The 57,671-nt window shown below is 62.2% G+C and carries 52 protein-coding genes (2 of these 52 running past the window's edge); 16 read left to right on the forward strand and 36 right to left on the reverse strand.

Annotated elements, in window-relative coordinates; all coding sequences use genetic code 11:
* Positions 1-527, reverse strand: the 5' portion of a protein-coding gene (locus PW789_RS19050; RefSeq protein WP_299379859.1) for a hypothetical protein. It extends 142 nt beyond the left edge of the window; 527 of the gene's 669 nt are visible here — the first part of the coding sequence; its start codon is at positions 525-527; its stop codon lies beyond the left edge, outside the window.
* Complete coding sequence (locus PW789_RS19055) at positions 517-1,224, reverse strand: hypothetical protein (RefSeq protein WP_299379862.1); 708 nt, start codon at positions 1,222-1,224, stop codon at positions 517-519. Before PW789_RS19055 ends, PW789_RS19050 begins: the two co-directional genes overlap by 11 nt.
* On the opposite strand from PW789_RS19055, the gene PW789_RS19060 reads away from it, so the two are divergent.
* Complete coding sequence (locus PW789_RS19060) at positions 1,193-1,831, forward strand: hypothetical protein (protein ID WP_299379865.1); 639 nt, start codon at positions 1,193-1,195, stop codon at positions 1,829-1,831. The two genes, PW789_RS19055 and PW789_RS19060, sit on opposite strands and share 32 nt — an antisense overlap.
* Before the next feature lie 54 nt (positions 1,832-1,885).
* Here the strand turns inward: PW789_RS19060 and PW789_RS19065 are convergent, their stop codons facing one another.
* The 6 genes from PW789_RS19065 to PW789_RS19085 all read right to left on the reverse strand — a co-directional run bounded on the left by PW789_RS19065 (position 1,886) and on the right by PW789_RS19085 (position 8,627).
* A complete protein-coding gene (locus PW789_RS19065) occupies positions 1,886-2,557 on the reverse strand; it encodes a cytochrome c (protein WP_299379868.1) in 672 nt (223 codons plus the stop codon).
* 82 nt (positions 2,558-2,639) lie between these two features.
* A complete protein-coding gene (locus PW789_RS19070) occupies positions 2,640-3,182 on the reverse strand; it encodes a DUF3341 domain-containing protein (protein WP_299379872.1) in 543 nt (180 codons plus the stop codon).
* A gap of 1 nt (position 3,183) precedes the next feature.
* Positions 3,184-4,614 (reverse strand): NrfD/PsrC family molybdoenzyme membrane anchor subunit, encoded by a 1,431-nt coding sequence (nrfD, locus tag PW789_RS19075; RefSeq protein WP_299379875.1) that lies wholly within the window; start codon positions 4,612-4,614, stop codon positions 3,184-3,186.
* Positions 4,615-7,743: a TAT-variant-translocated molybdopterin oxidoreductase gene (locus PW789_RS19080; protein ID WP_299379878.1), complete on the reverse strand. Its 3,129-nt coding sequence runs from the start codon at positions 7,741-7,743 to the stop codon at positions 4,615-4,617.
* A gap of 106 nt (positions 7,744-7,849) precedes the next feature.
* Positions 7,850-8,233, reverse strand: coding sequence for a cytochrome c3 family protein (locus PW789_RS20250; RefSeq protein WP_367182592.1), 384 nt, complete (start codon positions 8,231-8,233; stop codon positions 7,850-7,852).
* Positions 8,118-8,627 (reverse strand): cytochrome c3 family protein, encoded by a 510-nt coding sequence (locus PW789_RS19085; protein ID WP_367182593.1) that lies wholly within the window; start codon positions 8,625-8,627, stop codon positions 8,118-8,120. Before PW789_RS19085 ends, PW789_RS20250 begins: the two co-directional genes overlap by 116 nt.
* Positions 8,628-9,167: 540 nt before the next feature.
* On the opposite strand from PW789_RS19085, the gene PW789_RS19090 reads away from it, so the two are divergent.
* Together PW789_RS19090 and PW789_RS19095 are read left to right on the forward strand one after the other, a co-directional pair.
* Complete coding sequence (locus tag PW789_RS19090; protein WP_299380381.1) at positions 9,168-9,890, forward strand: DNA-3-methyladenine glycosylase; 723 nt, start codon at positions 9,168-9,170, stop codon at positions 9,888-9,890.
* Between the two features lie 83 nt (positions 9,891-9,973).
* On the forward strand, positions 9,974-10,576 hold the full coding sequence (locus tag PW789_RS19095; RefSeq protein ID WP_299379881.1) for a cupin: 603 nt from the start codon (positions 9,974-9,976) through the stop codon (positions 10,574-10,576).
* A gap of 27 nt (positions 10,577-10,603) precedes the next feature.
* Here the strand turns inward: PW789_RS19095 and PW789_RS19100 are convergent, their stop codons facing one another.
* Positions 10,604-10,957 (reverse strand): helix-turn-helix domain-containing protein, encoded by a 354-nt coding sequence (locus tag PW789_RS19100; RefSeq protein ID WP_299379884.1) that lies wholly within the window; start codon positions 10,955-10,957, stop codon positions 10,604-10,606.
* A gap of 112 nt (positions 10,958-11,069) precedes the next feature.
* Here PW789_RS19100 and PW789_RS19105 point away from each other — a divergent pair, with 112 nt between their 5' ends.
* The 3 genes from PW789_RS19105 to PW789_RS19115 all read left to right on the forward strand — a co-directional run bounded on the left by PW789_RS19105 (position 11,070) and on the right by PW789_RS19115 (position 15,450).
* A complete protein-coding gene (locus PW789_RS19105; protein WP_299379887.1) occupies positions 11,070-12,086 on the forward strand; it encodes a zinc-binding alcohol dehydrogenase family protein in 1,017 nt (338 codons plus the stop codon).
* A gap of 79 nt (positions 12,087-12,165) precedes the next feature.
* Positions 12,166-14,781 carry a DUF3536 domain-containing protein gene (locus PW789_RS19110; protein ID WP_299379890.1) on the forward strand — a complete coding sequence of 872 codons (2,616 nt, stop codon included), beginning with the start codon at positions 12,166-12,168 and terminating at the stop codon, positions 14,779-14,781.
* Between the two features lie 126 nt (positions 14,782-14,907).
* Positions 14,908-15,450, forward strand: a complete 543-nt coding sequence (locus PW789_RS19115; protein ID WP_299379894.1) for a hypothetical protein — start codon at positions 14,908-14,910, stop codon at positions 15,448-15,450.
* Here PW789_RS19115 and accD read toward each other — a convergent pair.
* The 5 genes from accD to glyA all read right to left on the reverse strand — a co-directional run bounded on the left by accD (position 15,447) and on the right by glyA (position 20,062).
* Positions 15,447-16,316, reverse strand: a complete 870-nt coding sequence (gene accD, locus PW789_RS19120; protein WP_299379897.1) for an acetyl-CoA carboxylase, carboxyltransferase subunit beta — start codon at positions 16,314-16,316, stop codon at positions 15,447-15,449. The genes PW789_RS19115 and accD overlap by 4 nt on opposite strands.
* A 64-nt stretch (positions 16,317-16,380) precedes the next feature.
* Positions 16,381-16,869, reverse strand: a complete 489-nt coding sequence (locus PW789_RS19125; protein WP_299380383.1) for a DUF4126 family protein — start codon at positions 16,867-16,869, stop codon at positions 16,381-16,383.
* A 170-nt stretch (positions 16,870-17,039) separates the two neighbouring features.
* On the reverse strand, positions 17,040-17,681 hold the full coding sequence (locus tag PW789_RS19130) for a hypothetical protein (RefSeq protein WP_299379900.1): 642 nt from the start codon (positions 17,679-17,681) through the stop codon (positions 17,040-17,042).
* Complete coding sequence (locus PW789_RS19135) at positions 17,678-18,628, reverse strand: hypothetical protein (RefSeq protein WP_299379903.1); 951 nt, start codon at positions 18,626-18,628, stop codon at positions 17,678-17,680. The genes PW789_RS19130 and PW789_RS19135 overlap by 4 nt, the downstream gene beginning before the upstream one ends.
* 156 nt (positions 18,629-18,784) lie before the next feature.
* Entirely contained in the window at positions 18,785-20,062 is a 1,278-nt protein-coding gene (gene glyA, locus PW789_RS19140; protein WP_299379906.1) for a serine hydroxymethyltransferase, read from the reverse strand.
* A 201-nt stretch (positions 20,063-20,263) separates the two neighbouring features.
* Here glyA and PW789_RS19145 point away from each other — a divergent pair, with 201 nt between their 5' ends.
* Together PW789_RS19145 and PW789_RS19150 are read left to right on the forward strand one after the other, a co-directional pair.
* Positions 20,264-21,517: a C1 family peptidase gene (locus tag PW789_RS19145; protein WP_299379910.1), complete on the forward strand. Its 1,254-nt coding sequence runs from the start codon at positions 20,264-20,266 to the stop codon at positions 21,515-21,517.
* Entirely contained in the window at positions 21,517-22,245 is a 729-nt protein-coding gene (locus PW789_RS19150) for a hypothetical protein (RefSeq protein WP_299379913.1), read from the forward strand. Before PW789_RS19145 ends, PW789_RS19150 begins: the two co-directional genes overlap by 1 nt.
* A gap of 27 nt (positions 22,246-22,272) precedes the next feature.
* Here PW789_RS19150 and PW789_RS19155 read toward each other — a convergent pair whose 3' ends face one another.
* Together PW789_RS19155 and cax are read right to left on the reverse strand one after the other, a co-directional pair.
* The gene (locus tag PW789_RS19155) at positions 22,273-23,064 is read right to left on the reverse strand and encodes a peptidoglycan-binding protein (RefSeq protein ID WP_299379916.1); all 792 of its coding nucleotides are present in this window, start codon (positions 23,062-23,064) and stop codon (positions 22,273-22,275) included.
* A 25-nt stretch (positions 23,065-23,089) separates the two neighbouring features.
* On the reverse strand, positions 23,090-24,172 hold the full coding sequence (gene cax / locus PW789_RS19160) for a calcium/proton exchanger (RefSeq protein ID WP_299379919.1): 1,083 nt from the start codon (positions 24,170-24,172) through the stop codon (positions 23,090-23,092).
* 77 nt (positions 24,173-24,249) lie between these two features.
* Here cax and PW789_RS19165 point away from each other — a divergent pair, with 77 nt between their 5' ends.
* Complete coding sequence (locus PW789_RS19165) at positions 24,250-25,731, forward strand: DNA polymerase domain-containing protein (RefSeq protein WP_299379922.1); 1,482 nt, start codon at positions 24,250-24,252, stop codon at positions 25,729-25,731.
* Here PW789_RS19165 and PW789_RS19170 read toward each other — a convergent pair.
* A complete protein-coding gene (locus PW789_RS19170; protein ID WP_299379927.1) occupies positions 25,702-26,775 on the reverse strand; it encodes an ATP-dependent DNA ligase in 1,074 nt (357 codons plus the stop codon). The two genes, PW789_RS19165 and PW789_RS19170, sit on opposite strands and share 30 nt — an antisense overlap.
* Positions 26,776-26,811: 36 nt before the next feature.
* Positions 26,812-27,657 (reverse strand): class I SAM-dependent methyltransferase, encoded by an 846-nt coding sequence (locus tag PW789_RS19175; protein WP_299379930.1) that lies wholly within the window; start codon positions 27,655-27,657, stop codon positions 26,812-26,814.
* A gap of 182 nt (positions 27,658-27,839) precedes the next feature.
* Here PW789_RS19175 and PW789_RS19180 point away from each other — a divergent pair, with 182 nt between their 5' ends.
* On the forward strand, positions 27,840-29,345 hold the full coding sequence (locus tag PW789_RS19180; RefSeq protein ID WP_299379933.1) for a hypothetical protein: 1,506 nt from the start codon (positions 27,840-27,842) through the stop codon (positions 29,343-29,345).
* 54 nt (positions 29,346-29,399) lie between these two features.
* On the opposite strand, the gene PW789_RS19185 is transcribed toward PW789_RS19180, so the two are convergent.
* A complete protein-coding gene (locus PW789_RS19185; RefSeq protein ID WP_299379936.1) occupies positions 29,400-30,977 on the reverse strand; it encodes a multicopper oxidase family protein in 1,578 nt (525 codons plus the stop codon).
* A 258-nt stretch (positions 30,978-31,235) separates the two neighbouring features.
* Positions 31,236-33,005 carry a M20/M25/M40 family metallo-hydrolase gene (locus PW789_RS19190; protein WP_299379940.1) on the reverse strand — a complete coding sequence of 590 codons (1,770 nt, stop codon included), beginning with the start codon at positions 33,003-33,005 and terminating at the stop codon, positions 31,236-31,238.
* A 201-nt stretch (positions 33,006-33,206) separates the two neighbouring features.
* Between PW789_RS19190 and PW789_RS19195 the strand changes: the two genes are divergently transcribed.
* Both PW789_RS19195 and PW789_RS19200 read left to right on the forward strand, forming a co-directional pair.
* The gene (locus tag PW789_RS19195; protein ID WP_299379943.1) at positions 33,207-33,404 is read left to right on the forward strand and encodes a hypothetical protein; all 198 of its coding nucleotides are present in this window, start codon (positions 33,207-33,209) and stop codon (positions 33,402-33,404) included.
* 429 nt (positions 33,405-33,833) lie between these two features.
* Complete coding sequence (locus PW789_RS19200; RefSeq protein WP_299379946.1) at positions 33,834-34,403, forward strand: lipocalin family protein; 570 nt, start codon at positions 33,834-33,836, stop codon at positions 34,401-34,403.
* A gap of 11 nt (positions 34,404-34,414) precedes the next feature.
* On the opposite strand, the gene PW789_RS19205 is transcribed toward PW789_RS19200, so the two are convergent.
* From PW789_RS19205 to PW789_RS19245, 9 genes are all read right to left on the reverse strand, one after another.
* Positions 34,415-35,248, reverse strand: coding sequence for a rhamnogalacturonan acetylesterase (locus tag PW789_RS19205; RefSeq protein ID WP_299379949.1), 834 nt, complete (start codon positions 35,246-35,248; stop codon positions 34,415-34,417).
* A 95-nt stretch (positions 35,249-35,343) separates the two neighbouring features.
* Positions 35,344-36,018 (reverse strand): TetR/AcrR family transcriptional regulator, encoded by a 675-nt coding sequence (locus tag PW789_RS19210; RefSeq protein WP_299379952.1) that lies wholly within the window; start codon positions 36,016-36,018, stop codon positions 35,344-35,346.
* 144 nt (positions 36,019-36,162) lie between these two features.
* Positions 36,163-37,719, reverse strand: coding sequence for an efflux transporter outer membrane subunit (locus tag PW789_RS19215; RefSeq protein ID WP_299379955.1), 1,557 nt, complete (start codon positions 37,717-37,719; stop codon positions 36,163-36,165).
* Between the two features lie 13 nt (positions 37,720-37,732).
* Entirely contained in the window at positions 37,733-40,870 is a 3,138-nt protein-coding gene (locus PW789_RS19220) for an efflux RND transporter permease subunit (protein ID WP_299379958.1), read from the reverse strand.
* Complete coding sequence (locus tag PW789_RS19225) at positions 40,867-44,184, reverse strand: efflux RND transporter permease subunit (RefSeq protein ID WP_299379961.1); 3,318 nt, start codon at positions 44,182-44,184, stop codon at positions 40,867-40,869. The genes PW789_RS19220 and PW789_RS19225 overlap by 4 nt, the downstream gene beginning before the upstream one ends.
* Positions 44,181-45,428 (reverse strand): efflux RND transporter periplasmic adaptor subunit, encoded by a 1,248-nt coding sequence (locus PW789_RS19230; RefSeq protein WP_299379964.1) that lies wholly within the window; start codon positions 45,426-45,428, stop codon positions 44,181-44,183. The genes PW789_RS19225 and PW789_RS19230 overlap by 4 nt, the downstream gene beginning before the upstream one ends.
* A gap of 295 nt (positions 45,429-45,723) precedes the next feature.
* Positions 45,724-47,094 (reverse strand): L-seryl-tRNA selenium transferase, encoded by a 1,371-nt coding sequence (locus PW789_RS19235; protein WP_299379967.1) that lies wholly within the window; start codon positions 47,092-47,094, stop codon positions 45,724-45,726.
* A 33-nt stretch (positions 47,095-47,127) separates the two neighbouring features.
* On the reverse strand, positions 47,128-47,709 hold the full coding sequence (locus tag PW789_RS19240) for a RidA family protein (protein ID WP_299379970.1): 582 nt from the start codon (positions 47,707-47,709) through the stop codon (positions 47,128-47,130).
* Between the two features lie 250 nt (positions 47,710-47,959).
* The gene (locus PW789_RS19245; protein ID WP_299379974.1) at positions 47,960-48,277 is read right to left on the reverse strand and encodes a hypothetical protein; all 318 of its coding nucleotides are present in this window, start codon (positions 48,275-48,277) and stop codon (positions 47,960-47,962) included.
* Between the two features lie 86 nt (positions 48,278-48,363).
* Between PW789_RS19245 and PW789_RS19250 the strand changes: the two genes are divergently transcribed.
* Entirely contained in the window at positions 48,364-49,137 is a 774-nt protein-coding gene (locus tag PW789_RS19250; protein WP_299379977.1) for a hypothetical protein, read from the forward strand.
* Here PW789_RS19250 and PW789_RS19255 read toward each other — a convergent pair.
* Genes PW789_RS19255 through PW789_RS19265 form a run of 3 tightly spaced genes read right to left on the reverse strand, consistent with a single transcriptional unit; the run spans position 49,115 to position 51,601 of the window.
* Positions 49,115-49,561 (reverse strand): VOC family protein, encoded by a 447-nt coding sequence (locus PW789_RS19255; protein WP_299379981.1) that lies wholly within the window; start codon positions 49,559-49,561, stop codon positions 49,115-49,117. The genes PW789_RS19250 and PW789_RS19255 overlap by 23 nt on opposite strands.
* A gap of 23 nt (positions 49,562-49,584) precedes the next feature.
* Positions 49,585-51,039 (reverse strand): nitrilase-related carbon-nitrogen hydrolase, encoded by a 1,455-nt coding sequence (locus PW789_RS19260; RefSeq protein WP_299379984.1) that lies wholly within the window; start codon positions 51,037-51,039, stop codon positions 49,585-49,587.
* Positions 51,026-51,601: a TetR/AcrR family transcriptional regulator gene (locus PW789_RS19265; RefSeq protein WP_299379987.1), complete on the reverse strand. Its 576-nt coding sequence runs from the start codon at positions 51,599-51,601 to the stop codon at positions 51,026-51,028. The genes PW789_RS19260 and PW789_RS19265 overlap by 14 nt, the downstream gene beginning before the upstream one ends.
* A 224-nt stretch (positions 51,602-51,825) precedes the next feature.
* Here PW789_RS19265 and PW789_RS19270 point away from each other — a divergent pair, with 224 nt between their 5' ends.
* The gene (locus PW789_RS19270) at positions 51,826-52,242 is read left to right on the forward strand and encodes a VOC family protein (protein WP_299379990.1); all 417 of its coding nucleotides are present in this window, start codon (positions 51,826-51,828) and stop codon (positions 52,240-52,242) included.
* A gap of 56 nt (positions 52,243-52,298) precedes the next feature.
* A complete protein-coding gene (gene trxC, locus PW789_RS19275) occupies positions 52,299-52,736 on the forward strand; it encodes a thioredoxin TrxC (RefSeq protein ID WP_299379993.1) in 438 nt (145 codons plus the stop codon).
* 33 nt (positions 52,737-52,769) lie between these two features.
* On the opposite strand, the gene PW789_RS19280 is transcribed toward trxC, so the two are convergent.
* The gene (locus PW789_RS19280; RefSeq protein WP_299379997.1) at positions 52,770-54,311 is read right to left on the reverse strand and encodes a diguanylate cyclase; all 1,542 of its coding nucleotides are present in this window, start codon (positions 54,309-54,311) and stop codon (positions 52,770-52,772) included.
* A gap of 262 nt (positions 54,312-54,573) precedes the next feature.
* Between PW789_RS19280 and PW789_RS19285 the strand changes: the two genes are divergently transcribed.
* Positions 54,574-55,173 (forward strand): hypothetical protein, encoded by a 600-nt coding sequence (locus PW789_RS19285; protein ID WP_299380000.1) that lies wholly within the window; start codon positions 54,574-54,576, stop codon positions 55,171-55,173.
* A gap of 9 nt (positions 55,174-55,182) precedes the next feature.
* On the opposite strand, the gene PW789_RS19290 is transcribed toward PW789_RS19285, so the two are convergent.
* From PW789_RS19290 to nth, 3 genes are all read right to left on the reverse strand, one after another.
* Entirely contained in the window at positions 55,183-56,229 is a 1,047-nt protein-coding gene (locus tag PW789_RS19290) for a hypothetical protein (RefSeq protein WP_299380002.1), read from the reverse strand.
* Positions 56,230-56,502: 273 nt separating this feature from the next.
* Positions 56,503-57,414 carry a HupE/UreJ family protein gene (locus tag PW789_RS19295; RefSeq protein ID WP_299380004.1) on the reverse strand — a complete coding sequence of 304 codons (912 nt, stop codon included), beginning with the start codon at positions 57,412-57,414 and terminating at the stop codon, positions 56,503-56,505.
* A 158-nt stretch (positions 57,415-57,572) separates the two neighbouring features.
* Positions 57,573-57,671, reverse strand: the 3' portion of a protein-coding gene (gene nth, locus PW789_RS19300; protein ID WP_299380006.1) for an iron-sulfur cluster loop. Its footprint extends 678 nt past the window's final position; the window shows 99 of its 777 coding nt (coding positions 679-777); the start codon falls outside the window, past its right edge; its stop codon occupies positions 57,573-57,575.

Consider the following 57,671-nt stretch of genomic DNA (forward strand, 5'->3'; position numbering starts at 1 on the left):
ACCGCCTCGCCGGCCATCAGCTTCTCGGTGCTCGGCGCCTCGGCATGAACCGGGAGGCCGCGCTGAGCGATCAGCTCCATCGCGCGCTCGATCGGGATACGGACGCCATCCTCGCCAGACACGCTGGAGTAGTGCTCGAGCATAAGGTCTTCGCGTGCGTGCAGGTCTGCGGTCTGCTGCAGACCGTCATCGGTCTCCATGCGGGGCGTGGGGAAAGAGTCGGTCAGCTTCTGGAGAACCTTCTGCTGCATCTCCGGGTTGCTGGCCAGGTTCTCGCGCTCACGAGTCGTCTTTACGCCCGCCATCTCGTTCCACTTGGTCACCGGGCCGTCGGCCTTGATGAGGGCTCCGTTGATCACCTTACCCATGACGAAGCAGAAGGCAAAGAAGACGACCAGGAAGACCACCAAGCCGGAAATGAAGACGAGCACGCCATTAGCGTTGACGTCAGAGATCTCGTAGCCCGGATCATCCGCCGAGTGACCGGGGGTGTAATGGGATTTGTGCTCGTGATCGTTAGTGGGCATGTTCGGGCTCCAGCATCTCTTCCAGGTGCGGGTCGTTCACGTTCATCAGCGGCCGCTTCATCAGCTCGGTCAGGTAGAAAGCTCCCCAGACCGAGAGAACTGCAACCGGAACCGTGATGTACGCGAGAATTCCAGTGTTTCCAGCCAGGTGCAGATTGCCGGCGGCATCCTTGAAGTTCGGCTCGATGAGCCAGAACATGTCGAGGCAGCGGGCAAAGATCATCCAGCAGGTCAGAGCGATCATCTTCGACTTGTTGCGCTTCAGATCGCGCGACAGCAGAAGAACAAACGGGATCAGCCAGTGGCAGATAAAGTCGAGTGAGCAGATCACCCACCATCCGCCGTGAATGCGCGCCAGGTACCAGGGCAGCTCGTCCGGTACGTTACCCGACCAGATGATCAGGAACTCGGCGAAGCAGAAGTAGATGTTCAGCATCGTGAACGCGAAGGCCAGCTTGCCGAGATCGTGCTGTTCCGTACCGCGGAGCAGGGTCTTCATCGGCTCGAAGCGCGACAGCAGGACGACCGAAAGGATGCCGAGCGCCAGAACCTGGTAGCCCTGGCCGACGAGGAACTGAATGCCGTAGATCGAGGAGTACCAGGTCACGTCCAGCGACTTGATCCAGACGATCGAGGCATCGGTGAGCAGGATGACGTAGATCAGGATGCTGATACCGGAGAGGTTCTCGAACTTCACGCGCCAGGAGTCGAAGCTCGACTGCGTATCCTGCATCCGGGTCGGCGTCACGCTGCAGCGACCAGCGGTTGAGCAGGAAGGCGGTGAAGCCGATGATGCCGAAGACGATGATGGCCTGAACGACCATGGCGGTCGGATTCAGCATCGTGTGCTTGGCATTGGCCGTCATCATCTGTTCCTGGGTCATCAGGCCGTTCTTGTACGCCTGCATCGTCGCCTGGGCGTTGGGGAAGGCGAACCACTGGTACAGGTGCTTGGCGAAGAAGACGATGGGGATGAAGAGGATAGCCACCAGCTTGAAGGTGCGGCTCATCGCCTCCAGAGGACGGCGGAGGAGCAGTCCCCACTTGCCGCCGGAGACATACTGCAGCATCAGCATGCAGTAGCCACCGCCGGCGAAGCCGAAGGCGACCATAAAGCCCATCAGGTAGGCGCGCATGAGGTGGTTGCGTCCCTCGTCGCTCCACGCGAAGGCGAGGATCGAGACGATGGCAGCGAGTGCACCGACGATCAGCAGACGCATCCTGCCAGGGCCTTGATCGGCTCTTCGGGTGCGGCGAGCGATGCAGGAAGGACCTTCGGCCCGTGTCCGTGTCCTTCTCCGTGATGTTCGTGTCCGTGTGACATGCTTTTTCAGGCCTTCGTTCGGAAGCTTCCGAGTCTACTGCTGTGTTGCTGCTCCAGTTGTTTGCGGCTTGACTGCAGCCGGGGCCGAAGATCCTCCCGGATTAGGAAGGACAAAGAGTTTTCCGTCGGGCGTTCCGGTTACCGAGGTGCCAGGCAGCGTCGGCGCTGCGGCATACGACTCCGGCAGACCCTCGCTCTCGGCGATCGCCTTGAGCGGCTGCACATGCTGGCCGGCAGGGACGTCCGCAGTCTGGGCATTCTGGCTCAGCTGCAGGGCGCGGATGTAGGCCACGATGGCCCAGCGATCAGCGGGGGTCACCTGTGCCGCGTAGTCGGGCATGGCACCGTAGCCGTTGCTGATCACGTGAAAGAAGTGTCCCAGCGGGGCCTGGCGCAGGCGGGCGGTATGGAAGTCGCCGGCCTTGGCGTAGCCGCGGAGAACCACCATGCCTTCGCCGTTACCGACGCGCGAGTGGCAGGGGGTGCAATAGACGTTATAGCGTTCCTGGCCGCGCTCGAGGACGGCCGGAGTTGCGGCAAACGGCAGGCCGTCGCCTTCCTTGCCGTCGACCAGGCCGGTCGCGAAGTACGAATCCGGGTGAGCCTGGTTACGGGCTACCGTGTTCTCCACCTGCGGGCGGACGGAGCGGCCGTCGGCGAACAGGGTCGTTCCGCGCTGCGGGAAGAACTTGGGCTGGTCATGCATATCCTGACGGCAGCCAAGCGTCGCGGCCAGCGTGATCGTCGCCAGTGCGGCAACGGTCAGCCTCGCGTTGGGACGTCGCGTATTAATAATCCACCTCCACCACGGAGACCGCGTGAAACCGCTCGAGGAACGCCCGGGTCTCGGTGAGCGAAAACTTCGGATCGGTGGACTCGAGACAAAGGAAGAACTTGTCCGTGGTCGCTCCGTTCCGGAAGTTTGGAGCATTGAAGAGCGGATGATAGAGCTGCGGAAGTCCGTTCAGCGCGATCATGCCGAAGCCGGCCGAAAGACCGGCAAAGAGAATGGTCCACTCATAGGCCGGGATGATGAACGCCGGCCAGCTGAAGAGCGGGCGGCCCGCAATATTCAGCGGATAGGCATAGACCGCGATCCAGGTCTCCATGAGGTAAGCCGTGGTGAGTCCCATGAGACCGCCCAGCAGGCAGAGCAGAGGCACACGGTTCTTGTGGAAGTGCAGCGCTTCGGCTACCTCCTCCACCGGATAAGGCGTGTAGGCCTCCATGCGACGGTAGCCTGCAGTGCGGGCCTCTTCGGTCGCCTGCACCAGCTCGCTTGGAGTGTTGAACTCCGCAATCAGGCCGTAGATTCCTTCCTTGCGCGGCATATTAGCTCATCTCCTCGCTTACGGTTTCAGCGGTAGGACCGCCACGCGTGATCTTGGTCTGCGGCAGCATCATCCTGATCTCCGACATCGGAATGATCGGGAGGAAGCGGACGAACAACAGGAACAGGCAGGTGAACAGGCCCCAGGTTCCGATGAACAACATGTAGTCCCACTTGGTGGCACGGTACGTACCCCAGCTCGACGGCAGGTAGTCGCGGTAGAGCGAGGTGACGACGATGACGAAGCGCTCGAACCACATACCGATGTTCACGATGATGGACAGGATGAACAGCCAGGTCACGTTCACCCGGAGCTTGCGGCTCCACAGCGTGGTCAGCGGGATCGCGATGTTGGTCAGGATGAGCATCCAGTAGCCCCAGCCCAGCGGACCGAACATGCGGTTCCACATCATGAAGAACTCCCAATGGCTGGCCGAATACCAGCTCATGAAGACCTCCATGCCGTAACCGTAGGCCACGATCGAACCCGTCGCCAGCATGACCTTCGCCATGTTGTCGAGGTGACGCTCGGTGACCAGATCTTCCATGTGGTACCACTTGCGGATCGGGATGGCCAGGGTGAGCACCATCGCGAAGCCGGAGTACACGGCGCCTGCAACGAAGTACGGCGGGAAGATCGTCGTGTGCCATCCAGCCAGAGCCGCGACCGCGAAGTCGAAGCTGATGACGGTGTGCACCGAGAGCACCAGCGGCGTCGAAAGACCGGCAAGAAGCAACGAGGCTGTCTCGTAGCGAATCCAGTGGCGGGTGGAACCGCGCCAGCCGAGCGACAGCATGCCATAGAAGTAGCGGGCCAGCGGCAGGGTCGCGCGATCGCGCAGGGTGCCGAAGTCCGGGATCATGCCGATGTACCAGAAGACGATCGAGATGGTCGCGTAGGTGGACACGGCGAAGACGTCCCAGGCCAGCGGCGAACGCCACTGCGGCCAGACGTTCATGGTGTTGGGGTACGGGAAGAGCCAGTAACCCAGCCATGGACGGCCGACGTGGATCAGCGGGAACATACCGGCGCAGACCACGGCGAAGATCGTCATCGCCTCGGCGAAGCGGTTGATCGAGTTACGCCACGTCTGCTTGAAGAGCAGCAGAATGGCGGAGATCAGCGTGCCGGCGTGACCGATACCGATCCACCAGACGAAGTTGATGATGGCGAAGCCCCATGCACCCGGCATGGTGACACCCCAGATGCCGACGCCCTTGAGCACCAGCCAGGTAAGTGCGACCACAACCAGGGAGGCGATGCCTCCGGCGAAGACCAGGCCGCCAAACCAGGCCAGCGGCGTGTTTCCGGTCAGCACCAGGCCCGCGATCTTCTGCGTCACCGACTTGAAGTTGTGGCCCGGGGCGATGACCGCGTACTCGCCGGTCCGCGGATCGATCATCGGGTCATTGATGGGTTGTTTGGTCGCCATTTATGCCAGCTCCGGGTTCGGGTTGATGACGCCAGCCGTGTAGGTTGTGCGTGGGCGGTAATTGAGGTCGCCCAGCACCGAGTAGTCACGCTCCGCGGCCTTACGCTTGGCAACTTTGCTGTTCTTGTCGTTGATGTTGCCGAACGAGATGGAACCGGTCGGGCATGCCTCCTGGCAGGCCGTCACGATCTCGCCGTCGCGGATCTCGCGGTTCTCCTTGTCGGCGGTGATCTTCGCCGACATGATGCGCTGCACACAGTACGTGCACTTCTCCATGACGCCGCGCGAACGGACGCTGACGTCGGGGTTACGCATGAACTTGAGGCTCTCGGTGTCGTAGTCCGAGTACAGCAGGAAGTTGAACCGGCGCACCTTGTACGGGCAGTTGTTGGAGCAGTACCTTGTACCCACGCAGCGGTTGTAGACCATCAGGTTCAGGCCTTCCGGAGAGTGGACCGTGGCTCCAACCGGGCAGACCTGCTCGCAGCCTGCGTTCTCGCAGTGCTGGCAGGCCATCGGCTGGAAGTGCGCCTTGGGCGCGTTGAGGTCGCCCTCGAAGTAGGTGTCGATACGCAGCCACTGCATGTTGCGGCCGACCTTGACCTGCTCGCGGCCTACAACCGGGATATTGTTCTCGGCGTAGCAGCTGATGACGCAGGCGTTGCAGCCGAAGCAGGAGTTCATGTCGATCGACATACCCCATGCGTTCTGCAGCTTCAGGCTCGAAGGATCGACCTTGTCGTACTTCCATGCCTCGGGGAAGAAGCTGAGGTCCACTTCCTTCTTCGAGTCCCAGCCGGGATCGCCGTGGCGGGGGTCCTCACCCTGCGGGCCATATCCGACCTTGTTGACGAGCGTGCCGCTGGCACCCTCTTCGGCAAACTTCGGATTCTTCTCTGCCTCTTCAACCGTGGCGTAACGGATGATGGAGCGCTCCATCGCCTCGTGGCCAGCCATGGAGAACGTGCCCTGCGTGTCGTACTCAGGCTTCTCGAGATCGTGCTGCGCGAAGGCGCCGCGGTGCTCCGTATTGTGCACCTTGGTGACGCAGAGATCGTAGTAGCTGCCGTCGATGACCTTGGCCGAACCGCCGGAGGCGACCGAAAGCGCGTCCGACGTGCGGATGGAGTAGGCATTGAAGCCCACATCCGCAGCGACGCGACCCGCCTCCACGCCGCGGCCGAAGCCGAGGTGGATGGTGATGACGCCATCGGGGTGACCGGGAGCCATCAGGACCGGAGCCTTGACCTTGCGGCCGTTCAGCTCGATCTCGATGAAGTTGGTCTCCTCCGCCTTGAGCTGAGCCATCGTGTTGATGCTCATCAGAGCGGCGTTATCCCAGCTCAGATTGGTGATCGGCTTGGGAAGCTCCTGCAGCCAGCCGATGTTGGCGAAGCGACCGTCGTAAAGTGTCGGGTCAGGCCGGAAGGCGATCTCAATACCGGAGGTCGAGGGCTTGCCCGCCGGGAAGGCGGTCACGCGGGCCGGAACGCCGGCCTTCGGCGCGAAGGCCGTATCGGCCACCCAGCCATCGTGCAGCGCCTTGCGCCAGCTGGTGGCGAAGTCGCCCTTCATGTAGGTCTTGGCGCTGGCGACGACCACGTCGTAAGACGAGGCCTTGGGGTCCGCCAGCAGGGTCTGCAGTACCTCGTGCGAACTCTTGCCGCCGTAGAGCGGATCGATCATCGGCTGGACGATCGAGAGGGTGCCGTCATAAGCACGGGCATCCGACCAGCTCTCCAGATAGTGCGCGCGGTTGAGGTGCCAGGTCGAGATCGAGCCCGTCTCATCGACGTGCGATCCGAGGTGGACCGTGACCGGAATCTTATTGAAGGCCTCGGCGAAGCCGAGGTCGACAGGGGCGCTGTACACGGGGTTGGCGCCCAGTACAACCAGCCACTGCACCTTGCCAGCCTTCATGTCCCCGATCAGCGCCTTGAACTCGGGCGTCTGCTCGGTGGGCATGGGGTTGACCGTCTCGGTGTAGACGACCGTCTTGCCGACCGCGCCCAGCAGCGTGTTGAGCGCGTAGGCGGCGGCGTGAACCGAAGCGGGCGACTGCTCGCCGGGAATGACAACGCAGCGGCCGGAGTTCTTCTTGAGATCGGCCAGCATGACGTTGAAGAACTTCTTCTGATCCTCGTTGAGCCACGAAGGTGCGATGCCGTAGACCAGCGCATCGGCGAAGCCTTCGATCTGGCTGGGACGCAGGCCGAGGCGATGCTCGGCGCGCATGCCGGTCGTCGTGGGCATCGACTCCACCGCGTAGAGGCGGTTCATCTTCTTGCCCTCTTCGTACATGTGGCGCTCGCCCCAGGCAGCGGTCAGCGGCAGGAAGCCGGGCTGATTGATGCCGCCGAGGAAGTCCGCATCGAGAGCGAGGATGATGTCGGCATCCTCAAGCTTGTAGCGTGCGTCGGTGTAGGTGCCGAAGGCAGCCTTGGAGGCCGCGCGCGAGCTGTCCTGATTGACCGGCTCCCACTGCACGAACTTGGCCTGCGGATACTTGGCCTGTACCTGCTTCCACTGTGCCGCCAGCGTCGGAGAGGTCACCGTCTCGCTGAGGAAGTAGAGACCCTGGCCGCCGGGCAGCGCCGTGACCGCCTCAAGGAAGGCGTCCTGGAACTGCGAGAAGCTGGAGGTCTGGCCGCGGAAGAGAACATGCTGCGAGCGGTCCGGATCGTACAGGTCGAGCAGGGTGGACTGGGTAAAGGTGTCCGCCGCGCCGCCGGAAGCAGGGTGCTCGGGATTACCGTTCACCTTGATGGGGCGGAAGGACTCGGACTTGACCAGAACCGGGATCGCGCCGGTGGAGAACGGATAGGCCGAGGCGAAGTACATCGCCTTGCCCAGAACCAGATCTTCAGGCTGCTTGACGTAAGGGTAGATGGGCTCGTCGGGCTGCTTGGTGCAACCGGCGAGACCGGCCAGAGCGAACGAAGCGCCCATGACCTTGAGGAAGCCGCGGCGCGAGACCGGGTCAACCCACTCACCCGCACCATGCTGACGCGGGAACTCTTCCTGCATCAGGTCGTGGAACTCCGGCGTCGCTGCCAGCTCGTCGAGGTTCTTCCAGAAGCGTCGCCCGGTCTTGCCATCGAGCCTGGCCTGAACCTCGGCCAGGGTCAACTTCTTCTTGCACCCGCCTCAGCCTGCGCCATACCTGCCGCCAGTGAATTTGTCTCTGCCATCGTGTCTTCTGTTCCTATCCCACTCGTTGTTATGCCGTTCCGCTTCATCGGTGGCACGTCTCGCAGCTGGCGAGCTCATTCGGGGTGCGAATGTGATACTGCGCCGTGAGGTACTTACCCAGCTCGATCTGACTGGTGAACCTGGTGTATCCAGCCGGTACGGCAGCCTCTTCGGTCGTAACCTCGCAGCTGACGTTCTGTGCCGTGGGTCCACCCTTGGTGGAGCTGGTGCAGACGACCGGCTTGGTGCTGGTCGGCCCTGCCCAGGCCATGTTGTAGATCTCGGAGGTCGGACGGAGGTTCGCGGCAGGATTACGGTGGCAGTTCAGGCACCACTCCATCTGCAGCGTGTTTTCCTGGTACATCAGCGGCATCTCGTCGACACGGCCATGACAGCTTGCGCAGCCGATGCCTTTGTTTACGTGGATGTCGTGATTGAAGTAGACATAAGTCCGGAAGGTCGTGAACGCGGATCCACTGGATCGACGCGCCCGTCGCCCAGCTCTGGCGAACCGGCTCGAGATAATCGGCATTGGTCCAGATCTGCGCGTGGCAGTTGATGCAGGTCTTGGTCGGCGGAATGCCGGCATAGGCCGCCTTCTCCACCTGCACGTGACAGTACTGGCACTGCAGGCCAACACCCTCAACGTGGTGCTTGTGGCTGAATGGAATCGGCTGGTCCGGCCGCTGGCCCTGCTTGGTGACCCAGGGAGATCGCTGAAGCTGGTCGAGGGCTACGCCGAGCGCGATGACGATAAGGCCCGTCAAAACCAGGCTCATCCGAGCCAGCGCGTTCGAACTGCGGTCAAAAACTTGCGCCATGAGTGCTTTCCTGCTTCCTCTCTGGTTCGCCTGGCTTCCGTCTAACAGGTCGAGAAGGGATTCAAGGGTTTCGTTCTAAACTTTGTCGAGCCGATCAATGTCCCAATCGGCCTTTCAGGCATCCAATTTCACACTTCAGCCTGATTTTTAACTCTCTGAGGTCTTGAGTATAGCAGTGGAAAAAGTCATTCCTCGTGCACTGACCGATACTCGCAACTGATTTTTCACCTGCAACATCCGATTATCGAACCCACCGGAGCCGCCCGTTTTTCGAGCCTGCACAACATCTCGTGCGTCGCCGCACGACAGACTCTGCGCACCACAATATCTACCCTGCCCGAAAGGTATCCCCCTTGTAAATCCGCACCAAAAGAGTCCGATTTTGGAGTTGCCCCTGTTGCAGCATTTTTAGTGCAACCCGCAGGGGCTGTTCACCTTACGCGAGACTGGACGATCGCCGGACAGATCTTCTGTGACACCGATCACCGCGATGCCATCGTTCTTCATACTGAGGTTCCTTCTTCTGATACCGTCATCGACATGCCTCGCCCCAGCGCCACACCGCGCGCGCCGCGTTACGATGCCGCGGCGGCCATCGCCCATCTCACTGCCGCAGACCCCAAGCTGGGACGCCTGATCGAACGTGCCGGACCGTTTACGCTGCGCGTCTCCAGCGGCTTGTCGCCATTTGAGGCTCTGGTGGAGTCGATCATCTACCAGCAGCTGCACGGCAAGGCGGCGGCGACGATTCACCGGCGCCTGCTCGACAGCTTTGAGGAGCTGCTGGGGCCGGGTGTCCATCCCACGGCGCAACATCTGCTGGACTGCCCGAACGAGCAGCTGCGCGCCGCCGGGCTCTCGAAGAACAAGATGCTGGCGTTGCGCGACCTCGCCGCCAAGACGATCGACGGCACCGTTCCCACTCTGGAACGCATCCGGAGGATGGCGGATGAGGACGTCATCGACCACCTGACGCAGGTGCGCGGCATCGGCCGCTGGACGGTCGAGATGCTGCTCATGTTCCGCCTGGGGCGTCCGGACGTCTTCCCGGTCACCGACTACGGCGTGCGCAAGGGATTCGCGCTGACCTTTCAGGGGCTGAAGCCGGAGAAGAAGGTCGAGCCTTCCGACCTGCCCAATGCGGAGACGATGCACCGACGGGCGAAGAAGTGGGGGCCCTGGCGCTCCATCGCAAGCTGGTACCTGTGGCGCGCCTGCGACCTGGCCAGCGGCAAGATGGTGTTGCCGGGGGCAAAGGCGTAGTCGCGACGGCAATCGCCGGAACGGCTGGCTGCTCTTACTGCGTCAAAGGCGTCAAAGGCTGAAGGAGACGGGAGGGCCGACCGATGTCAGCGATGGACCGCCGCGAGTTCAACCGGATGATCTCCCTGCTGGGACTGGCGGGCGCAGGCTCGCTGGCTGGACCGACTGCGCTGGCGGCGCCCGCGCAGCCGGAGTCATTCACGCTGAGCCGCAATGACTGGATGCCAAACAACAGTTCCCTGCCGGTGCTGCACTATCACGGGGCGGGCAAGGGGTCGTCGTCGGAGATGGCGGCGGCATTTGAGCGCATCTTTCAGAAGAACGGGTGGCCGGCGCAGTGGCGCAACGGCGTGTACGACTTTCATCACTATCACTCGACCGCACACGAGGTGCTGGGCTTTGCGGCGGGAGACGCGCGCATCATGCTGGGAGGACCGAATGGCCGCGAGGTGCGCGTGAAGGGCGGCGATGTTGTGGTTCTGCCCACCGGCACGGGACACTGCCGCATCGAGGCCAGCTCGGATTTTCTTGTGGTGGGCGCGTATCCGGTGGGGCAGGATTGGGACATCTGCCGGACGGCGCCGACCGCTGCGATGACGGAACGGATGCGCGGCCTTCCGTTTCCCGCAACTGATCCGGTGAGCGGGGTGGACGGCGCGCTGACGAAACTGTGGAAGCGGGCCTGATTCTGCTTTTATGCATCCGCAAGAAGGCTATGCGACCTGCTTCTGCGACCGCTCCACGAGATAATTTTCGCCCCAGAGCTGCAGCGAGCGGACGACCGGCTCAAGCGAGTGACCGCGGCTGGAGAGGCGGTACTCGACGCGCGGCGGCACCTCGGCGTAGACGGTGCGTGTGATCAGGCCGCACTCCTCCAGCTCCCGTAGCTGCTTGGTGAGCGTGCGCTGGGTGATGCCGGTGAGCCGGCGGCGCAGCTCGTTGAAGCGGAGCATGCCGTCGTTGAGCAGGTGGTAGAGGATGACGCCCTTCCACTTGCCGTCGATCAGGTCGAGTGTCGCTTCGACCGGGCAGCCCAGTGCGCAGGTGTAGTCTTTATTCCTTTTCATGCCACCGCCTCCGTGCCCACGGTATCCAAAGGGATACTACGCCGCGAAAATGTGCGTACTTACGCGATCTGCTCGATTTTGCCATGATCGTGCCTGAGGAGAGAACACGACGATGAAAGCTGTTGGATACAAGAAGCCGCTGCCGGTGACCGATGCCGATTCCCTGCTGGACATTACGCTGCCGGACCCGGTGGCGAAGGGCCGCGACCTGCTGGTCGAGGTGAAGGCGATCTCGGTGAACCCGGTCGACTACAAGGTGCGTGGCAGCTCGGGACCGCTGGAGGGCGACGAATACCGCGTGGTGGGCTGGGATGCGACGGGAGTTGTTAAAGCGGTGGGCGAAGAGGTGACGCTGTTCAAGCCGGGTGATGAGGTGTTTTATGCCGGTTCGCGGGTGCGGCAGGGTGCGAACGCCGAGCTTCACCTGGTCGATGAACGCATCGTGGGCCACAAGCCGAAGTCGCTGGACTTCGCGCAGGCGGCGGCCCTGCCTCTGACCAGCCTGACGGCGTGGGAGCTGCTGTTCGACCGCCTGGGTGTAAAGCCCGGCAAGCCCGCAGATGCAGGAAGCCTGCTGATTATCGGTGGATCGGGCGGCGTGGGTTCCATGATGATCCAGCTGGCGCGGCGGCTGACCGGGATGGCCGTGATTGCCACGGCATCGCGGCCGGAGACGCAGAAGTGGTGCCTGGAGCTGGGAGCGCATCATGTGATCGACCACAGCCAGCCGCTGGCGGCGCAGATGAAGGCGATCGGCATCCCCGAGGCGGAGTACATCGTCTCGCTGACGGCCACCGACCAGCACTACCCTGCGCTGATCGAAGTGCTGGCGCCGCAGGGGCATCTTGGGGTCATCGACGATCCAGCGACGCTCGACGCCAAACCTCTGAAGCAAAAGGCCGCCGCGCTGCACTGGGAGCTGATGTTCACCCGCTCGTTCTACCAGACACACGATATGGCGGCGCAGCACAGGATTTTGAACGAGGTGGCCGATCTGGTGGACGAGGGCATCCTGCGCACGACGGTCGCCCATAGTTTCGGGACGATTAACGCCGCCAACCTGCGAAAGGCGCACGAACTGCTGGAGAGCGGCAAGTCGCACGGCAAGATCGTGCTGGCGGGATTCTAATGGGCGCGTAACCCCGGTCCGGCGGGGCCGGGGTTTTTGCCACCAACCCGGCGGGGCACTGTAGCCTCTAAGGGAGAACATGGCAAAGTCAAAACAACCATCCAAGCCAGCTGTCGCTCCTGCCCCACCCGCCGCGCCGGAGCGCTATATCTGTATTCATGGCCACTTTTACCAGCCGCCGCGGGAGAATCCCTGGCTGGAGACGGTGGAGGTGCAGGACTCTGCCGCGCCGTACCACGACTGGAACGACCGCATCACCGCCGAGTGCTATGCGCCGAACGGGGCCTCGCGCATCACCGACCGCGAGAACAAGATCATCCGCATTCTGAACAACTATGCGCGAATCAGCTTCAACTTCGGCCCCACGCTGCTGAGCTGGCTGTGCGACTTTGCGCCGCGCACCTACCGGATGATTCTGGACGCCGACAGGACCTCGGCGGAGCGGCACTCCGGGCACGGCTCGGCGATCGCGCAGGTCTACAACCACATCATCATGCCGCTGGCCAACGAGCGCGACGCGCTGACGCAGATTCGCTGGGGCATCACGGACTTCGAGTTCCGCTTCGGCCGCAAGCCGGAGGGCATGTGGCTGGCCGAGACGGCGGTCAACCGGAACGTGCTCGACATGATGGCCAGGGAAGGCATCAAGTTCACCATCCTTGCGCCGCACCAGTGCGCCCGCGTGCGGCGTATGAATGCCTTCCGTACGCTGACGCCGGCGGAGAGGCTGGAGGAAGACACTTCGCTCAACTGGATGGAGACGGCGGACAGCTCGGTGGACACGAGGCGGCCTTACCTCGTCCAGCTCGATGAGGGCCGCTCGATTGCCATCTTCTTTTACGACGGTCCGGCCTCGCGCGCCATTGCGTTTGAAGGTCTGCTGAACAGCGGCGAGGTCTTCGGCGAACGCCTGCTGAAGGGCTTCGGAGCCGAGGCCGAGGCCGGCGACGAGGCGCTGCTGTCGCACGTCGCCACCGACGGCGAGAGCTACGGCCATCACCACCGCCACGGCGAGATGGCGCTCTCCTACGCGATGTTCTGGCTGCAGAACAACAATCTGGCCAAGCTGACCAACTACGCCGAGTTTCTGGCGAAGTTTCCCCCGCGATGGGAGGCCGAGGTGGTGGACGACACGGCGTGGAGCTGCGCGCACGGCGTGGAGCGCTGGCGCTCCAACTGCGGCTGCAACAGCGGCCGACCGGGGTGGAACCAGCTGTGGCGCGCGCCTCTGCGGGACGCGCTGGATATGCTGCGCGATGCCACGGCGCCTCTCTCGGAGCAGTTGTCGGCGGGACTCTTCAAGGATCTGTGGTGTGCGCGCAACGAGTACATCAAGGTGATCCTCGACCGGCAGTCGAACAGCGAAAAGTTCCTCGCCGAGCATCAGTCGCACCCCCTCTCCGAGACGGAACGCATCCAGGCGCTGGAGCTGATGGAGCTGCAGCGACATACCCAGCTGATGTACACCTCGTGCGGCTGGTTCTTCGACGAGATCTCGGGCATCGAGACGGTGCAGGTGATCGCCTATGCGGGCCGCGTCCTGCAGCTGGCGGCCAAGCTCTTCGGAGAGCCGGGAGCCGCGCTCGAAGCAAAGTTTCTGGAGATGCTCGAAGGCGCGGAGAGCAACATCCCCGACCTGGGCAACGGCGCCGAGGTCTATCGCCGTTATGTCACCGGCATGAAGATCGGTCTCGAACAAGTGGGCGCGCACTACGCTATCAGCTCGATCTTCCGGCCTTATCCGGAGGATGGCGAGATCTTCTGCTACAACGTCCATCGGGTGAGCCACGAGGTCTACAGCTCGGGCCGGGGCCGCATCGCAGTCGGAGGGGCGCGCATCTTCTCGCGCATCACCGAGGACACCGAGGAGATCTGTTACGCCGTGCTGCACCTGGGCGATCAGAACATCTCCGCCGCCATCCGTCGCTACGATCCCAACGACGCAGAGCAGGTCGAGTCGTTCCATCATCTTTCGAAGGAGATCGCGCAGGCGATGCGACGGGCCAATCTGCCCGAGGTCATCCGGCTCATCGACCACTACTTCAACACCCCGGAGGGCGCGCACGACGCGGAGAGCGCACCGGCGCCGACCAGCTACTCGCTGACCTCGCTCTTCGCCGACGAGCAGCACCGCATCGTGCAGGTCATCCTGAACCAGACGGTCGCGGAGATGGAAGATTCGCTGCGCAAGATCTACAACGATCACGCCTCGCTGCTGGACTTTTTGACCGACACGGGCATTACACCGCCCCCGGCACTGGAGGTGGCGGCGAACTTCGCCATCAACGCGTCGCTGCGGCGGGCGATCGACGCGGAGAACTTCGACCCGGAGTATGTGCTCTCCCTGGTCGATCGCGCAGGTTCGGAGCGCATCACGCTCAACAACCAGCAGCTGGGCTTCATCGCCGGGCAGCGGATGAAGAATGCGATGGTGCGGCTGGAGGCGGAGGCGGCGGGCGATCCTTCGGTCAACAGCGGCGCCCTGGCGCAGGCGCTGGCCATGGCAGAGACCTTCCGCAAGGTGCCCTTCGAGGTGAACCTGTGGCAGGCACAGAACATCTGGAACGACCTGCTGCGGCGCACGGAGCGCAGCTACTGGACGCCGGAGTGGAGCGAAGACTACCGTGCGCTGGGCGAGGCCATCAACATCCGCGTCGACCAGCTGGTGACGGAAGAGGGTGTGAGCGTCTTCTAACGGCGCTCGCCCTTCCCTGCTCGAAATTTTCTCTGCAACTCCTCCTCAACTCGGCAGCCGCTCTGCCGATGAGAGCACTGTGCCAATCTGAAGCACCGATTTTGGAGCACGCGCGAGGAGACGAGGATGATTCGGCAGGCGATCAATTGCGATATCTGTGGAGCGGAGAGGCTGGAATCGACCAGCTTCTGGTTTGTAGCCGATGAAATCGGCGGAGAGATCCGTCTGCGCGGCTGGGATGCGTCGAAGAAGTCGCGGCGCGGCGCACGCCACCTGTGCGGCCAGAAGTGCGTGCAGCACCTGATGGACAACTTCACCGCGGCGATCGTCGCCGGACAGCATGCAGGCAGGGCGGCGGCGAAGGAAGCCACCGAGGCGATGGCAAATGCTGCTCCGGCAGGCATGCCGGCAGCCTCGGCCAAGGCTCCGGCGCTGGTGGAGTCGGCGCTGGACCGCGACGATATGCCGATCCTGGAGCGCATGGGCTACGACCGGGATACGGTAGAGATGATCGAAGCCGAATCGTGGGCCGGGCCGGTGCGGCCGAAGGAGCCGGAGGTCGTCCCCACGGGCTGGGGAGCGCAGGCAGCGACCCGCGGCGAGAAGGGATTTATCCACGCCACGCGCGTCAAACCGCAGCCGCTACGCGCCTTTCAGCGCATGGCCTAAGGAACCGACAGGGTTGGAGGGCCAGACTTGGCGGTAGCCCAGGCCAGGGCCTGGCTGAGGTACTGCTTCATCTCTTTGCGGCCGACGATGGCGTCAAGGAAGCCGTGCTCCAGCAGGAACTCCGAGCGCTGGAAGCCCTCAGGGAGCTTCTGGCGGATGGTCTGCTCGATCACGCGGGGTCCGGCGAAGCCGATCAGCGCGCCGGGCTCGGCGATATTCAGATCGCCCAGCATGGCGAAGCTGGCGGTGACGCCACCGGTGGTCGGGTCGGTCATGATCGAGATGTAGGGGATGCCTTCATCGTCGAGCCTGCCCAGCCCGGTGGAGATCTTGGCCAGCTGCATCAGCGAGGCGATGCCCTCCATCATGCGGGCGCCTCCGGAGGCGGAGATGATGATGAGCGGGTGCCGTGTCGCCAGCGAACGGTCCACGGCGCGGGCGATGGTCTCGCCGACCACCGAGCCCATCGAGCCGCCGATGAAGGCGTACTCCATCGCCGAGATGACGACGGGCTGCTCGCCGATGCTGCCGATGGCGTTGACGATAGCGTCGTTGAGGCCGGTCTTGGCCTGGGCGTCGGCGAGGCGCTTTTTGTAGCGCTTCAGGTCGGTGAACTCCAGCGGATCGGTCGAGCGCAGGTCGAGGTCGACCAGCTCGTAGCCGGGCTCCAGCAGGCTCTCGATGCGCTCGCGGGCGCCGATGCGGAAGTGATAGTCGCACTTGGGGCAGACGTTCAGGTTCGCCGCGAGGTCGGCCTTGAAGATGACCTGGTTGCAGCTCGGGCAGCGGACCCAGAGACCCTCGGTCCGGACAGTCCGCTCCGGGTCGTTGACGATCTCATTTTCTTCGCGTTTGAACCAGCTCATGTGCCGTTGTGCCTTTTGAAATGTGACTCAGCTATTGTAGCTGGCCGAGGGCGGTGTGGGGCGCTCACCCGGTGACGATGCCCATGCAGAGAATGGCAAAGGAGACGGCGAAGACGTCTTCGGTGAGGGTGACCTGCCAGGCTTTACAGCCGATGCGGCGGGTCAGCTGGTGCCGCAGCTGGTAGGCGGCGAAGGCCCCGACCAGTGCTCCCAGGATTGCCAGCGTCGCCCCTTCGACGCCCGAGGCGTCCAGCCCCGAGGCGAGAATGGCTCCCACAAGGCCACCAAAGAAAAAGCGAATCAGCAGGACGACCGGCCGGGTCGGGCGGGGGCTCATCCCCAGCTTATCCGCCGCATATTCAGCGATGGCGAGCACGGTAAAGGCGATGACGACGGGCAGGCTGGCGCACCACCAGGCCCAGGAGCCGCCAACGGGAAGCAGCTTGAGCCATGCAAACCAGCAGAGGACCGCCATCGGCGTCATGGTCCGCATCCCGGTGATGAAACCGAGCAGCGGGATCGCAATCAGCCAGGTCATCACCTCCATGGTCATCGAAACCAACTCCTCCATCCGGAAATCTACGAGGCCCGGTGCTACGGATGCTAATCCCTTTTACGAGGCCGCTGATGATGTGGACGAAGAATAGGACCATTAGGACTCAGCGGACGCACTCCCGCAGCCTTGCAGAGGATCTGCGGTCTGCGGCTACTTACTGGCATTCTTTACTGTTTTTGCGAAAGCAGACCGTAGACGTCGACTTCTCCCTTAGCGCCAACATACACATGCCCGTTCACGACGGTCGGAATGTTGAAGCGAAGGGCATAGCCGGCGTTGTCGCGCGCCGCGTTCTGACTGCTCGTATACAGCAGGTGCGAGATGTCTGCGGCGTCCGCGGCGTACAGAACGGCCAGCCGGTCGGGCGATGACCAGCCCTTGGAACTCAGCACCCAGACGATGCCGTCCTTCTCGCCATTCGCAGAGACCATTGGGGTTGCGGCGTGATCCTCCAGCTTGAAGCTGCTGGCTGCTTTGAAGACAAGCTTGCCGTCCTTTACCTCGAAATCGCGAAGCGAATCGTAGTCGCTGAGGACGAAGACATTCCGGTTCCAATACGCCATCGACCCGTAGATTCCGCGCGATGTCGGAATCGTCTGGACGGCATGGCTGTTGCTTCCTTTTTGAAAATGCCCCAGGCGGTCGCGATCGACTACGTAGATCATGGGCCCCTTGCCTCCAACGACGGCGAGGTGCGCGTGCGGGCCGGGCTGGTCGGGCAGGAGCATCGGGCCGCCCGATCCAAGATCGTGATCCTTCGCATTGAGTTCGTCTGCGTTGAACGGCGTGAAATAGTCGACCGGCTTCAACTTTGACCATCGGCGCGCAGCTTGAGGAGGGTGTCTCCGTAGTCTCTGCCTCCCGAGGAGACGTCGAACTGACCGTTACCCGTCGCGACAAAGACATTTCCTTCCTTGTCCGCTGCGGGCGAGGTGTCGCTGGCCCAGATTCCGCTGTCATCGGCATCGGGCGAGGTGTTGAAGACCCCCTTCTGCTTCAGCGTCGCAGCGTCGTAGGCCATGATCCAACCGTGGTACGGTCCAACGTCGCAGGACGAGCCCCAGGTGAGATAGACCAGGCCGTTCGAGAGCAGGAGGCCTGCTCGAGGATTCTCCCGCAGCGGATCGAAGGCCACGCGAGTAACCTGACTGCCTGCCCCGGTTCCCTGCGCCGATGCCTTTATCTCGACCGGGCCGCCCAGCTTCTCCGCGCCGGACGTTACGGACAGGGCATGAATCTTCTGCTGGTACTGCACCTTTGCCGGGAGGCTCGGATCCTTTGTGCGGGCCAGCACGTAGAGGATGCCGGATTTCGCATCGATCACCGGCGTCGACGTGATTCCCACCTCCGGCTGCGTGAAGGGGCACATGACATCGCTGGCGGGAACCGTATCAACATCCCCATGCACAAAGCTCACGTGCCAGAGTGGCGTGGACGGCTTTCCGTATGCGTCGAAGGCATAGACGCTGTCATGCTCGGTGACGATGAAGACGACGTCGTGTTTTCCCTTGCCGGGGATCGTCACGCCGGAGAGAAACAGCGGCTGGGCGTAGATATCTCCGTCGACCTTCAGGGTGAAGAGCTTTCCGAACTGGCGGGAGTTGACGTTACGCGGCGTCAGCTTCGTCTCATGGACGTAAGCACCGGTACGCGCGTTGTCGTATTGGGCGGTCGTCATCTGCGGATGGGCTGGAGGAGCCAACATGACGACTGCGAGGATCACACCAAGCGGAAGCCTGCACCGGAACCGTCTCATACCTGCCTCACCTTCCCTGCGATGACGGGGATGGATTCGTGGTCGGAATCCGACTATATCTATACGCAGCGATGGCGTCAATTTCGGAGCTTAAAAGCAGAGCCGCCGCGAGAGGGCATCTCGCGGCGGCGTTGTGCATGAAGCCGGATGGGTTGGTTAGGCGACAGGCTGGGGCTGGCGCAGGAACTCGTACAGAGGGAAGCGGTCGGCCAGTTCGGTGACCTCGCCGTGGATCTTCTTGAGCGCACCCTCGTCGTTGCGGTTCTCGAGCGCACGGGCGATCCAGACGGCGACCTGCTTCATCTCGCCTTCCTTCATGCCGCGCGTGGTGAGCGCCGGGGTGCCGATGCGGATGCCCGAGGGCTTCATCGGCGGGTTGGTGTCATATGGAATGGCGTTCTTGTTGACCGTGATACCGGCCGCGCCCAGGGCGTTCTCCGCCTCGGAGCCGAACATGCCCTTCTGGAAGACATCGACCAGCATGAGGTGGTTATCGGTGCCGCCGGAGACGATGCGGAAGCCCTCGGCGGCGAGCGCCTCGGCCAGCACCTTCGCGTTCTTGACCACCTGATGCGCGTAGGTCGAGAAGGAGGGATCGAGCGCCTCCTTGAAGGCCACGGCCTTGGCGGCGACGATGTGCATCAGCGGTCCGCCCTGCTGTCCGGGGAAGACGGAGCGGTCGACCGAGGCGGCGAGATCCTGCTGGCAGAGGATCAGACCGGCGCGGGGTCCGCGGAGGGTCTTGTGCGTGGTCGTGGTGACGATCTGCGCGTGCGGCACGGGCGAGGGGTGCGCTCCACCGGCGACGAGACCGGCAAAGTGAGCCATGTCGATGAAGAGGTAGGCACCGACCTTGTCGGCGATGGCGCGCATGCGGGCGAAGTCCCAGAAGCGCGGGTAGGCAGAGCCTCCGCCGACGATGACCTTGGGCTTCTCGGCGACGGCCTTGGCCTCGAGCTCGTCGTAGTCGATGGTCTCGGTGTCCTTGCGGACCTGGTAGCCGACGATGCGGTAGAGCTTGCCGGAGAAGTTGAGCTTGTGGCCGTGGGTCAGGTGGCCGCCGTGCGCGAGGTCGAGACCGAGGACGGTGTCGCCCGGATTGATGATCGACATGTAGGCCGCGGCGTTGGCCTGCGAGCCGGACGAGGGCTGCACGTTGGCGTGCTCGGCGCCGAAGAGCTTCTTGGCGCGGTCGCGGGCCAGGTTCTCGACGATGTCGGCGAACTCGCAGCCGCCGTAGTAGCGCTTGCCGGGATAGCCCTCGGCGTACTTGTTGGTGAAGACGGTGCCTGCGGCCTCGAGCACGGCGCGGGAGACGAAGTTCTCCGAGGCGATCATCTCCAGTCCCTCGTGCTGACGGAGGACCTCGTTTTCAACTTGAGCGGCGATCTCGGGGTCAGCAATCGCAAGCGGGGCGTTCTGATCGATGGACATAAGGCTATTTTATTCCAGCCGCCCCCTGCATCGCCCTGGGCCTCTGAGACCTCGACCGCCCTACGAGGTGTTCGGCCGGGTTTTGGTGGCGCTGAAGCGCTTTGTGCCTCGGATTATCAATGCGTGAAGCTCATCTGCGGTATCGTGGACGAACCAATCCCCCGGGCCACGCAGTTTTGATCTCTCTTTCAGGAGCTCGTCATGGCGACGAAGAAGACCTCCCCTGCCGCAAGGAAGCCCGCGGTGAAGGCCGGCAGGATCGTATCGAAAACAAAGAGACTTACGGCCAGAGCAAAGAAGCCCACGGCGAAACCGGCCGCTGACCGTCCCCTGCCGAAGACCAACGTTGTCCCGGACGCCATCGACCTGCGCGATCGGCCGTATATGCCGTCGGTGATGCTGATTCCGGCGCAGATGCTGCTGCCCAGGCTGAAGATCCCTGTCCTAAACCAGCAGGAGACCAGCGCCTGCACCGGCTTCGCGCTCTCCAGCGTCATCTTTCACCTGCAGCACAAGGCCAAACGCGACAAGAGGCAGCAGGCGGTCTCGCCGTTCATGCTGTACTCCATGGCGCGGCGGTACGACGAGTTTCCCGGGGACCCGACCAAGGACACCGGTTCGAGTCTGCGTGGCGCCATGAAGGGCTGGTTCAAGTACGGCGCCTGCGCTGCGCCGCTGTGGCAGGACGAGGATATGCCCGCGCCGGTCAAGAATCCTGCCAAAGACTGGTGGCAGGATGCGGTCAAGCGCCCGCTGGGCGCCTACTACCGCGTGGACACACGCAGCGTGACCGACATGCAGGTGGCTCTGAACGAGATCGGCGTGCTGTACGCGAGCGCCGTCGTCCACTCCGGCTGGATGGAAGGCGTGAGGCCGCACCGCGATCCCAAGGTGCCGTTCTGGATCATTCCGCAGCGCAAACGCCTGCCCGGCGACGGCGCGCACGCCTTCGCCATCGTGGGCTACAACCGCGACGGCTTCATCGTCCACAACTCGTGGGACATGGACTGGGGAACGGGGGGGCGCGCCGTGCTCACCTACCAGGACTGGACCGACAACGCGATGGACTGCTGGGTGGCGCAGCTGGGCGTGCCCACGCACCTGCACCAGGAGATCGCCGAGGCCAAGACCCTGCGCACCGACGCCGCCGGCCAGGTGCAGCTGGCCAGCGATGAGACGCTGCGCAACCGCGAGATCGCACCCTACATCATCGACATGGAGAACAACGGCCGCCTCAGCAATACAGGCGACTTCCGCACGCAGGACAGCGATGTGGACTGGCTGTTGAACGAGCAGATCAAACGCGTACGCGACGACTGGAAGCTGCCTGAAGGCGCGCCGATGGACATCGCCATCTACGCTCACGGCGGGCTGACGTCGGAGAACGGCGCGGCCGCAACAGCGGCCAGCTGGATTCCTGCGATGTACGAGAAGCAGATCTACCCCATTTTTTGATGTGGGAGACGGACCTGTGGTCGACGCTGAAGAACATCTATGCCGATATCGACGCGAAGCAGCAACAGCAGCGCACCACCGGCGGCCCCTTCGACAAGATGCGGACATGGTGGGACGATCGCCTGGAGAAGCTGCTGACCGTGCCGGGATCGAAGGTGTGGGGCGAGATGAAACAGAATGCCGATGCGATCTCGTCGGCGCAGGACTCCGGCGGCCTGAAGCTGTACAAGGCCAGCACGCGGTCGCCGTACTTCAAGGACAAATCGAAGATACGGCTGCACCTGATCGGCCACTCGGCCGGAGCGATTGTGCATAGCTACATCGTCAACCGGCTGAAGTGGAACTTCGAGACGGTGAACTTTATGGCTCCCGCTGTGCGCGCCGACGTCTTCAAGGCGAACGTCGTCCCGGAGATCCTGAGCGGCCGCGTGAAGCAGTACAACCAGTTTCAGCTGACAGACGAGACCGAGTTGAAGGACCCGACCTGTCAGCCGATCCTCGGTTACAACCGATCGCTGCTCTACCTCGTCTCGCGCTCGTTCGAGAAGGGCGAAGAGACGCCGATCCTCGGCATGGAGAAGTACTTCAACAGCCAGATCGGCTCCATGGGGCTGAAGAACATCAGCTTCTACGACGCTCCCGGCTCCTGCAGCAACAGCACAACGCACGGTGGCTTCGACGATGATCACACGACACGAGACAAAATTCTCGCGCTGATCAAGGGCTGAAGAGGCACGTATCGTTCGAGCCGAATACTAAAGCTTTATTCCGAGTGCCCTAGCAGTCTTCGCTCCGACCTCGCCGTCAGGGACGAGCCCCTTGCTTACCTGAAATGCCTGAACAGCGGCCGTCGTATGTGCATCGAACACTCCCCAGGTTCCCCCGGTATTGAAGCCTTTCTTCATCAGGGCGTTCTGAATTGCCTTGATCTTCGGAAGAGCGGTGCGGGTCTTCGTCTGACGAAGAACCATTTGCTTGAGCGCAAGCTGAGGTACTGCGGCTTCAGTCTGTGTATAAGCTATGCCTGGAACGAGAATGCCATAGTCCCATCTTCGGTTGGCCAAGCTTCCCCGGATCACTCCGTCGGCAGAAGAGTGAGCCTCGATTGTCCTTCCTGTGCCGTCGGAGATGACGATGTGACCACCAAGACCATTTGGAACTGCCAGCCGCATTATCGCGGCACCTGGCGTTCGAGCTGCGACAGCGACTGTCACCTTCTGTCCCATCTTTTGCGCATCTCTCGCCCAGTAGCCAGTAAATGCATCCGCAGTTGCAGGGTCAGAGTCATCGGAGGCACAACCGTAAAGAATGCCTGCCGCCTGATAGACCATCCATGAAACGAACTCTGCACAGTCCCATGGACCGGTCCAGCCTGCATTGTTCTTCGGAACATTTGCTCCGAAGACATATGTCTCTCCAATGTGGGGGATAGCGAGTTTTACTAGATCTGCACCAGTGGCCATAGAAAATCTCCCTTCGAGAAGTGAGGCCCGGTCAGATTTTTTTCTGATGCGGAAAGATATCGCATCTCCGTTCGGATTCAACACAATAATTATTCGTTCAAAGACCGAGCTACGCCTTCGCCACCTCGGGCAGGAAGTAGAAGACGATAGCGAGGATGACGTAGACGGCGAGCAGTTGCGCGCCCTCCAGCCAGTTGGTCTCGCCATCCTGCGCCACCTGCCCGGTGATGAGGATGGCGAGGAAGATCGCCAGCACCTCAGCCGGAGAGAAGGCCAGGTCCATCGGACGCGGCCCGATGAAGTGGCTCAGGATCACCAGCAGCGGAGCGACCAGCAGCGCGATCTGTATGCTCGAACCCACTGCGACGCCAAACGACAGCTCCATCCTGTTCTTCATCGCGGCCATCACCGCCGTGCTGTGTTCCGCCGCATTGCCGATGATGGCGACGACGATGACACCGACGAAGACCTCCGTCATGCCGAAGGACTTCGCTGCCTCCTGCACCGAGCCGACGAGGATCTCGCTGATCCACGCGATGGCAGCCGTTGCCAGCGCCAGCGTGATGACGGCACGCACCAGGTTGGCCGGCTTTTCGCCGTGCTCTGCCTCTGCCTCCCCGTTCCCCGCGAACAGTGTCTTATGCGTGTAGAGCGAGAAGACGAGATGAGCCACATACGTCAGCAGCAGCACGACGGCGATGTCGAGACCAAGACGGTTCTCGCGGTCGTGCGCACCGTAGTTCTGCAGATGATGAAAGGCCGCCGGCACGATGAGCCCGACGGAAGCCAGCGTCAGCAGAACGGCCTGCGCGCTCGCGGCAGTCTGGTTGAACTTCTGCTTTTTGAACTTCATGCCGCCGCAGAAGGCCGAGAGTCCGAAGACCAGCAGCACATTCCCTATGATCGATCCCGTCAGCGAGGCCTTCACCACGTCGTAGAGCCCACGCTGCAGCGCCGCGATGGCGATGATCAGCTCAGCCGCGTTGCCGAAGGTCGCATTCAGCAGGCCGCCGATTCCCTCACCCAGCCGCGAGGCGATCTGCTCGGTCGCATGACCGAGGATGCCCGCCAGCGGAATCACCGAGAGGCACGCAGAAAGAAAGATCCACGTATGCGCTTCCGGATGAAGAAACTCGAGCGCAATCGTAAGGGGTACAAAGACCAGCAGCCAGTTGAGCATAGCGTTCAACATAGCCGCTGGCATCGCATGAAGCAATATCCGGCGATGCGCCCTTCGACAAATTCGCCTGCAATCGCTACCCTGTCCCGGTGAGTGCAGACGAGTCGGAACTGCTTTCGATCGACGGCCACCAGGTGCGGGTATCGCATCCGGAGAAGCTCTACTTCTCGCAGCAGGTGCGCGTCACCAAGCTCGACCTCGTGCGCTACTATCTTGCGGTCGCGCCCGGTGCGCTGCAGGGCATACGCGATCGTCCCATCGTGCTCAAGCGCTTCGTCAACGGCGCCGAGGCCGAACCGTTCTACCAGAAGCGTGCGCCGAGCGATAAGCCTGCATGGATGCGCAGCGTCACGCTGTCCTTTCCTTCGGGTCGCACCGCCGAGGAGATCGTCGTCGACGATGCCGCCGGACTCGCGTGGATCGTCAACCTCGGCTGCATGGAGCTGCATCCGCACCCCGTTCGGACCGGCGATCTCGACCACCCCGACGAGTTGCGCGTCGATCTTGATCCGCAGCCCGGCGTTGGCTGGGATGACGTGCGCCGCGTCGCGATGGAGGTAAAGACGCAGCTCGAAGAGGTCGGCCTGCGCGGCTGGCCCAAGACCTCCGGTTCGCGCGGCATCCACATCAACGTGCGCATTGCGCCCCGCTGGACCTTCACCGAGGTACGCCGCGCCGCGCTTGCGCTCTCACGCGCAGTCGAACGCCGCGTGCCGCAACTAGCCAGCTCGAAGTGGTGGAAGGAGGAGCGGCACGGCGTCTTCCTCGACTACAACCAGAACGCGAAGGATCGCACCACCTGCTCGGCCTACTCGGTGCGACCGCTGCCGGATGCGCGCGTGTCGACACCGCTCGCGTGGGATGAGGTGATGACGTGCGATGCCGCCGACTTCACCATCTTCACCGTGCCGGATCGCTTCACCGCAAAGGGCAATCTGCTCGACGCGATGGACAGCGAGCCCGGCTCGTTGGATGCCCTGCTCGATCTTGCGGCACGCGATGAGGCCTCGGGGCTGGGCGACGCGCCCTGGCCGCCGCACTTCCGCAAGATGGAGGGCGAGGGTGCGCGTGTAGCACCTTCGCGAGCAAAGAGGAAGAAAGAAAAGTCGTTTGCCAGCCAGATGGATGAAGGCTTCGGCGAGCATCGTTTTCGCGGCCGTTCGAAGAAGCTCGAAGAAGAGAGCGGCACCGAGACCGATCCCGCGGCAAAGGCCGAGCAGAAGCCGCGTCGCACACGTGTCTCTTCGCAGCCGCTGATTATCGTCGCCCAGTCGCCCGACAAGGCCGCTGCCGAGGCGGGACTGGAGCGGTGGAAGCAAGCCCACCCCGAGGCGGCGGCCCTGCTCGCCGTGGACGACGTGCTCGTCGATCGCATGCGCGGCGCGTCGTACGTCTGGTATCGCATTCGCGTGAACCTGCGCCACGTTCCTGAAGAGCAGCGGCCGCAGCAGCAGACGCCCGATCCTGACGATGACCCGACGCGGGCCTGGCGCGAGGGCGGTTCCGAAGCAGCGCCAAAGCGCACGCGGAAGAAGAAACCCTCAGCGACCAACGGAGAAGATGTCGGCTAGCTCGTGCGGCGCGACGACTTCAAGCTGCTCATAGGTGCATTGCGCTGGCGATTTGTCCGTGCGCCAGCGACGAAACTGCGCCATGTGGCGGAAGCGCGTGCTTTGCATGTGCTCATAGGCGACCTCGACGACGAGCTCCGGCCGCAGCGGCTGCCACGAGAGGTCTTTGCCCTGACTCCAGCGCGACTGGCCGCCGGGCATGCGGCCTTCACCACTCGATTCGGCCCAGCCACGCCACGGATGATTCTCGAGCGCATGCTCACGATACGGTGCGAGAAACTCGACCAGCTCGCGACGCTTCACCTGCGTAAAGCTGGCGCATACGCCGACGTGCTGCAGCATGCCCGCATCGTCATAAAGCCCAAGCAGCAGTGAGCCGATCGCCTCGTTCTCCGCATCCTTGTGCCAGCGAAAACCCGCCACCACGCAGTCGCAGTCGCGCTCATGTTTGATCTTGAGCATCACGCGCTTATTCGGCTGATAGATTCCATCGACGGGCTTCGCCATCACACCATCAAGGCCCGCGCCCTCGAAGCGCTTGAACCAGTCGCGTGCCATCGCCGTCTCGCGCGTAGCGGGTGTGATGTGCAGTGGAGGCTTTGCGTCTTTCAGCAGCGCCTCGAGCTCTCTGCGGCGCTCGGCGAACGGCGTCGTACGCAGATCGCGATCGCCGACTGCGAGCACATCGAAGAAGACGACCGACGCCGGAATCTGCTGCGCGAGCAACTTGATACGCGAGGCCGCGGGATGAATCCGCAGCTGCAGCGCGTCGAAGTCCAATCCCGTCGCAGCGGCGATGACGATCTCACCGTCGAGCACGCAGCGCTCCGGCAACTGCGTCTTCAGCGGCTCTGCAAGCTCCGGGAAGTAGCGGTCGAGGGGCTTCTGGTCGCGGCTCTGGATCATCAACTCATCGCCGGCGCGAAAGATCAGCGCACGAAAGCCGTCCCACTTCGGCTCGAAGATCCACGCGCCCTGCTCGGGCACATCATCGACACGCTTGGCGAGCATGGGCAGCACAGGCGGAGGCACCGGCAGATTCATGCGAGCGATGCTACATCAATCGCACGCCACGCCGCACTAAAGCCATGCGCTCACGATGCGTCCGCCAGCGCCCATCATGCGCAGGTTGTCGCTGCGGTTGGAGAAATAGCGCTCATTCAACTCGGCGGTGCCGAGGTCTTCGATGTCATGAAAGCCGCGCAGCTCCGACGCCATATCGTTAGGTGTGAAGAAGAGCTGAAAGGGCTCGCCCGCGCTGGCCACACGCGACGACATCGAGTCACGCGCCATCCGCTCCAGCAGAGGCAGCGCCTCGCGTGGCTGCCCGTAGTCCATCACGACACCGGAGCCCGCGGGATGGTCGGCGATATACGCAAGCGTGGAGCGGAAGGCCTCTATCGTGAGGTACGGCACGACACCCAGCCACGCGAAGAAGGCGGGCTTCGATGCATCCAACCCCGCTTCCGCCAACTGTGTGGCGAGGAGTTGATGCTCGAAGTCGACCGGCACGTACGTCAGGCTTTCAGGGATCGCGATATTATTGGCCGCGAGAAGATCACGCTTCCATTGCTGCGTCGCCGGATGATCGACCTCGAAGACATGCAGCCCGGAAAACGAATTGCGATGCGCGAAGGTATCGAGTCCCGCACCCAGCAACACATACTGCGTCACGCCGCGCGCGACAGCCGAGGCCAGCAACTCTTCCGCATAACGGCTGCGCGCCACGAGAAAGGCACGCAGCGCGACAGAGTGCGGCTTGGCCAGCTTGAAGCGCGTGCGCTCGACCTCGGGCAGATACTCCTTGCCGAGGATCGGCACAGCGATGGGGTCATCAAACACCAGTGGCTGTGCGTCGAAGATCTGATGCGCGGCGCGGCGCATGGCCACGCGAAGCGCTGTGCGGGATGGTCGTGCTTCTTGCATATCTACCAACAGTCTATGCAATCGCGCAGTTTCAGAGGCAGAGCATCGCTTCAAATAAAAGATGAACAAACCGGGAACATTTTCTGCAAAGCGGGGGTCTGTTAACCAGCAGCTCGCGTGCCTTGGTGCCGTCGATACCTTGTCGGCGGCAACGCCGCGCACTTGGAAAGGAATCCCTACGGATGCACCGTCCCTCTTGCTCTCTTCCGCCTCTCGCTTCTCTTTCGCCTCTCGCCATTGTTGCCTTTGTTCTATCGCCCGCTTTCGCGCAGCAGCCTGCTGTGACGCCGACGGCACTCACAATCTACAACCAGGACTTCGCGGTCGCCCGCACGACTGTGCCGCTGAGCCTTATCGCGGGAGACAATCAGGTGCTGACCGCAAATGTCACCAGCCAGCTTGAGCCGGACTCCGTTGTACTGCGCGATCCCACCGGCCACAACGCCTTCACCATCGCCGAGCAGAACTACGACGCAGGTGTCGTCACGCAGGAGTGGCTGCTCGAGAAGTATGAGGGCAAGATGCTCGACTTTCAGGTTGGCCCTTCCGTTATCGACAAAGAGGGCACGAGCGAGACGCATGTCGCGCCAAGAGTGATTCAGGGGCGCGTCATTCGCGCCGGCAACAATCCACTGATCGAGGTCAACGGCCGCATGCAGTTTCAGCTGCCCGGCACACCACTCTTCCCCGCCTCGACCGACGGCCTGCTGCTGAAGCCTACGCTGCGCTGGCAGATCACGGCACCGAAGGCGGCAAGCTTTCCGGCGGAGCTGGCCTACATTACGCACGGCATCAGCTGGCAGGCGACCTACAACGTCGTGCTGCCGGAGAGCTCCTCCACTGCGAGCAGCGAGATGGCAGACGTGCTCGGCTGGGTCACCATCCGAAATGAATCCGGCACCGACTTTCCGCAGGCGACGATACAGCTGATGGCAGGCGACGTGGCCAAGGTGCAGGAGTTTCGTCCACGCGCGATGATGGCAGGCGTTGCAGGCATGGGCTCCTCTGTGATGGCGGACCAGATCGCCGTGACGCAGAAAGACTTTGACGACTTCCACCTCTACGATCTGCACCGCACCGTCGCGCTGCGCAACAGCGAGACCAAGCAGGTGCAATTCCTCGAGTCCTCCGGCGTCGCCGTCGAGCGCACCTACGTGTACACCAATGGCTACCAGCAGCCTGTCTACGCCGGCTTTTTCAACGTCCAGCCGAGCTACGGCTTAACGAACAACAAGCGCGTCACGATCCAGCAGGAGATCAAAAACTCCGAGGCGAACCACCTCGGCATGCCGCTGCCCGCGGGACGCCTGCGCCTCTACCGCCGCGACTCCGGCGGACAGATGCAGTTCATCGGAGAGAACATGGTGCAGCACACGCCAGCCGAGCAGCCGGTAAAGATCACCAGCGGCAACGCCTTCGACCTGACCGGCGAGCGCAGGCAGACTGACTTCCACACCGACACCAACGCTCACACCATCGACGAAAGCTTCGAGATCAAGCTCTCCAACCAGAAGCCGCAACCCGTCGTTATCCACGCCGTCGAGCATCTGCATCGCGCGCAGAACTGGAAGATCACGGCCAAGTCCGCCGACTACATCAAGCGCGACAGCAATACGGCCGACTTCGCAGTCAACGTGCCTGCGAAGGGCGAGACAACCATCACCTATACCGTGCACTACAGCTGGTGAAAACAATGACGGCGAGAGCCTCTGCCCTCGCCGTCGTCTTCTCCGTCATCCGCATTAAGACGGAACGATCTCATACGGCCGCATCATGCCGCGGTCTTCCTGCTCCAGCAGATGGCTGTGCCACACGTAGCGCCCGGAGTAAGGCGTAAAGGGCACGATGATGCGCGTCACCTGTCCGCGCTCGCAGCGTACGGTGTCCTTCCATCCAGCCTCTTCCGCAGCCACATGGTTCGGCGGCGCAATGTACCGCAGCTCGCCGGACTGCTTGAAGAGCGCCACATCGAAGCCGCGGCGATCGAGCACCTGGAATCGCACCATGTGCAGGTGCACGGGATGCGTCCTGTCCGTGAGGTTGACGATCTCCCATATCTCCGTCGAGCCCTGCACAGGCTTCTCGGTCACAGGCGTCGCCCAGGTGCTGCGATTAAGCGAGGCATGTTCGGCCAGGCCGGTGGCGTCGATGGTCAGGCGCCGCGTCTTGTCTGCCTCGACGAGCCGATGCATCGGCTGCAACGATGGCGGCAGGTAGCTGTCGTCGCGACCATCAGAGGCCTTGACGCGAAACTGCATCACCGGTGCTCCATCGTTCTGGAGAATAACCTTCTGACCGGAGAACTCGGTGAAGTCGATGATGACATCGGCGCGCTCCGCCGGCGCCAGCAGGACGCTCTTCGCCGCGACCGGCTTCGGCAGAAGCCCCTGGTCGCTGCCGATGATGTACATGGTGCCGATACCGCCGCTGAGAGCGAGATTGAAGGTCTGTCCGTTCGATCCGTTGACGACGCGCAGGCGATAGCGGATCGGTTCGACCTCGAGGTACGGCTTGATCTTGCCGTTGGCGAGGATGACGTTGCCGCGCACCTCCGGCACCCACGGATGCTCGGCGTCGTTCGAGACCGGGTACAGCAGCTGACCGCCCGTGCCCACCATGCGATCGCACAGCACCAGCGGCACCTCGTACTTGCCTCTGGGCAGCTTCAGCGAAGCCTCGGACTCGTCACGCACCAGGTAAAGCCCATGCAGACCGGCGTACACGTTAAGTCGGCTGATGCCCATGGCGTGATCGTGATAGTAGAGCGCCGCCGCATCCTGACGATTGGGGTAGTAGCAGGACTGCGACTTGCCCGAGGCCATCCAGTTCTCCGGGTAGCCATCGCTCTCGGAAGGCGTGCGGCCGCCATGAAGGTGAATCACCGAGCGACAGTCAGGCTTGTCGTGCTCCGCTCCATGCAGCGAGTAGTCGATGGGGAACAGGTGCTTCTTCGGCAGATGATTGCTCCACTCCACCACAACCGGCCTGCCGCTCTGCACCTCAAAGACAGGGCCGGGCGAGCTGCCGTTGAAGCCCCAGATCCGCGTCGTCTTCAGATCGCGATGCAGCTGGACTTCCACCTCGTCCATGCTGACGTGGTAGTACGGGATGCGCCGCGAGGAGTCATTGGGATCGGGCCGTGTGGGCCCGCTGCGAACGAAGGGGAGAATCGGCAGCGGGTCGACGAACGGAGCAAGCTTCGTCGCGTCAATCAGCTGTGCCGGCTCACCGGCAAACCCTCGCGCCCAGGATTTCCTTCCCAGAGTTAGTCCCGTAGCGAGTGCCCCGCCACGCTGAATGAATCGACGTCGTGAAAACAATCCAAGCCCTCTACACAAACAGACGAAGAACCTATGGCAGTGGTTAGACTGCGCGCGGAACTCCGCTCTCCTATTGGATTCGGCAGAAGCCGAAACGACCCGTGTTTTCTGCATCTTTGGGCTGTGTCCGCAAAATCCGGATCCGAATCACAGCCTCAACGCAAAAAGTCTCCCTGCAAAGGAAAGACGGCGAGAGGCTTATTGCCCTCGCCGCCGATCTCCTAACAGCTTTAGTTTACTTCGTTTCGGTGTTTCTCTTTACTTCGTCTCTGCCGCGTTGGGGTAGATGCCCTCCAGCGGTGCTGAGCGCTGTTTGTCCAACTCCGGGTGCGGGAAGGGCTTACGCGGCATCATCGCCTCGCGCTCGCTGGTGTTGTAGAGGAAGATCGCCTCAATCACCGCCGCCTGTTCCAGATCCGTCGCGTGCAGGCGATCGAAGGTGTCCATGTCGGAGTGATGCGTCCGCGTCTCGTAGTCCATCGGGTCCTGGATGTACTGGAAGCCCGGCAGGCCCACCGCGTCATAGGAGAGATGATCGGTCCCTCCGGTGTTGCGGTAGCTGATCGTTGTCGCGCCCAGGTCCTTCAGCGGAGCCAGCCACTGCGCAAAGATCGGCGCAATCGCATAGTTCTCCTGCGTGTAGACGCCGCGGATTCTTCCCGTGCCGTTGTCGAGGTTGTAGTAGGCGTCCAGCGTCTCCCACTCCTTTGTCGTCGTCAGCTTGCCCTTCGTGCGCATGAACGCAGGCACGCTTGGCGCATCGGGATGCTCCGGCTCAGCGAAGGTGCCGAAGTGCTGCTTCACGTAGCCCTGCGAGCCGAACAGCCCCTGCTCTTCGCCCGACCACAACGCGATGCGAATCGTCCGCTTCGGCTTCACGCCCAGCGACTTCAGGATGCGGACCGCCTCCATTGCCACCACCGAACCCGCGCCGTTGTCGGTCGCGCCGGTGCCCGAGATCCAGCTGTCGAGATGGCCGCCGACCATCACCACCTGGTCCTTCAACTTCGGATCGTTGCCGGGAATCTCGGCGACGGTGTTGAAGCCATGCTCGTGATCGCCGGTAAACTTCGTCTCGATGTTCACCTCGAGCGTGACCGGTACGTTGTGCTCCAGCAGGCGCGCGATGCGGTTGTAGTGCTCGATCATCATGACGGCATTGGGAATGGTGACGGCAACCTCCTTCTTCTGCGCGCCGGTGACGAGGTTCGCTCCGTTGTCGTCGAAGATGATGCCGGTACCGCCGCCCTTGCCGCCGTCACGCGTCGGCGTGATGATCGCGGCGACGCCTTCGTCGGTCATCATCTTCAGCGCCTCGGTGCGCACCTGCCGCATGCGCATGCGGTCCGCCATCAGCTGCTGCACATTCGGCGCGCCCGCACGCGGCTCGGGATACGTCTCCATCTCCTTCAGCTCCTCTTCGGTGTAGCGATGGAAGAGGGGTCCATCGAGATCGGGCGTGGTGCGAATGGCGCCGAAGAGCACGATCCTGCCCTTCAGCTTGCCCTTGTACTTGTCCAGATCCTTCACGTCCGAAATGTTGATGTAAACAGCCTCGCCGGTCACCGGGCCGTTGGTCGCGGGCGACCACGGTGCAGCCTGCAACCAGAGAGGTTCGGAGTCGGGTGTGACGATGCGGCCCCAGGTATTGATCTGCTGCCAGCCCATGCCGAACTCGCCCCAGTCCTCGAGGTGCGCATTCTCAAGCCCCACCTTGGTCAGCGTGTCGCGCGTCCACTCGTTCGCCTTCTTCATGTTGGGCGACCCGGTCAGCCGTGGGCCGATGCCGTTGGTCAGCGCATCGGCGAACTCCATCACATGCGAGTGCCTGAAGCCCTCCTCGCGGATGCGCGCATACATGGAAAGGTCGAGGCTCTCGGTCGCAGGTTGCGGACCGTAGTACGAGGGCATCGCGGCGACAGGCTCTTTCGGTGCGGCCTTTTTGTCAGCGGCAATAGAGGGGATGGCAAGGGTCGCCGCAGCAGCAGTAAAGCAGCTCCAGCGCACAAGAGTGCGTACAAATGGCATGGGGTGGGCCTCCGCAAAAGGATGGGCTTTCGGATAAGGAAGGATAGCAAAACGGCGCGGGACGACTTTCTCCGCAAACGCAGTGGAGGAATGACAAACAGGCTAAGCCACATCAACAAGGCGAAGCCGCACCGGTCCCAAGCCATCGCCGCTCGGCAGAATGGGCACCGCGAGGGCTGTCAGGCATGAGAAAATCTATCTATGAGTGACTTCATCCCCCAGAAGCCCGCAGGCGTAAAGGTCAGCGGCCTCGGCCCCAAGGCGCAGAAGCTGCAGGCCCTGCGCGAGAAGATGGCTAAGCAGGGTGGCGATAAGAACTTCGCTTCCACCGACGCCTCCGCCAAGACAAAAACATCATCCGGCCACAAGAAGACCAACTTCCAGCGTAAGGCGACCTAAGCATCATCACGGTTTTGGCTGCGCTCACGCTCAATGCCGGAGTCGCATCCATGCCGCACCTGCGCAGGTTCCGTAACGAAACGCCGTTTGCACATCGATGCAGGCGGCATTTCATTTGGCGTCGATCCTCGGTGCTGATACAGCGCTGCAACCTCTCCCTTGCAAACCTGGTTGCAACACACCTCTCGTTGGAGACCTCTCTTCGAGGCAAGACAAGGAGAGCGTCATGAGCAAGATCGATCCGTCGCAGAATCCCAAGGTCCGAGACGCGCGCAAACATCTCAAGTAAGGTCGCAACCATAGCAGCTCTGCATGCCGTTAACGGCGTACAGAGCTACTGTTATCCAACCATTCGCTCGTTCCGGCACTCCTACGTCAAAAGCACATGCAGGCAAGCGCCTGCTTCGATGTGGCATAGTAGGTCACTCCATGGAACGAGAGAATCCGTCCGCACTGAAAAAGCTGCTTCCGCTTGCTGGCGCGCTTGCCGTCGCCGGCACAGCCGTCCTGCTCAATCGCTCAACTTACGCGGGTGAGCCTCTTCCGACGGTGGCTCACGTCGATCTCAAGCGCTACCAGGGCACCTGGTACGAGATTGCGCGTCTGCCGCTTTACTGGGAGAACAAGTGTGACGCCAACGTGACCGCCACCTACACGCTTCGTCCCGATGGCAAGGTTACGGTGCTGAATCAATGCCTGAAGAAGGATGGCAGTGAGACCGCCTCCACCGGCACGGCGGAAGTGGCCACCAGGGATGGCTCCAACGCGAAGCTGAAGGTCAGCTTCTTCTGGCCCTTCAAGGGCGACTACTGGATTCTCTCGCTCGACAGCGACTACTGCTGGGCTTTGGTGGGAACGCCGAACCTCAAAAGCCTCTGGGTGCTCAGCCGCATGCCCCAACTCGATGCCACGATCCTCGACCGCCTGTTGGATCAGGCGCGTCAGCTAGGCTTCGATACGGAAAAGCTGATCTACACACGGCAGACCTCGGCCCGCTAAACCTGCCTGCCTCAGTGGTCGCCAGCCTGCTTCGGCAGCGACGAGGTGACGTTCACGTTCGGCTTCAGCTCCGGCCGACGCAGGATGACATCTTTGGCCACCATGTGACCGAAGACCTCCTTGCCCTCCTGGTCGAGATGCGTACGGTCGGGCTTCGCCGCGCTCTTGTTCTCGGCCTTCGCATCGGGATGCCCCACCATGTCGAAGCGGTCAGCCTTCTCCTGCGTCATCGTGATCAGATAGGCACGCGAGAGGTGGTAGAGGTCGACGAGCGCGACATGCTCCTCCGTCGCAACCTTCGTCGTCGCTGCGGCATAGTCACCGAGGCCATCGTTCGGATCGGGCTGGCCGTCAACGTAGTTTCTGCGCGACAGCGAGGTAACGAGGATCGGAATGCCGCCCTGCGCACGCACATCGCGCACCATGCGGCGCAGGTTGTCCTGGAAGGTGGTGTTCACGTCGGCGTGCACCGTGGGTTTGGGTTTCTGGTCGTTGTGGCCGAACTGGATGAAGTAGTACTGGCCTTTTTCGTCGAGCGCCTTCTGCCATGCTCCCTCGTCGATAAAGCTCTTGGTGCTGCGGCCGTTCAGCGCAAGATCGACACAGGTGACGTTGGACGTCAGCGTGGCGCAGAAGCCGGGCCCCCATCCACCCTCGGTCGCCACCGTCGAATCGCCCGTCAGCACGATCTTGAACGGCTCACGGTGGAGGACACGCATCACCAACTCATTCTCCGGATGCAACGTGCTGCCGGTAGAAGAAGGAGGAGGAGGAGCGTTCTGGGCCAGCAGCAGAGAACACGGAAGGACAGCAGGCAGAAGACCTCGCAGCAACAGCTTCATCATCAAGACGCCTCTTCGCAAAATTACGATACAGAAACAATGGATGTGCGTGAGAGTCCCGCAACAACAAGGCTTCTCTCGCAACAGCCTAGCAAAGATCACGCGATGCGGGCGTTGCGCTCCTGCTGCCTGGGCCTGCGGCGCGCAGATGTGCCGCGCGGGCGATAGAGCTGCTGCAGCCCGCCGGAGGCCATCTGGAAGATAGCTTCGACGATCGCCTGCTCATCGAGCGTCTGCAGTTGCGGCGAGAGGGCCTCGATCAGTCGTGCACGATTTCTCCAGCGCAGGCACATGTTCTGCACGTTGTGTGTGGCCAGCTCCAGCTGAAGCTCATCCAGCGCTCCGTGGGTCATGTCGTTCACGATCTCGCGCAGCAGTTCATGGATGGGACGAACCATGTTGGAGATCTCCGTACGAAACGGAGGCAGCACCTCGTTAGCCAGCGCGCGGATCGTGATGGCGCGCTGCCACGGCCAGTCATCGACACCGTGCGGAAGCAGCATGGCCTCGATGTAGCACCGCAGCCGATGGTCCGCCGGGCCCGTGCCGCAGCGGACACGCAGATTCTCAAAGCGCCGCTGGAAGACCCAGCGCAGCACCTCGCGATACAGATTTGATTTGTCGCCGTAGTAGTAATTCACAGCCGCCAGGTTGACGTGGGCACGATCGGTAATCTGCCGAATCGTTGCAGCCTCATACCCGGATGTTGCAAACACCTCGCCTGCGGCCACCAGCAGCTTTTGAGCTGTCTCGTTGTGGTCTTTGTGTATCACAGGGCTTACCCTCCTCGGAAAAATGCGGAACGTACCGGAGACAAGCGCACGCCCCAGAGCCATGGAACAATTCCTGATGGACCTTCAGGGTCCGCTCAAATTACCAGATCCCGCAATTGACGACACCGAAGCCCGGTCGTTCGCCTACTGCACCTTCTTCACGTTCGTCAGCTTTGCAGAAACCTGTTTCTCCGTCGGCAGCTGCGTTGCATCCCAGCCTCCGCCCAGCGCTTCGATCAGCTGCACGGCGGCCGTCATCTGCTGCACATGCAGCGTGGCCAGCTCCTGCTGGTCGCTCAGCAGCGTTGTCTGCGCTGTCACCACATTCACGTACGGATCGATGCCGGTCTGATAACGCGAGATCTGCAGCGTGACGTACTCCTGCGCCGACGTCTGCGCCTGCTCCTGCTGCCGAATCTGATCGGCCAGATATTTCACCGACGCGAGATAATCCTCCACCTGCTGGAAGGCCGTCAGCACGATCTGCCGATAGCTCGCAACATCGGCGTTATACGTGTAGATGTACTGGCGAACCGTGGCGCGGCGGAGGCCTGCATCGAAGACCGTCTCCGATGCCGTCGGTCCGATCGACCAGTAGCGGCTCGAGATATCGAAGAGGTGCTTGAAGTCCGAACTCTCCAGGCCGCCCGTCATCGAAAGATCCAGCGTCGGATAGTAGGCGGCCGTTGCGACGCCGATCTGCGCATTGGCCGCAGCCATCGTACGTTCCGCCGCTGCGATGTCGGGACGGCGCTCCAGCAGCTGCGAAGGCACGCCAACGGGAATCGCCGGAGCCGACACCAGCAAAGGTTTGGACGGCAGCGAGAAGGCCGAGGCCGAGACGCCAATCAACATGGCAATCGCATGCTCATACTGAGCACGCGCCACCTTCAGATTGGTGGCCGTCGCCTTAGCTCCCTGCAGCGTGTTCTCTGCCTCCACCACCGAGATGCGGTCGCCGATGCCGAGATCGTACTGCGCCTTGTTGTAGTCCAGCGACTTCTGATACGCCTCGATGTTCTGCTCGTAGATCTGCTCCAGCGCATCCTGTCCGCGCAGCTCGAAGTAGTAGGTGGCGAGGCTCGCCTGCTCGATCAGCTTCTCGTTTTCGAGGTCGGCGGCGCTCAACTGCGCGTTGTACTGATCGGCGCGGATGGTGTTGCGGATCTTGCCCCACAGATCAGGCGCCCAGGTGACCTCCACCGGAAGCTGCGCCACGCTGCTCTGCCGTCCCACCGAGGTGACGGTTCCACTGCCCCCCGAGATCGCCGAAGCCGTGCTGGTCGTATTGCTGAGGTTGTTGGACTGGCGCGAACGGGTCCACGCCGGACCGACCGCCACCGTCGGATAAAGCTGGGCGCGCGCCTGCGCAATCAGCGTACGCGCCGACATGAAGTTCTCGAACGAGACGCGGATGTTCTGGTTGTCGATGTTCAGCTTGTCTTCAAGATCGTTCAGCTCAGGATTGTTGAAGATCTCCCACCACTTGCCGCGCAGCATCGCATCGCTGGGAGCCGCAGCCTTCCAGTTGCCGCCGTTCGGGTCGGTCTGCTCCGCGGCGGGGACTTCTTTATATGCAGGCGGGGGCGGCGTGGCCGTAGCGACGGGGCGCGTGTACCGGGGACCGACACGGCAACCTGCCATCGTGGCGGCTGCTGCGAGGACGATCAACGAGAGTGTTTGACGACGGGTCGAAGTCATGGTCGAGAGTGCCTCAGGAGTGCGAGCTTCCAGCCATCGGCTGGTTCGCATTCGGGATATAGTCATCGTGCTGCTTGCCCTGGATGCGCAGGCGCATCCGGTCCAGCGTGAGATAAACAACCGGCGTGGTGTAGAGCGTCAGCATCTGGCTGACGATCAGGCCGCCGACAATCGTGATGCCGAGAGGACGGCGCAGCTCCGAGCCCATGCCGGTGCCGAAGGCCAGCGGCAGTGCGCCGAACAACGCCGCCGCCGTCGTCATCATGATGGGACGGAAGCGCAGCAGGCAGGCCTTGAAGATCGCATCGCGCGTCGAGAGTTGCTCCTCGCGTTCGCACTGCAGCGCAAAGTCGATCATCATGATCGCGTTCTTCTTCACAATACCGATCAGCAAAATAATGCCGATGATCGAGATGACGTTCAGGTCTTCCTTGAAGAGCAGCAGCGCCAGCATCGCACCCACGCTGGCCGAAGGCAGCGTCGAGAGAATCGTCAACGGATGCACCAGGCTCTCGTACAGAATGCCGAGCACGATGTAGACAGCCAGCACCGCCGTCAGAATCAGGTACGGCTCGCTGCCCAGCGAGGCCTGGAAGGCCTGCAGTGTTCCGGCGAAGGCGCCATGCACGGTCGTCGGCGCGCCGAGCTTGTCCTTCAGGTCGAGAATCTCCTGCGTCGCCTCGCTCAGCGAGACGCCCGGCGCCAGGTTGAACGAGACCGTCACCGAGGGGAAGAGGCCCGTGTGGTTCACGGCCAGCGGTGTTGTTCCGGGATGGTTCGTCACCAGTGCTGCCAGCGGCACGTTACCCGCCGCCGTTACACTGCTGCTGCCCGTCGGATGCAGGTAGATGTGATCCAGACCCTCTGGCGACTGCGAGAACTTCGGATCGACCTCGAGTACGACGTAGTACTGGTTCAGCTGCGAGTAGATCACCGATGCCAGGCTCTCGCCGAAGGCATCGTACAGCGCCGTATCCATCCCCTGCACCGTCTGCCCCAGCTTGGACGCCGTCACGCGGTCATAGGTCAGCTTCTCGTCCAGTCCGCCGTTCTGCTGGTCGCTGTTCACATCCTGAAGCCCGTTCAGATGCTTCATGCCCTCGTACAGCCTGGGGCCCCAGGTCTGCAGATCCGCCGTGCTATCCGCCTCAATCGTGTACTGGTAGAGCGCGTTGCTACTGCGCCCGCCGATGCGCAGATCCTGCGCTGCCTGCAGAAACGCCGACGCCACCGGGAGCTTGTTCAGCTTGGGCCGGATGCGGTTGATCACCGCAGCCGCGTCGATCTTGCGTACATCGAGATCCTTCAACGTTACGAACATTCTGCCCGTGTTGGTCGCGCCCTGACCGCCGGTAAAGCCGATCACGCTCTCTACCGCCGGGTCGTCCTTGATCACCTTCTGCACGCGCTTGATCGAGTTATCCATCGCCGGGAACGACGAATCCTGCGGCCCCTGCAGGCTCCCGGCCAGCGCACCCGTGTCCTGTTGCGGGAAGAAGCCCTTCGGGATCATGGCGATCACATAAATATTCAGTCCGATGGTGATGCCCAGAACTGCGAGCGTCAATCCGGGATTCTCCAGTGTCCAGGCCAGCGTACGGCGATACGCATTGTTCAGCCAGTCGAAGAAACGCTCCGTCATCATGTACAGGCGGCCGTGCTTCTCGTTCGGCGTGTGCTTCAGCAGGTACGCGCACATCATCGGCGTCGTCGTCAGCGAGATCAGCATCGACACGAAGATCGCCGCCGACAGGGTCACCGCGAACTCGCGGAAGAGGCGGCCCACGATACCGCTCATCATCAGCAGGGGAATAAAGACCGCCACCAGCGAGATGCTGATCGAGAGCACCGTGAAGCCGATCTCGCTCGCGCCCAGCATGCTGGCCTCGTACGGAGCCATACCGTCTTCAATGTGACGCGCGATGTTCTCCATCACCACGATGGCATCGTCCACCACGAATCCGGTCGAGATGGTCAGCGCCATCAGCGACAGGTTGTCCAGGCTGAAGCCGAACATGTACATCACCGCGAAGGTGCCAATCAGCGAGATCGGCACCGCAATCGCCGGGATGAACGTGGCCCTTCCGTTGCGCAGGAAGACGAAGACGACGATGATGACCAGCACGATCGAGATGGCCAGCGTGCTCTCAACATCCTTTACCGATGCGCGGATCGTCGTCGTACGATCGCGAACGATATTCACATCGATGCCGTTGGGGATCGACGCCTTGATGGAGGGCATCGCCGCCGTGATGCGATCCACTGTATCGATAATGTTGGCGCCTGGCTGGCGGAAGATGATCAGCATCACAGCACGCTTGCCGTTCAGATAGCCCGCCGTGCGGATGCTCTGTGTCGAATCGACGACGTTCGCAACCTGGTCGAGCCGAACCGCCGAACCCTTGCTGTAACCCACGACGATCGGCCTGTACTGCTCGGCCTTCGAGATCTGTCCGTTGACAACAATATCCGCGCGCTTGTCGCCATCGGTGATCTGTCCGCGCGCAAGGTTCGAGTTCTGCTGCCCCAGCACCGTCTGCAGGCTCGACATCGTCAGGCCAAAGCTCGCCAGCTTGTCCGGATCGACTTCGACTCGCACGGACGGCAAAGCTCCGCCACCCGGACTCACCTGGCCCACGCCCTGGATCTGCGAGATCTTCTGCTCGATGATCGTTGACGCCACATCGAACAGCTTTGCTGCGTCGTACTTATCCGACGTCAGGCCCATGATAAGAATCGGGGCATCGGCCGGGTTCACCTTGCGATACGTCGGGTTCGACGGAAGATTCGTCGGCAGGTAGGTGCGAGCCGCGTTGATCGCCGCTTCCACGTCGCGCGCCGCGCCGTCGATATCGCGGCTCAGGTCGAACTGGATCGTAATCGACGTCGAACCAAGGCTGCTGGTCGAAGTCATCTCGGTTACACCAGCGATGTGGCCCAGCTGCCGCTCCAGCGGTGTCGCAACCGAAGACGCCATGATGTCGGCGCTGGCGCCGGGCAGCGTCGCCGCAATCGAGATGGTGGGAAAATCTACCTGCGGCAATGGAGAGACAGGCAGCACGTTGAAGGCGATGGAGCCTGCAATCGCAATTGCGATCGTGATGAGTGTCGTCGCGACCCGCCGCCGGATAAATGGAGCAGAGATGTTCATACAGTCGCCGGAGAGTTTGGCTCCGCTCCTGAGTCTGGATCGTGTCCCGAAGGCTCGTTCACCTTCTCCCTCGAGAAGCGCTTCGCAAGGTTGTCGAAGAAGATGTAGATGACCGGCGTGGTGTAGAGCGTCAGCACCTGGCTGACCAGCAGGCCGCCCACCATGGAGATACCCAGCGGACGACGCAGCTCCGAACCGATACCGGTGCCGAAGGCCAACGGAATACCGCCCAGCAGCGCGGCCATCGTCGTCATCATGATGGGACGGAAGCGCAGCTGGCAGGCCTCGAAGATGGCGTCGGTGGAGTTCTTACCGTGCTCACGCTCGGCCTCCAGCGCGAAGTCCACCATCATGATGCCGTTCTTCTTCACGATGCCGATCAGCAGCACGATGCCGATGATCGCCACCACCGAAAGATCCTGCTTGAAGATGAGCAGCGAGAGGAACGCTCCCACTCCTGCCGAGGGCAGCGTCGAGAGAATCGTGATCGGGTGAATGAAGCTCTCATACAGCACGCCGAGCACGATGTACACCGTGACCAGTGCAGCAAGAATCAGCAGCGGCTCGTTCGACAGCGAGTTGCGGAATGAGGCCGCGGTGCCCTGGAAGTCGGCCTGGATGCTGGCCGGCATCTTCATGTCCTTCTGCACCTTGTCGACTGCGTCGATGGCATCGCCCAGCGAGGCGCCGGGGGCAAGGTTGAAGGAGACCGTGATCGCCGGAAACTGTCCCTGGTGCGTGATGGTCAGCGGCTCGTTGGTCCGCGTCATCTGCGTGAACGCGCTGAGCGGAACACGCGAGCTGATTGCAGAGCTGGTGGCCGTGGCGCTTGTCGTCGTGCTGCGGGTCAGCGCATTGGCCGGTGCCGTCATCACGTTCGATGTCACAGCGTAGGACGCCGAGCTGGCCAGGGTGTTGGAGCCCGCCGAGGTCGATCCCGAAGAGCTCGAACTTGCCGACGAACTGGTGCTCGTGCTCGACGTCGCATTCGACTGGATGTACAGGTGATCGAGCATCTGCGGATCGATCTGGAACTGCGGCTGCGCCTCCAGGATCACGTGATACTGGTTCAGCTGCGTGTACATCGTGTTGATCTGGCGCTGGCCGAAGGCGTCGTACAGCGTGTTGTCCAGATTGGTCGGCGCAATGCCGAGACGCGAGGCCGTCACGCGATCGATGTTCAGCGCAATCGCCGCACCGCCGTTCTGCTGGTCGGTAGCGATATCTTCGAGCTGCGGCAGCTCCTTCAGGCGCTCAATAAACTCGCCGGCCCACTTGTTCAGCTCGGCCTGGTCGGAGTCCTCAAGCGTGTACTGATACTGCGTGCGGCTCACACGGTCATCGACCGTGATGTTCTGCACCGGCTGCATGAACAGCTGAATCCCATCGACCTTCGCCAGCGACTTCTGCATACGACGGATCACGTCCGACGCATTCAGATCGCGATCCTCCAGCGGCTTCAGGTTGATCGACATGCGACCGCTGTTGATGGTGGTGTTGGTGCCGTCCGCGCCGATGAACGACGAGACGCTCTCGACTGCCGGGTCCTGCAGCACGACCTTCGTAACCGCCTGCTGGCGCTGCGCCATCTCCTTCACGCCGATATCCGGCGGCGCCTGCGTGATGCCCTGGATGACGCCCGTATCCTGCGTTGGGAAGAAGCCCTTGGGGATGATGATGTAGAGATAGATCGTCAGCACCAGCGTCGCCAGGGCCACCAGCAGCGTCAGCGTCTGGTGACGCAGCACCACGCGCAGCGTGCGGCTGTAGAAGTCGATCATCGCCTCAAAGACGCGCTCGGAAGCCTTGTAGAAGCGGCCTTCGGTCGCCTTGGGGTTGTGCTTCAGGATGCGCGACGCCATCATCGGCGTCAGCGTCAGCGAGACCACGGCAGAGACAAGAATCGTCACCGCCAGCGTGACTGCAAACTCACGGAAGAGACGGCCAACGACGTCGCCCATGAACAGCAGCGGAATCAGCACAGCGATCAGCGAGACGGTCAACGACAGAATGGTGAAGCCGATCTGCTCCGCGCCCTTGAGCGCCGCCTGCATCGGTGGATCACCCTCTTCGAGATAGCGCGAGATGTTCTCGACCATCACGATGGCATCATCGACGACGAAGCCGGTCGAGATCGTCAGCGCCATCAGCGAGAGGTTGTCGAGCGAGTAGCCCAGCAGGTACATCGCGGCGAAGGTGCCCACCAGCGACAACGGCACCGCTACCGACGGAATGATGGTTGCGTAGAGATTACGCAGGAAGAGGAAGATGACCAGGATGACGAGTCCGATGGTCAGCACCAGCTCGAACTTCACGTCACTGACCGAGGCCTGAATCGGCGTCGTCAGGTCGGTCAGCGTCCTGACCTCGATGCCCTGCGGAAGATTCGTCTCCAGCTGCGGCAGCAGGGCCTTGATGCTCTTCACCACGTTGATGGTGTTACCGCCGGGCTGACGATGCACATTCAGCACGATGGCGGGCGTCTCGTTCATCCACGCCTGCTGCGTGTTGTCTTCCACGCCGTCGTTGATCGTCGCCACGTCGGTCAGCATCACCGGCGCACCGTTGCGATAGGCGACGACAACCTTCTTATAGTCCTGGCTGGTCTGCAGCTGGTCGTTGGCGTCGATCTGGTAGTCCTGCCGTCCGCCGTCGAAGTTACCCTTCGCCGCGTTCACACTGGACTGCGACACCGCCGCACGCAGGTCTTCGAGATTCAGCCCCTTCGCCGCCAGCGCCGTCGGGTTCACCTGGATGCGCACCGCAGGCTTCTGTCCACCCGAGATGGCCACAAGACCTACGCCGGAAAGCTGCGAGATCTTCGGCGCCAGTCGCGTGTCCACCAGGTCTTCCACCTTGGAGAGCGGCATCGTCTTCGACGTCACGGCCAGCGTCAGCACCGCGGCATCGGCCGGGTTCGTCTTGCTGTAGATCGGGGGAGCAGGCAGGTTCGCCGGAAGATACGTCTGCGCCGCGTTGATTGCAGACTGCACCTCTTCTTCCGCGATGTCGATATTCAGGCTGAGGTTGAACCGCAGCACGATGATCGAGTTGCCGCCGGAGCTGCTCGACGTCATCTGGCTCAGGCCCTGCAGCTCGCCGAACTGGCGCTCCAGCGGGGCGGTCACCGTCGTCGCCACCACGTCCGGGCTGGCGCCGGGATAGAACGTCAGCACCTGGATGGTCGGGTAGTCGACCTCGGGCAGCGCGGAGACCGGCAGCTGGGTGTAGCCGACGATACCCACCAGCAGAATCGCAGCCATCAGCAGACAGGTCGCGATGGGACGAAGAATAAATGGGCGGGAAGGACTCACAGCTGGCTGCTCTCCGGCGTCTCGGTAGGAGGTGGCTGGTGCGAGATGACGATCTTGCTCTTGTCCTGCAGCTTGTCGAAGCTGCTGTTCGCCACCACTGCGCCCGCGTTCAGTCCGGTCACCTGGGTATGGCCGGACTCGGTCACGCCCTCCTTCACCGGGGTCATCGCCACGGCGGTGTCATGGACGACATACACAAACGCCTTGCTGCCGTTGTGCTGCACCGCCGAAGACGGCACCAGCGTGACGTTATCCAGCGTCTGCACCAAAAGGCGTGTATTCAGAAACTCGTTGGGATAAAGCGCCATGTCCTTGTTGTCGAACATGGCGCGCGCCTTCACCGTGCCGGTCGTGGTGTCGATCTGGTTGTCCAGCGTCAGCAGCGTGCCGCTGGCCACCTTAGTCTTGGCCGTGCGGTCATATGCCAGCACCGTCAGCTTCTCGCCATGCTTCGAATACCGGGTCACCTGCGCCAGCTGATCCTCGGGCAGGGTGAAGATTACCGTGATCGGCTGTACCTGGGTGACCACCGCCAGCGTCGTCGTACCGCCCGCCGTCACCACATTGCCGGGATCGACAAGGCGCAGACCGACGCGGCCCGTGAACGGCGACACGATGTGCGTGTAGCCCAGCTCAACCTGGTCGTACTGCACCGTGCCTTCGTCGTTCTTGACCGTGCCCTGCTCCTGCAGCACCAGCTTTTCCTGGTCGTCGAGCGTCTGTTTCGGGATCGCATTGCGCTTCCATGCCTCGCGATAGCGGTCGCGATCCATGGCGGCCTGCGCGAGCACGCTCTGGTCTTTCTCCAGCGTTCCCTGCGCCTGCAGCAGCGTCGCCTGGTAGATGCGCGGGTCGATGTCGATCAGCGGATCGCCCTTATGCACCATCTGGCCTTCGCGGTAGTGCACCGCCACCACAACCCCGCTGGCCTGCGCCAACAATGAGGCCGTGTACACCGGCGTCACCGTGCCGATTGCGTTCAGGTACACGCCGATGTTGCCGTTGGTCGCCGTCGCCGTCGTAATCGTTACGGGACCGCCGCCGCCTCTCCGCCCCGAGGCGGGAGCCGCAGCCGTCGGCTTGCGATGCTGCAGCAGCACCACGCCAATGACCAGGAGCAGTGCAATGCCGATCAGGTAGATGTAGCGCTTGCGGCCGCGCCGCTCTGAAGAATCACCACCCGCATGTTCCGGGAGCTGATGATCGGGACCGATGTGAGACGCACCTAGTTGCTGATTTGACAAAGTCTTTCCTCGTGACATCCGCCCGACTCCAGGACTCGCTGTCATTCACTCCCGGATTTCAAACAGGCGTTTGAATCAACCGTACAGAGATAGACTCGCGATTCCGGATTTTTGTTTCAGCTTTGTTGAAGCCGACGGCGCGCCACGAGACGGCACCCTCTCAAAGCCTCTGAAAGCAAGGCCTTCGAGTCGTGATACGAAAAACTTATGCAGAACATCGGAAAAAAAAGCCGGGTCCCGTGTGACCCACGGGGTACCCAGCTTGTAAGAAATATTTGATGCTGATTCGGCCGAACTAGACCTTCTTGGCGGCAGAGAAGATCTCCACCAAACGATCGGCGATGTACTTGTCCTCACCCTGCTTCAGCTGCCACACCACGAAGCCGAACTTCGTCGCGTCCTGCGGGTGACGATGGTGCTCCGGCTGATCCTTGGGAGGATTCGGGTTGCGGCCGCGCATGCCGCCGGCATCCGCGTTCAGGCTGCCGATGCCTACGGGCTGGGTCTCGGCCAGCTTGTGCATGACCTCCTGCGCCGTGATGTTCAGCTTCGAAGGATCGATCTGCCAGCTGTAGTACGGGGTGACGTTGCCCAGCGCCTGCGGGTTGAACTGGCGCGGAAGCGCGGTGACGCCGAACTTCTCAACCGCCTTGGTGATTGTCATGGCGCGCTCGTCGTAGCTCTTGATGACGGCGTCGAAGTCCTGATCGACAAAGATCTCCAGTGCCTTGAGAGCGGCGACCAGCGTCTCCTTGCCCACCTTGCAGGCGCGGCCGATACGGTCTTCCTGCGGGCTCATGTTCATCTGCGCCCAGTGAATCAGCTGCTTCTTGCCGATCAGGAAGCCCGCGGCCTGCGGTCCGCAGATGTCCTTGCCGGCCGAGAAGGCCACGAAGTCCCAACCCTGCGCCGGGTACTCCCACAGGCGCTCCTTCGGCGGAACGTCGGCCGAAGCGTCGTTGAAGGTGTAGATGTTGTGCGCCTTGGCGATCTCGATGCACTCCGGGCCGGAGACCTGGCCGCGGTCCGACTGGATGTTGATGAAGTGGATCGCCAGGGTCTTCTCGTTGATGGCCGCGATCATCTCTTCCTTGGTCTCGACCTCGATCAGCTTCACGCCTGTCTGGCGAACCTGGTGATCGAACGCGTTGCGATGGCCCTTCTGGATGATGACCTCGGTCTTGGGGAAGCCCGTCAGGTCGGGAACCGTGAGCAGGCGCGGCTCGAGATCCTCGGTCAGCATGCCGGCATATGCGCAGACGATGCCGGCAGCGACGCCGCCCGTCACCAGTCCGGTGTAGCCCTCGGGGCTCTTGCAGACGCGCTCGATGAACTTGCCCGCGGCAGCTTCGAGATCGTTGATCATCACGAAGTGCTCGTTGCCCTGGCGCATAACCTCCATCACCTCGGGCTTCATCACCGAACCGCCGATGACGGTCACGGTGCCGACGATGTTGACCAGCGGCTGTACGCCCAGCTCGGCATACACATTGCCGGTCGAACCCAGGCCCTTCTTGATGGGGACAATCGCATGGCCGTCGACGCCCGGCTTCTCGTCCTTCGACATCTTCTCAGCGAGTGCAGCCTTGGGAGCGAACATGCTGCCCGTTGCAGCACCAAGGGTGGAAAGGAACGACCGTCGATTCAAACCAGACTTAAAACTCATAACCAGATATCCCTTTCAGTAGCTTCCTAAACGTTAGACTCCGGCAGGCCCTTTGGGCGCTGCAGGTGCGGCCGGGGTCTCCGGCTGCGGATTTACGACCAAGGCACTGCCAACCAGCTCCACCAGCGAATCACCGGGGATCCACTCCACCGCCATGAAAGCGCGCGAAGGCGCCTTGCCTGGCGAGAAGTACGTTCCGTAGATCTTGTTCAGCGCCTCGTAATGCTCTTTGTACGCCGTAAACTTTGCGCTGCCGGTTGGCATGGGGATGGAATCAGCATGCGGCAGGCAGATAAAGACCTGCATATTCAGGATGCTGTCCATGTTCGATCCAGACCGCTCCAGCGACTTCTTCAAAGCGTCCATCGACCGGGTGACATGCTTCTCAAACGGGTCGGTGACCAGGACGTGATCTTCCTTCGGGTAACCGTCGTTCGATCCCGTTCCTGAGAAGTAATAGATTCCATTGTGGATGCGGTTGCCGAAGCGGCGCGGCACAGGGGTCATCACAGGGGCAGCAGGAGTCTGCAGGCCAAGAAGCTTTGGGGCTCCCAGTGCTACCGCCGTCATCGAGACAGCCTTTGCAAAGAACCCACGACGAGAGTTGAGCTCCATTACGCCTCCTTTCGTATCGCTCCAGCCTCGAAACGGCAAATGGCTGACTGCGGACACAGCACTGTGTTCAGAGATGAAAATGCAGGTGAATTTCAAAGGAAATCGTACCCCAACGAAGGGGTGCTTTCATTGTGCAGCTTGCAGGAAAAGCTGTCATAGGCCTGAAGACCTAGACGCTCATGCCGCTGCAGGCACCCCTCAACGCTGCTTTTTCAAATGCTTGATGGGCGAACATATCACCCTCGCGCGATTACTCCTTGGCTGTAATGCGCGACACCCAGAGCTTGCCCAGATAGCCCCACGCCATCAAAACCACCAATATGCCCACCGGCAAACCGGCGCGCAGGTAGGAGTCCGCCAGGTCAACCTTGCCGTGAGCCGACGAGTTATAGATCGAGATCGATACGATTCCCAAAAACGTCGTCACGAAGAATGCACCGACGCCGATCGCCCCGCCAATAAGCAGGCTGGTGAAGAAACCGAAGTCGCCGATCGGGGCTCCGAAGAAGGTGGCTGTGCGGCGCGGCGTCCCGGCAATCTGTTCATCGGCGTGCGTCAACTCAGCCATCTCGTCCTTACTCCTTCAAGAAACCAGCCAAATCCCGGTTGAATCTAGGATACGCCTTCCTGGCGCGCGACGTAGAATAGTGCTTCATGGCAGAAGGCGTGCAAAACGGACTGATGAAGGCCGCGCAGGTAGCGCAGGAGACGGTGGTGCGCCGCGCTCCCAATGGCGTCGCATACGCGGCATTTGGCGATAACTCCTTATCGGACAACGATCTGGAGCGGATGGTCCAGGCCGTCCCCACGGCTATCGCGGCCGCGCTCTCGCGCAAGGCGTACTACTTTGTGCCGCTCGCGATCACAGAGCGCCGCGCCGGCGAGTCCAGCGACGCCACCCTCGTCGCCGCCGCCTACACCACCGAACTGGGCGATCAGGCCATTTGTCACCGCAACGTCGCGCTCGATAACGCCGACGGCGTCTTTATCTCCACCCGCCTGCTGGGCGACCGCTTCGCGCTGGCCTTCGAATTCTTTATCAACGTCGGCCACGCCTTTGTCGACATCGCCGGTGTGCCGGAGATCTTCGAGCAGCTCGCCTGGTCGCATGCCCTCTCCGACGTTCGCGGCGAGACCTCGCACGATGCCTGGGAGGCACGCCAGCAGTCGCTCGCAGGTGACCGCAGCCAGGGCAAGCCCATCGTCGACGAACGCGCCAAGACCAACTTCATCTCCAGCGCCTTCTCCGACGCCGTCGCCATCTACCTGCTCTCGCTGGCCATCGACTTCGACTACACCGAGCTGCGCGAGCGCGAGTACCCGCTGCTGGCGCCGCAACCGCTGGCCGACCGGCTGAAGCTCATCGCCAAGCTCTTCCCGCCCAACCCCGGCTACGAGTTCGCCATCAAGTACCGCCGCCGGGCCTGAGCGCCATCTTGAGTACAGTCGCCCGGTTGACGAGATGCTGCTCCCACTTCGCCTGCTCGATCTCGCCCCACTGCCCCACCTCGATACGATAGCCGTCCGGATCGATAAGACTCATCGCCCCGCTGGGCATATAAGGCGGATGCCGGATCTCCGAAGCCGTGATCCCCTGCATGAACAGCTCCTCGCGCAGAACCTCGAGCTCCGGCGTGTACAGATAGAAGAAGAAGCCCTGTTTCGTCGCCTCGATCTTATGTTCAGCACGCAGAAACATGATCTCCCCGCTGGCGCAGTGCATCCGCGCCCAGCCGACAGGTCGGCAGCCGTCATCGTCGATCAGGCGAAATCCTAACTTCTCGTAGAACGCAATCGTGCGCTCGATCGAGGCAACATGCAGCATCGGGGTGGAGTGAGCCACCTTCGCCATAGAGCCTCCTCATTGCGCACACACTATAGGACACGCCGTCTCGTCTGCGCCAGCCGTAAAAGCGCGATCACCAGTAACGCAATCGCCACCCATGCGAACCAGTCGCCCATCGCCTGATACACCGTGCGATGATGCTCCGCCGGCACATCGACCAGCAGCGTCGAAAACTCACCCTCCCCGCTGGGCCTCTCCGCGACGATGCGCCCACGCCAGTCGCTGACCGTGAGATAGCCTTTTTTCGCGGAACGCGCGATGCTGAAGCCGTCCTCCACTCCGCGCATCACGGCGATGTGCCCATGCCAGCTGCGATCCACCGTAAAGTCCCACGCCGGAACCAGCATCAGTCCTGCTCCCTCTCTTCCATAACTCCGCGCCGGATCGGCGAAGTCCATGTCCTTGCAGATTGCCACGCCCCATAGCTGGCCCTTGCGCGGCAACGTCACCAGCGTCGTGCCCGGTGTCAGCGGCGACTCGAACGGCGGCAGCATGTGCTCCTTGTCGTACCGTTCCATCGCCCCCTGCGGTTGATAGACGCGTGCCTCGTTGTACTTTTTCTCTCCGTCCACATACACAACGCCCGCGACGACGGTCGTTTCGCTCTTATCGGCGAGCGCCTGCAGAATCGCATCGCTCGCCGCCGAGCGGCCTTCGATGGTGACCGCGATCTTCTCCGGAATCACAATCGCCTGCGCTCCCTTCTGCACCAGCGCCTGCGAAGCGCTCGCATACTCGGCGAACAGCTTGTCTGTCGGCGCGAAGGGATCCACCACCGTGCCGCCGCCATGCTGCTTCGCGTCCGAGACCATCAGCCCGACCCGAGCCGTCGCGCCTGCGGGCAGAGCAAGGCGAACCGCACCGAACGCCAGCACCAGCGCCACTGTTCCAACTCCCACGGCTGCGACCTGCACGGCCCTCTTCGCCGACACCGCACGCAGGTGCCACGCAGCCGCCAGCGACGACGAAAACAGCAGCAGCACAAACGTCATTCCCCACGGCCCCGTGATCGAGGCCAGCTGCAGAAACGGCAGAAAGCGAAGTTGCGAGTAAGCCAGGCTCCCCGCCGAGCCATGCGGTGTTAGCAGATTGCGCAGATACTCGACCGCGACCAGCATCGCGGGCAGCGCCATCACGCCGCTCCATACCGCGCCACGCAGTACCAACACACGAAACAGCAGCACCCCCACAGCAAACATCGCAGCCGCCAGTGCGAAGATGCAGAACCACAACGACACCGGCATCCCGATCGTGTGCGTGAAGTAGCTCCACATGTTCAGATAGCCCAGCAGCATCGCGGAAAACGCCGCGAACGCCGCTGCCGCCCCTCCGCTGCGCAGCGCGAAGACCAGCACCGGCAGTGGAGCTAGCCACATCAGCGGCCACCAGGGCTCCAGCCCATTGCCGAAGTAGATCATCAGAGCCGTGATCGCCGTTGCGATAACGCCTTCCACGATGGTGCGAATCCTGTTAACGGATGCCATAGAGATACCTCGCAAAGGAACGATGACAGAACGAACGGAACTCCGTGGGCGTCATCGCCACACGGCCCCCCAGGTACAACATGACCAACCCCTGCATCAGCGCGCCGGTCTGGAAGACGATCTCCCACACATCGTCCTTGGCGAAGAAACCCTCTTCCATCCCCCGCGCAATCACATCAGCTGAGACATTCGCCGTCGGCGAGCGGCGGGCGCGAAAGTCGTCCGGGTACTGTCGCGCGCCTTCGCGCTTTGCCAGAAACATCAGCTCGAACAGCCGCGGCCGCTCGAAGGCGTAGTCGAGAAAGACATCGAGGATCTTCCGCATCTGGCGATCGTAAGCACCACGCAGCCTGATCGCCTCCAGCCGCGCAGCCAGCTCGGAGAAACCTTCGTCGGCCAGCGCGTTGAGGATCGCGTCGCGGTTGGAGTAGTGGCGGTAGAGCGCCATCGGCGTCATGCCAATGGCCGTCGCTACACGGCGCATCGTGACACCCTCTACGCCTTCCTTGTCCAACAGCCTCCGGGCGGCGGCGGCAATCTTCTGCGTGGTGGTCATCGTCATAGGTCTACGCTGTATACCTCGTCTTTGTCTACACCGTATACTTTCGACCTGCTTATGTCACGTCCCCGGTCCTGCCATTCGTCACAAATCCGCCCCGGGCTTCCGTCGCGTGCATGGCCGTACGGCCTCGATTCGGAATCCCACTCCACAGATGGACCGTTCAGCAGTAATATCTTTGATCTGGCCGCGCTCCACGCAGCGAGCACGGCGAAGAGGAGGCCCGGATGCTCTCCAACCGTTCCATGCCCTCGGCAGCCATCATCCCCGAGCTGGCGTATCCCGATCTCGACGAGGCCATCGATTGGATGTCCAGCGTCTTCGGCTTCACCCTGCGCATCCGCATCGGCGACCACCGCGCCCAGATGACGTTCGACGGCGGAGCCATCATCATCGTCGAGCACCCCCGCGCAGGGGCCGTCACCCCCATCGCCCACTCGCTGATGGTGCGCGTGCCCGACGTCGAAACGCACTACCAGAACGCCGTCGCGCAGGGAGCGCGCATCATGCGCCCGCCCGTCACCTACCCCTACGGCGAACGCCAGTACACTGCCGCCGACATGATCGGCCGCACCTGGACCTTCTCCCAGTCCGTCGCCGACGTCGACCCGCGCGAATGGGGAGGCGTCCCTGGAACGCTCTAGCCGCGCACCGTTGCCTGCGCACCGAGCATCTAAACAGATCGGAGCGTGAACGAACGATGCCCCTGATCCGAACCTGTACCCACTGCGGCCAGAAGAACCGCATCCCCGCAAGCCATCTCGCCGACACCGGCCGCTGCGGCGCCTGCAAGAAGGATCTTTCGCCGGTCGCCGAACCCATTCCCGCAGACGTCGCCCTCTTCGACGAGATCGTGCAGAACGCTAAAGTACCCGTGCTGGTCGACTTCTGGGCCGAGTGGTGCGGCCCCTGTCGCATGGCTGCCCCGGAGGTCGCGCAGACCGCCGCCAACACCCGTGGCAAAGCAATTGTCGTCAAGGTCGATACCGAGCGCAATCAGGAGCTTTCCGCCCGCTACAACGTGCGCGGCATCCCCAACTTCGCCGTCTTTCACGGCGGCAAGCTGGTCTCACAGCAGGCAGGCCTGGTTGGGCATCAGCAGATGGAGCAGTGGCTCGAGGCCGCAGCGCGTTCCTGAGCGCGCCCCGCAACCGCCAAAACTAGCCGCGCATCATCCGGTCTCGCGCATCATCCGGTCTGACGTCTGCTGAAAGATCTCGACGCGGTTGCGGCCATTGCGCTTGGCGTCGTACAGGGCTCGGTCGGCCTCGTCGATCAGCTCATGCGGGGCCTCCTTCACGGTAGGCCACAGTACCGTCGCGACACCGATGCTCAGGGTGATGGTCCAGGGCAACGCGCCCGGCTCCGCGACGTTGAGCCCGCTGATGACGGAGCAGATGCGTCCAGCCAGCAGCTGGGCCCCGGCGCTGTCGGTCGAGGTCAGGATGACGGCAAACTCCTCTCCGCCATAACGGGCAAGAAGATCGCCGCTGCGTGGCACCATCTCGCGCAACGCGGCTGCAAGCTCCACCAGGCAGCGGTCGCCCGCGAGATGTCCGTAGGTATCGTTCAACTTCTTGAAGTAGTCGATGTCGATCAGCAGCAGGGAGAGCGGCTGCCGTGTGCGGATGCCGCGGTTCCACTCGCCCTGCAGCGTATTGTCGAAGTGGCGGCGGTTGGCGATACCGGTCAGGCCGTCCTGCAGCGTCATCGCCTCCAGCCAGTTGCGCGTCTCGCGCAGTTCGCGCTCCGAACGCATGTGGCGTCCCTGCAGCGTAATCACACGAATCCCGTAGATCACCAGCGCCAGCGCCAGCATGGTGACACCAAGCGGATAGTGCTGCGGAATCTGCACGATCGCCAGCACAAACAGTGCAACGGTGTAAAAGACCGGACTCGCGTTCTCGATAAATAGCGCCACCGGACGATCAAGCAGGTCCATGGCAGCCACTGTTTCTTCTTCACGTTCACGCAGGGATAGCGCAAGCATCACGCAGAGTGCAAGAAACGGGATCGCGCTCAGCGAGTTGTAGGCTCCCATCCCATCCTGCAGCACGATGTAGAGATGGTTGTAGATGCTGGCAAAGATCGCATAGACCCAAAGGAAAGCAGCCATGACACCAAAGAACCGCCGCGTCCCTCCGTGCTCGTTGAGCGCCAGCAGCCGCAGCGAAACCCCGCAGGCGAGGAAGAGGTTTTCTATATCGTAGGCGCGCGTCACCAGCGTGATGGACGCCGGTTCATGCTGGTGCATGAAGGGAAGCACGCTGAAAAAGGTCACGTAAACCAGCACACCCGTCATCAGGGCCTGAAAGCCGTCCAGCCAGATGAAGAGCGACCGGCGCTCTGCCCGTGTGGGCGAGGCGATCACCAGCAGAATGGGAAGACCATAAAAGTAGTACGCCAGATCGGCGTAGCTTGCGACCCTCCCGTTGGTATTGACCTGCGTCAGATCATCCCAGGCCGCAAATGAAATACCGCTGCACCAAAAGAACAGAGCCAGAGCAAACATGCTCCAGTAGAGTCGTACCCGCGCGGAGCTGCGCCTGACAACTTTGCAGCATGCAACAAACGCCAGCCACGGAGCAGTGAGCTGGAAGATATACGTGACAGCAAGGCGATGCATCCCCGCATGCCGGACCAGCCAGACATTCAGCAGGACATACAGAACGGCAAACGCAACAGTGTATCTCCACGTCTGCCAACGGTTCATGGGCCCCCTTGCAGAAACCTTTTGAGAAACAGGTGTACACCTGCGAGACGGCCACATCAAGAGGCACATCCCTCCCCGGACTACACAAAAGTTGCATCCTTCCTGGGTGCGTTCGGGAATGCGTTCTGGGTGCATCCCGAGGAAGAATCGGCGAATTGGCTTATTTAAGCGTGCCCCCGACGGCGCGGCACCCGTTATCAGAGTTATCCAGTCCAACCGGATCGAGCCCTCGACGCGGTGTCGCGTCGATTATGCTGGGGGTATGCGTCGTCTCCTCGTCGCCCTGGCCCTGTTTGTTTCCCTGCTGACCGCTCTGCCCACCACAGCCCGCGCCACCGAGGTCGGCATCTCCGCCCAGGCGCTGGAGCGCACGTTGAAGACACAGCTCTTCAACACCCCCGACGGCCGCTACTACCTGCGCGGCGACGCCAAAGCCGCCTGCTATGTCTACGCCGAAAACCCGCACGTCACCTTCCGGGACGATCGCGTCGTGGTCAGCATTCACACCAAGGCAAAGCTCGGCACCTCGGTCTATGGCAACTGCGTCGGCGTCGGCCTCACCCGCGACGTGGAGGTCTCCGTGCTGCCTGACGCGGAGGGCGAGACCATCGGCTTCCGCGACGCGCACATCGACAAGCTCTCCAACTCGCGCGAGCTGAACTTTCTACTGGAACCCTTCCTCGAACACCAGCTACCGCAGCAGATGAAGGTCAACGCCGCCGAGCTGATGCGCCAGCTGCTCTCGAAGTCCAACGAGACGACGGGCTATGCCATCACGCTGAACAACCTCAAGATTCACTCGATGATCGTCGAAAAAGAGCTGCTGGTGCTGGATGTTGATACCGTGTTGAGCGTGCGCTGAGCCGCGGATTCACTCCGTGCCATGCACTCCGTGCGGCGCAGTCAATGCGGGCTCGTCATTCGTTGCCGAGGCGACCGCACCGGCCTCCTTCAGCTCTTCGCGCCGCGCCACGATCGTGCGCGCGTCTTCGCCGGGCAGGCGAATGTGCTCCGCGTCCTTCGGCGGCGAGAAGCGGCCCTCCGCCAGGTAGGTGACGCCGATCGCAGCCGTCGTATGCGGGAACAGGAACGCCAGCGGCACAATGTACTTCTTCGACTTCACCAGCGACTCCGCCACACCATGAATCGGATGGCTGCGTGGAATTGTGCCCTGCACCTGCGGAATGCTGAAGACCGTAAAGGCGCGTTCCGGGTGCTTCTTCGCATATCCCTGCAGCGAGCGGGCCACCTGCTTGGGCGTTGTCAGTCCGAAGTCCGCAACATAGTTGCGATGGACCGCGTGGGGAAAGTAGCTGTTCAGCACCACTCGCGAGAAGTCCGCGCAGTTGTGGAAGAACAGGTTGAAGTGGCTGATGTTCTTGCGGTCGTTATAGTGCGCGATAAAGCGTTCGTCTTCCTTGAAGCTGGTCTCGATCTGGAAGCCGTAGATGCGCCGGTCGTAGGAGGAGCCGACGAGCTGATACCAGTCGCCCCTGGGCCTCACCTCGTTGCCGTCCGCGTCCACGGCGTCGGGGACGATCTCGCGCAGGTGCTCGCGGCGGTAGGCGTCGCGCATGCGGTCGCGCATCCCCGCATCCGCCAGCAGCGGAGCGTCCTCGATGTTGTCGACCGCATACAGGTACGGAACCACCGGGATGGCCAGCCAGTCATAACCGCCCACCTTGTGATATCGGCTGATCACCACGCCCAGCTCGTCCGGGCGGCAGGGACGCAGCTCCGTCGGCGACGCCGCACAGATGTGATTGAAGTACAGCGCCCCATGGCCGGTTGGGTTCACGTTGCCGAATCCACCGTAGGGATCTTCCATCAGAAAGGCGACATCGGCGCGTGCAGCCGTCGTGCAAGCCAGCGTAACGATGGCCAGCAGGCACAGCAAGCTACGCCGGACGTGGGACAACGTCTCCATCTACCAGTTAAGACGCGAATGGCCCAACGGAGTTGGACGCCGAGCGTTATCCGAACAGGGATTTCACCCGCATTATTTCCGCAAGCTGTTTATTTGGAATGACTTGGTTGAATCTACCGCGCAGGTGGCTCAGTGGGGCGAACAGAAGATCAAAGGCCCGCCAGAAAGATTCGCCAGCCCTTCCGGGGGACGCCAGGAGCGCGGATAGCGGGGAAACAAACGCTCTCCGGCGGTCCCTATTCCAGCGAACCCGACCGAGCCGGACTAACTGCCGGAGAGAACCTTCACGCTCTGCCGCCCATCCCCTTCGCCTTCACTTTCCAGCAGCCACGCCAGGAGACTGAACACCAGCAGCGCCAGGGCGGCCCAGGCGGCGTGGTGTGCAACCGCCTCCACCAGCGGATCGACGACGTTGGATGTCCGGAACCCTCGCTCCGCGATCCATGCAATCGAGGCCACGGCGGCGAACAGCGATCCCCCGAGGCGAAACACCGCGTAGAGCGGGGTACGGCTCAGCAGCAGAAGCGACGGGAGCGTCAACGCGACGACCATCAGCTGCATGGCCTCGATTCCCAGGTTGAAGCCTGCGATGCTGACACCCCGATACCAGCCGGTCACTCCAAGCTCGCTGATGGCCGAGGCGAAGGCCATGCCGTGAATCAGCCCGAAGAAGCCTGCGATGAAGGCCTCCCGCCCGGGAAAGAGCGGACGCATTGCGTGAATCGCCGAGACCAGGATGGAGACCGCGATCAGCACCTCCACCGGACGGCTGGGAAGCCGCACCAAACCAAAGGCCGAGAGCGCAAGCGTCAACGAATGGCCCAGCGTGAAGGCCGTCACGATACGCAGAATCCGCAGTAGGCTGCGACGCACCGTTGCCTGTCCGCTCCATCGGCCCGCCGCCGACAGCAGAGGTGCAGGCAGCAGAAGAACCAGCAGGAAGAGCAGGTGATCCGTGCCCTCTGCGATATGACGCATCCCCAGCCGGAATACCGAGATCGAGGCGAGATGGTGATTCTCAAGGGTCGGCCCGCTCCACGCGAACCGCGTCTGGTCCGCGGCCTGCACTACCTGTGCAACAGGCTGCTGCCCGGCGCCCGGCTTCACAACCACGATGCCCGCCAGAAGCGCCAGCACGCACCATCCAGCGATTCGCCGCACGAAAGCGAGCTTCATCGGAGAACTCTCCACGCCGTAGTAGACGCTTTCCTGCGCCGTCCAGCCTACATCGCGGAGGCAGATCCTGTCGTTTCAGGTTCCGCGGTTCCTAACGCGCCGAAGTTTAACGTTTCCAGAACGGAGCTGTGTCTGACGGAAGGCTCGAACCTGTCTCTTCAGCCCAGCGGGCTGGTCGGCTCCGTAGCCACGACCTCGCGCTGCCCGTAAGGACAGATCGCAAGCAGCGGGCACTGGCGGCACTCCGGCTTCTCGAA

Origin of the sequence: Edaphobacter sp. (assembly GCF_028283685.1) — a bacterium.
GTDB lineage: Bacteria > Acidobacteriota > Terriglobia > Terriglobales > Acidobacteriaceae > Edaphobacter.

Excerpts from the sequence above, each read along its gene's own strand:
- PW789_RS19060 (WP_299379865.1), top strand. The coding sequence starts at position 1,193 with ATGCTGATACCGGAGAGGTTCTCGAACTTCACGCGCCAGGAGTCGAAG.
- PW789_RS19065 (WP_299379868.1), bottom strand. The coding sequence starts at position 2,557 with ATGCATGACCAGCCCAAGTTCTTCCCGCAGCGCGGAACGACCCTGTTC.
- PW789_RS19070 (WP_299379872.1), bottom strand. The coding sequence starts at position 3,182 with ATGCCGCGCAAGGAAGGAATCTACGGCCTGATTGCGGAGTTCAACACT.
- nrfD (WP_299379875.1), bottom strand. The coding sequence starts at position 4,614 with ATGGCGACCAAACAACCCATCAATGACCCGATGATCGATCCGCGGACC.
- PW789_RS19085 (WP_367182593.1), bottom strand. The coding sequence starts at position 8,627 with ATGGCGCAAGTTTTTGACCGCAGTTCGAACGCGCTGGCTCGGATGAGC.
- PW789_RS19090 (WP_299380381.1), top strand. The coding sequence starts at position 9,168 with ATGCCTCGCCCCAGCGCCACACCGCGCGCGCCGCGTTACGATGCCGCG.
- PW789_RS19095 (WP_299379881.1), top strand. The coding sequence starts at position 9,974 with ATGTCAGCGATGGACCGCCGCGAGTTCAACCGGATGATCTCCCTGCTG.
- PW789_RS19100 (WP_299379884.1), bottom strand. The coding sequence starts at position 10,957 with ATGAAAAGGAATAAAGACTACACCTGCGCACTGGGCTGCCCGGTCGAA.
- PW789_RS19105 (WP_299379887.1), top strand. The coding sequence starts at position 11,070 with ATGAAAGCTGTTGGATACAAGAAGCCGCTGCCGGTGACCGATGCCGAT.
- PW789_RS19110 (WP_299379890.1), top strand. The coding sequence starts at position 12,166 with ATGGCAAAGTCAAAACAACCATCCAAGCCAGCTGTCGCTCCTGCCCCA.
- PW789_RS19115 (WP_299379894.1), top strand. The coding sequence starts at position 14,908 with ATGATTCGGCAGGCGATCAATTGCGATATCTGTGGAGCGGAGAGGCTG.
- accD (WP_299379897.1), bottom strand. The coding sequence starts at position 16,316 with ATGAGCTGGTTCAAACGCGAAGAAAATGAGATCGTCAACGACCCGGAG.
- PW789_RS19125 (WP_299380383.1), bottom strand. The coding sequence starts at position 16,869 with ATGACCATGGAGGTGATGACCTGGCTGATTGCGATCCCGCTGCTCGGT.
- PW789_RS19135 (WP_299379903.1), bottom strand. The coding sequence starts at position 18,628 with ATGAGACGGTTCCGGTGCAGGCTTCCGCTTGGTGTGATCCTCGCAGTC.
- glyA (WP_299379906.1), bottom strand. The coding sequence starts at position 20,062 with ATGTCCATCGATCAGAACGCCCCGCTTGCGATTGCTGACCCCGAGATC.
- PW789_RS19145 (WP_299379910.1), top strand. The coding sequence starts at position 20,264 with ATGGCGACGAAGAAGACCTCCCCTGCCGCAAGGAAGCCCGCGGTGAAG.
- PW789_RS19150 (WP_299379913.1), top strand. The coding sequence starts at position 21,517 with ATGTGGGAGACGGACCTGTGGTCGACGCTGAAGAACATCTATGCCGAT.
- cax (WP_299379919.1), bottom strand. The coding sequence starts at position 24,172 with ATGTTGAACGCTATGCTCAACTGGCTGCTGGTCTTTGTACCCCTTACG.
- PW789_RS19170 (WP_299379927.1), bottom strand. The coding sequence starts at position 26,775 with ATGAATCTGCCGGTGCCTCCGCCTGTGCTGCCCATGCTCGCCAAGCGT.
- PW789_RS19175 (WP_299379930.1), bottom strand. The coding sequence starts at position 27,657 with ATGCAAGAAGCACGACCATCCCGCACAGCGCTTCGCGTGGCCATGCGC.
- PW789_RS19180 (WP_299379933.1), top strand. The coding sequence starts at position 27,840 with ATGCACCGTCCCTCTTGCTCTCTTCCGCCTCTCGCTTCTCTTTCGCCT.
- PW789_RS19190 (WP_299379940.1), bottom strand. The coding sequence starts at position 33,005 with ATGCCATTTGTACGCACTCTTGTGCGCTGGAGCTGCTTTACTGCTGCT.
- PW789_RS19195 (WP_299379943.1), top strand. The coding sequence starts at position 33,207 with ATGAGTGACTTCATCCCCCAGAAGCCCGCAGGCGTAAAGGTCAGCGGC.
- PW789_RS19200 (WP_299379946.1), top strand. The coding sequence starts at position 33,834 with ATGGAACGAGAGAATCCGTCCGCACTGAAAAAGCTGCTTCCGCTTGCT.
- PW789_RS19205 (WP_299379949.1), bottom strand. The coding sequence starts at position 35,248 with ATGATGAAGCTGTTGCTGCGAGGTCTTCTGCCTGCTGTCCTTCCGTGT.
- PW789_RS19215 (WP_299379955.1), bottom strand. The coding sequence starts at position 37,719 with ATGACTTCGACCCGTCGTCAAACACTCTCGTTGATCGTCCTCGCAGCA.
- PW789_RS19220 (WP_299379958.1), bottom strand. The coding sequence starts at position 40,870 with ATGAACATCTCTGCTCCATTTATCCGGCGGCGGGTCGCGACGACACTC.
- PW789_RS19235 (WP_299379967.1), bottom strand. The coding sequence starts at position 47,094 with ATGAGTTTTAAGTCTGGTTTGAATCGACGGTCGTTCCTTTCCACCCTT.
- PW789_RS19240 (WP_299379970.1), bottom strand. The coding sequence starts at position 47,709 with ATGGAGCTCAACTCTCGTCGTGGGTTCTTTGCAAAGGCTGTCTCGATG.
- PW789_RS19245 (WP_299379974.1), bottom strand. The coding sequence starts at position 48,277 with ATGGCTGAGTTGACGCACGCCGATGAACAGATTGCCGGGACGCCGCGC.
- PW789_RS19250 (WP_299379977.1), top strand. The coding sequence starts at position 48,364 with ATGGCAGAAGGCGTGCAAAACGGACTGATGAAGGCCGCGCAGGTAGCG.
- PW789_RS19255 (WP_299379981.1), bottom strand. The coding sequence starts at position 49,561 with ATGGCGAAGGTGGCTCACTCCACCCCGATGCTGCATGTTGCCTCGATC.
- PW789_RS19260 (WP_299379984.1), bottom strand. The coding sequence starts at position 51,039 with ATGGCATCCGTTAACAGGATTCGCACCATCGTGGAAGGCGTTATCGCA.
- PW789_RS19265 (WP_299379987.1), bottom strand. The coding sequence starts at position 51,601 with ATGACGATGACCACCACGCAGAAGATTGCCGCCGCCGCCCGGAGGCTG.
- PW789_RS19270 (WP_299379990.1), top strand. The coding sequence starts at position 51,826 with ATGCTCTCCAACCGTTCCATGCCCTCGGCAGCCATCATCCCCGAGCTG.
- trxC (WP_299379993.1), top strand. The coding sequence starts at position 52,299 with ATGCCCCTGATCCGAACCTGTACCCACTGCGGCCAGAAGAACCGCATC.
- PW789_RS19280 (WP_299379997.1), bottom strand. The coding sequence starts at position 54,311 with ATGAACCGTTGGCAGACGTGGAGATACACTGTTGCGTTTGCCGTTCTG.
- PW789_RS19285 (WP_299380000.1), top strand. The coding sequence starts at position 54,574 with ATGCGTCGTCTCCTCGTCGCCCTGGCCCTGTTTGTTTCCCTGCTGACC.
- PW789_RS19295 (WP_299380004.1), bottom strand. The coding sequence starts at position 57,414 with ATGAAGCTCGCTTTCGTGCGGCGAATCGCTGGATGGTGCGTGCTGGCG.